The organism is Pseudooceanicola marinus (genome assembly GCF_020177265.1).
In the GTDB taxonomy this organism is placed as follows: Bacteria; Pseudomonadota; Alphaproteobacteria; order Rhodobacterales; family Rhodobacteraceae; genus Pseudooceanicola; species Pseudooceanicola marinus_A.
Map to the genome: position 1 here is coordinate 1 of NZ_JAIVMC010000013.1, position 55,098 is coordinate 55,098.

Annotated in this window: 64 protein-coding genes (1 of these 64 only partly in view); 25 read left to right on the plus strand and 39 right to left on the minus strand. The window is 61.8% G+C overall.

The genetic code is table 11. The features are described from left to right. Positions 1 to 294 precede the first annotated feature (294 nt). From LC066_RS19110 to LC066_RS19140, 7 genes are all read left to right on the plus strand, one after another. Complete coding sequence (locus LC066_RS19110; RefSeq protein ID WP_100161063.1) at positions 295 to 681, plus strand: DUF302 domain-containing protein; 387 nt, start codon at positions 295 to 297, stop codon at positions 679 to 681. A 137-nt stretch (positions 682 to 818) separates the two neighbouring features. After that, a complete protein-coding gene (locus LC066_RS19115; protein ID WP_224902469.1) occupies positions 819 to 2,147 on the plus strand; it encodes an APC family permease in 1,329 nt (442 codons plus the stop codon). 558 nt (positions 2,148 to 2,705) lie between these two features. Next, the gene (locus LC066_RS19120; RefSeq protein WP_100161098.1) at positions 2,706 to 3,146 is read left to right on the plus strand and encodes a c-type cytochrome; all 441 of its coding nucleotides are present in this window, start codon (positions 2,706 to 2,708) and stop codon (positions 3,144 to 3,146) included. Between the two features lies 1 nt (position 3,147). Next, positions 3,148 to 4,527 (plus strand): multicopper oxidase family protein, encoded by a 1,380-nt coding sequence (locus LC066_RS19125; protein ID WP_412103260.1) that lies wholly within the window; start codon positions 3,148 to 3,150, stop codon positions 4,525 to 4,527. Further along, entirely contained in the window at positions 4,524 to 4,928 is a 405-nt protein-coding gene (locus LC066_RS19130) for a c-type cytochrome (protein WP_224902475.1), read from the plus strand. Before LC066_RS19125 ends, LC066_RS19130 begins: the two co-directional genes overlap by 4 nt. Positions 4,929 to 5,005: 77 nt before the next feature. Continuing rightward, positions 5,006 to 5,830, plus strand: coding sequence for a DUF6692 family protein (locus LC066_RS19135; protein ID WP_224902478.1), 825 nt, complete (start codon positions 5,006 to 5,008; stop codon positions 5,828 to 5,830). Positions 5,831 to 5,841: 11 nt separating this feature from the next. Next, positions 5,842 to 6,603 (plus strand): glutaredoxin family protein, encoded by a 762-nt coding sequence (locus tag LC066_RS19140; protein ID WP_224902481.1) that lies wholly within the window; start codon positions 5,842 to 5,844, stop codon positions 6,601 to 6,603. 47 nt (positions 6,604 to 6,650) lie between these two features. Here LC066_RS19140 and LC066_RS19145 read toward each other — a convergent pair whose 3' ends face one another. The 20 genes from LC066_RS19145 to LC066_RS19240 form a co-directional block, all read right to left on the minus strand. Then, entirely contained in the window at positions 6,651 to 7,529 is an 879-nt protein-coding gene (locus tag LC066_RS19145) for a CopD family protein (RefSeq protein ID WP_224902483.1), read from the minus strand. A 2-nt stretch (positions 7,530 to 7,531) separates the two neighbouring features. Continuing rightward, entirely contained in the window at positions 7,532 to 7,894 is a 363-nt protein-coding gene (locus tag LC066_RS19150; RefSeq protein WP_224902487.1) for a copper resistance protein CopC, read from the minus strand. Positions 7,895 to 7,977: 83 nt separating this feature from the next. Next, positions 7,978 to 8,694, minus strand: a complete 717-nt coding sequence (locus LC066_RS19155; RefSeq protein WP_224902490.1) for a copper resistance protein B — start codon at positions 8,692 to 8,694, stop codon at positions 7,978 to 7,980. A 29-nt stretch (positions 8,695 to 8,723) separates the two neighbouring features. Then, positions 8,724 to 10,433: a copper resistance system multicopper oxidase gene (locus tag LC066_RS19160; RefSeq protein ID WP_224902493.1), complete on the minus strand. Its 1,710-nt coding sequence runs from the start codon at positions 10,431 to 10,433 to the stop codon at positions 8,724 to 8,726. 180 nt (positions 10,434 to 10,613) lie between these two features. After that, positions 10,614 to 10,967 (minus strand): hypothetical protein, encoded by a 354-nt coding sequence (locus tag LC066_RS19165; RefSeq protein WP_224902496.1) that lies wholly within the window; start codon positions 10,965 to 10,967, stop codon positions 10,614 to 10,616. 112 nt (positions 10,968 to 11,079) lie between these two features. Next, a complete protein-coding gene (locus LC066_RS19170) occupies positions 11,080 to 12,627 on the minus strand; it encodes an LPD7 domain-containing protein (RefSeq protein WP_224902498.1) in 1,548 nt (515 codons plus the stop codon). After that, complete coding sequence (locus LC066_RS19175) at positions 12,620 to 14,746, minus strand: type IV secretory system conjugative DNA transfer family protein (RefSeq protein WP_224902501.1); 2,127 nt, start codon at positions 14,744 to 14,746, stop codon at positions 12,620 to 12,622. The genes LC066_RS19170 and LC066_RS19175 overlap by 8 nt, the downstream gene beginning before the upstream one ends. After that, the gene (gene virB11 / locus LC066_RS19180) at positions 14,743 to 15,720 is read right to left on the minus strand and encodes a P-type DNA transfer ATPase VirB11 (RefSeq protein ID WP_224902504.1); all 978 of its coding nucleotides are present in this window, start codon (positions 15,718 to 15,720) and stop codon (positions 14,743 to 14,745) included. Before virB11 ends, LC066_RS19175 begins: the two co-directional genes overlap by 4 nt. A 56-nt stretch (positions 15,721 to 15,776) precedes the next feature. Then, positions 15,777 to 16,943 (minus strand): type IV secretion system protein VirB10, encoded by a 1,167-nt coding sequence (gene virB10 / locus LC066_RS19185; RefSeq protein ID WP_224902507.1) that lies wholly within the window; start codon positions 16,941 to 16,943, stop codon positions 15,777 to 15,779. A 2-nt stretch (positions 16,944 to 16,945) separates the two neighbouring features. Then, entirely contained in the window at positions 16,946 to 17,797 is an 852-nt protein-coding gene (gene virB9, locus LC066_RS19190) for a P-type conjugative transfer protein VirB9 (protein ID WP_224902510.1), read from the minus strand. After that, complete coding sequence (locus tag LC066_RS19195; RefSeq protein ID WP_224902512.1) at positions 17,794 to 18,480, minus strand: virB8 family protein; 687 nt, start codon at positions 18,478 to 18,480, stop codon at positions 17,794 to 17,796. The genes virB9 and LC066_RS19195 overlap by 4 nt, the downstream gene beginning before the upstream one ends. After that, on the minus strand, positions 18,477 to 18,677 hold the full coding sequence (locus LC066_RS19200; RefSeq protein ID WP_074838741.1) for a hypothetical protein: 201 nt from the start codon (positions 18,675 to 18,677) through the stop codon (positions 18,477 to 18,479). Before LC066_RS19200 ends, LC066_RS19195 begins: the two co-directional genes overlap by 4 nt. A 46-nt stretch (positions 18,678 to 18,723) precedes the next feature. After that, entirely contained in the window at positions 18,724 to 19,617 is an 894-nt protein-coding gene (locus tag LC066_RS19205; protein WP_224902514.1) for a type IV secretion system protein, read from the minus strand. A 30-nt stretch (positions 19,618 to 19,647) separates the two neighbouring features. Continuing rightward, positions 19,648 to 19,911: an EexN family lipoprotein gene (locus tag LC066_RS19210; protein WP_211785606.1), complete on the minus strand. Its 264-nt coding sequence runs from the start codon at positions 19,909 to 19,911 to the stop codon at positions 19,648 to 19,650. Between the two features lie 9 nt (positions 19,912 to 19,920). After that, complete coding sequence (locus LC066_RS19215; protein ID WP_224902515.1) at positions 19,921 to 20,637, minus strand: type IV secretion system protein; 717 nt, start codon at positions 20,635 to 20,637, stop codon at positions 19,921 to 19,923. Beyond that, the gene (locus LC066_RS19220) at positions 20,634 to 22,988 is read right to left on the minus strand and encodes a VirB4 family type IV secretion/conjugal transfer ATPase (protein WP_224902517.1); all 2,355 of its coding nucleotides are present in this window, start codon (positions 22,986 to 22,988) and stop codon (positions 20,634 to 20,636) included. The genes LC066_RS19215 and LC066_RS19220 overlap by 4 nt, the downstream gene beginning before the upstream one ends. Continuing rightward, on the minus strand, positions 22,988 to 23,317 hold the full coding sequence (locus LC066_RS19225; protein ID WP_224902519.1) for a type IV secretion system protein VirB3: 330 nt from the start codon (positions 23,315 to 23,317) through the stop codon (positions 22,988 to 22,990). Before LC066_RS19225 ends, LC066_RS19220 begins: the two co-directional genes overlap by 1 nt. 31 nt (positions 23,318 to 23,348) lie before the next feature. After that, the gene (locus tag LC066_RS19230) at positions 23,349 to 23,636 is read right to left on the minus strand and encodes a TrbC/VirB2 family protein (RefSeq protein WP_066013901.1); all 288 of its coding nucleotides are present in this window, start codon (positions 23,634 to 23,636) and stop codon (positions 23,349 to 23,351) included. Positions 23,637 to 23,648: 12 nt separating this feature from the next. Beyond that, positions 23,649 to 24,221, minus strand: a complete 573-nt coding sequence (locus LC066_RS19235; protein WP_224902521.1) for a lytic transglycosylase domain-containing protein — start codon at positions 24,219 to 24,221, stop codon at positions 23,649 to 23,651. A gap of 115 nt (positions 24,222 to 24,336) precedes the next feature. Next, on the minus strand, positions 24,337 to 24,720 hold the full coding sequence (locus LC066_RS19240) for a hypothetical protein (protein ID WP_224902523.1): 384 nt from the start codon (positions 24,718 to 24,720) through the stop codon (positions 24,337 to 24,339). A gap of 543 nt (positions 24,721 to 25,263) precedes the next feature. On the opposite strand from LC066_RS19240, the gene LC066_RS19245 reads away from it, so the two are divergent. From LC066_RS19245 to LC066_RS19255, 3 genes are all read left to right on the plus strand, one after another. Beyond that, positions 25,264 to 25,641, plus strand: coding sequence for a hypothetical protein (locus LC066_RS19245; protein ID WP_224902526.1), 378 nt, complete (start codon positions 25,264 to 25,266; stop codon positions 25,639 to 25,641). Between the two features lie 355 nt (positions 25,642 to 25,996). Then, a complete protein-coding gene (gene repC, locus LC066_RS19250; protein WP_224902529.1) occupies positions 25,997 to 27,160 on the plus strand; it encodes a replication initiation protein RepC in 1,164 nt (387 codons plus the stop codon). Continuing rightward, positions 27,157 to 27,546 (plus strand): hypothetical protein, encoded by a 390-nt coding sequence (locus LC066_RS19255; protein ID WP_224902532.1) that lies wholly within the window; start codon positions 27,157 to 27,159, stop codon positions 27,544 to 27,546. Before repC (LC066_RS19250) ends, LC066_RS19255 begins: the two co-directional genes overlap by 4 nt. Before the next feature lie 143 nt (positions 27,547 to 27,689). Here the strand turns inward: LC066_RS19255 and LC066_RS19260 are convergent, their stop codons facing one another. Continuing rightward, on the minus strand, positions 27,690 to 28,292 hold the full coding sequence (locus tag LC066_RS19260; protein WP_224902541.1) for a cation transporter: 603 nt from the start codon (positions 28,290 to 28,292) through the stop codon (positions 27,690 to 27,692). An 84-nt stretch (positions 28,293 to 28,376) separates the two neighbouring features. Then, positions 28,377 to 28,805 carry a MerR family transcriptional regulator gene (locus LC066_RS19265; RefSeq protein ID WP_224902544.1) on the minus strand — a complete coding sequence of 143 codons (429 nt, stop codon included), beginning with the start codon at positions 28,803 to 28,805 and terminating at the stop codon, positions 28,377 to 28,379. Positions 28,806 to 29,014: 209 nt separating this feature from the next. On the opposite strand from LC066_RS19265, the gene LC066_RS19270 reads away from it, so the two are divergent. From LC066_RS19270 to phnE, 11 genes are all read left to right on the plus strand, one after another. Beyond that, positions 29,015 to 29,581, plus strand: a complete 567-nt coding sequence (locus tag LC066_RS19270) for an SCO family protein (protein WP_224902547.1) — start codon at positions 29,015 to 29,017, stop codon at positions 29,579 to 29,581. Between the two features lie 5 nt (positions 29,582 to 29,586). Beyond that, positions 29,587 to 30,009, plus strand: a complete 423-nt coding sequence (locus tag LC066_RS19275) for a disulfide bond formation protein B (protein WP_224902550.1) — start codon at positions 29,587 to 29,589, stop codon at positions 30,007 to 30,009. Beyond that, entirely contained in the window at positions 30,006 to 30,665 is a 660-nt protein-coding gene (locus LC066_RS19280; RefSeq protein ID WP_224902554.1) for a DsbA family protein, read from the plus strand. The genes LC066_RS19275 and LC066_RS19280 overlap by 4 nt, the downstream gene beginning before the upstream one ends. A gap of 22 nt (positions 30,666 to 30,687) precedes the next feature. After that, entirely contained in the window at positions 30,688 to 31,155 is a 468-nt protein-coding gene (locus tag LC066_RS19285) for a copper chaperone PCu(A)C (protein WP_224902557.1), read from the plus strand. Continuing rightward, the gene (locus LC066_RS19290; protein WP_224902560.1) at positions 31,155 to 31,781 is read left to right on the plus strand and encodes an SCO family protein; all 627 of its coding nucleotides are present in this window, start codon (positions 31,155 to 31,157) and stop codon (positions 31,779 to 31,781) included. The genes LC066_RS19285 and LC066_RS19290 overlap by 1 nt, the downstream gene beginning before the upstream one ends. A 215-nt stretch (positions 31,782 to 31,996) precedes the next feature. After that, positions 31,997 to 33,151 (plus strand): M23 family metallopeptidase, encoded by a 1,155-nt coding sequence (locus tag LC066_RS19295; protein ID WP_412103261.1) that lies wholly within the window; start codon positions 31,997 to 31,999, stop codon positions 33,149 to 33,151. 3 nt (positions 33,152 to 33,154) lie between these two features. After that, positions 33,155 to 33,610: a DUF411 domain-containing protein gene (locus LC066_RS19300; protein ID WP_224902567.1), complete on the plus strand. Its 456-nt coding sequence runs from the start codon at positions 33,155 to 33,157 to the stop codon at positions 33,608 to 33,610. 12 nt (positions 33,611 to 33,622) lie between these two features. After that, positions 33,623 to 34,405 carry a ZIP family metal transporter gene (locus LC066_RS19305; RefSeq protein WP_224902569.1) on the plus strand — a complete coding sequence of 261 codons (783 nt, stop codon included), beginning with the start codon at positions 33,623 to 33,625 and terminating at the stop codon, positions 34,403 to 34,405. Further along, entirely contained in the window at positions 34,389 to 34,892 is a 504-nt protein-coding gene (lspA, locus tag LC066_RS19310; protein WP_224902573.1) for a signal peptidase II, read from the plus strand. Before LC066_RS19305 ends, lspA begins: the two co-directional genes overlap by 17 nt. Continuing rightward, positions 34,889 to 35,614, plus strand: coding sequence for a hypothetical protein (locus LC066_RS19315; protein WP_224902576.1), 726 nt, complete (start codon positions 34,889 to 34,891; stop codon positions 35,612 to 35,614). Before lspA ends, LC066_RS19315 begins: the two co-directional genes overlap by 4 nt. After that, entirely contained in the window at positions 35,533 to 36,210 is a 678-nt protein-coding gene (gene phnE, locus LC066_RS19320) for a phosphonate ABC transporter, permease protein PhnE (protein WP_224902579.1), read from the plus strand. The genes LC066_RS19315 and phnE overlap by 82 nt, the downstream gene beginning before the upstream one ends. Before the next feature lie 34 nt (positions 36,211 to 36,244). Here the strand turns inward: phnE and LC066_RS19325 are convergent, their stop codons facing one another. The 17 genes from LC066_RS19325 to LC066_RS19405 form a co-directional block, all read right to left on the minus strand. Further along, positions 36,245 to 36,748 carry a L,D-transpeptidase family protein gene (locus tag LC066_RS19325; protein ID WP_224902711.1) on the minus strand — a complete coding sequence of 168 codons (504 nt, stop codon included), beginning with the start codon at positions 36,746 to 36,748 and terminating at the stop codon, positions 36,245 to 36,247. A 72-nt stretch (positions 36,749 to 36,820) separates the two neighbouring features. Continuing rightward, entirely contained in the window at positions 36,821 to 39,007 is a 2,187-nt protein-coding gene (locus LC066_RS19330; protein WP_412103263.1) for a heavy metal translocating P-type ATPase, read from the minus strand. Between the two features lie 658 nt (positions 39,008 to 39,665). Continuing rightward, positions 39,666 to 40,331: a L,D-transpeptidase gene (locus LC066_RS19340; protein WP_224902588.1), complete on the minus strand. Its 666-nt coding sequence runs from the start codon at positions 40,329 to 40,331 to the stop codon at positions 39,666 to 39,668. A gap of 190 nt (positions 40,332 to 40,521) precedes the next feature. After that, the gene (locus LC066_RS19345) at positions 40,522 to 41,256 is read right to left on the minus strand and encodes a cytochrome c biogenesis CcdA family protein (RefSeq protein ID WP_224902591.1); all 735 of its coding nucleotides are present in this window, start codon (positions 41,254 to 41,256) and stop codon (positions 40,522 to 40,524) included. 211 nt (positions 41,257 to 41,467) lie between these two features. Further along, a complete protein-coding gene (locus LC066_RS19350; RefSeq protein WP_224902593.1) occupies positions 41,468 to 41,728 on the minus strand; it encodes a hypothetical protein in 261 nt (86 codons plus the stop codon). Between the two features lie 35 nt (positions 41,729 to 41,763). Then, positions 41,764 to 42,036: a hypothetical protein gene (locus tag LC066_RS19355; protein ID WP_224902596.1), complete on the minus strand. Its 273-nt coding sequence runs from the start codon at positions 42,034 to 42,036 to the stop codon at positions 41,764 to 41,766. Positions 42,037 to 42,042: 6 nt separating this feature from the next. Next, on the minus strand, positions 42,043 to 42,564 hold the full coding sequence (locus LC066_RS19360; protein ID WP_224902599.1) for a TlpA family protein disulfide reductase: 522 nt from the start codon (positions 42,562 to 42,564) through the stop codon (positions 42,043 to 42,045). Beyond that, positions 42,561 to 43,133, minus strand: coding sequence for a DsbE family thiol:disulfide interchange protein (locus LC066_RS19365; RefSeq protein ID WP_224902602.1), 573 nt, complete (start codon positions 43,131 to 43,133; stop codon positions 42,561 to 42,563). The genes LC066_RS19360 and LC066_RS19365 overlap by 4 nt, the downstream gene beginning before the upstream one ends. After that, entirely contained in the window at positions 43,130 to 43,615 is a 486-nt protein-coding gene (locus LC066_RS19370) for a c-type cytochrome (protein ID WP_224902606.1), read from the minus strand. Before LC066_RS19370 ends, LC066_RS19365 begins: the two co-directional genes overlap by 4 nt. After that, the gene (locus LC066_RS21490; RefSeq protein WP_263625186.1) at positions 43,612 to 43,740 is read right to left on the minus strand and encodes a hypothetical protein; all 129 of its coding nucleotides are present in this window, start codon (positions 43,738 to 43,740) and stop codon (positions 43,612 to 43,614) included. Before LC066_RS21490 ends, LC066_RS19370 begins: the two co-directional genes overlap by 4 nt. Positions 43,741 to 43,744: 4 nt before the next feature. Further along, on the minus strand, positions 43,745 to 44,227 hold the full coding sequence (locus LC066_RS19375; protein WP_224902610.1) for a DUF411 domain-containing protein: 483 nt from the start codon (positions 44,225 to 44,227) through the stop codon (positions 43,745 to 43,747). A gap of 11 nt (positions 44,228 to 44,238) precedes the next feature. After that, a complete protein-coding gene (locus LC066_RS19380) occupies positions 44,239 to 45,183 on the minus strand; it encodes a WD40/YVTN/BNR-like repeat-containing protein (RefSeq protein WP_224902613.1) in 945 nt (314 codons plus the stop codon). 2 nt (positions 45,184 to 45,185) lie between these two features. Beyond that, positions 45,186 to 46,637, minus strand: coding sequence for a multicopper oxidase family protein (locus tag LC066_RS19385; protein ID WP_224902623.1), 1,452 nt, complete (start codon positions 46,635 to 46,637; stop codon positions 45,186 to 45,188). 138 nt (positions 46,638 to 46,775) lie between these two features. Continuing rightward, positions 46,776 to 47,120: a hypothetical protein gene (locus tag LC066_RS19390; protein ID WP_224902625.1), complete on the minus strand. Its 345-nt coding sequence runs from the start codon at positions 47,118 to 47,120 to the stop codon at positions 46,776 to 46,778. Between the two features lie 13 nt (positions 47,121 to 47,133). Beyond that, positions 47,134 to 47,604, minus strand: coding sequence for a Cu(I)-responsive transcriptional regulator (cueR, locus tag LC066_RS19395; RefSeq protein ID WP_224902728.1), 471 nt, complete (start codon positions 47,602 to 47,604; stop codon positions 47,134 to 47,136). Positions 47,605 to 47,768: 164 nt separating this feature from the next. Beyond that, a complete protein-coding gene (locus tag LC066_RS19400; RefSeq protein ID WP_224902627.1) occupies positions 47,769 to 50,081 on the minus strand; it encodes a heavy metal translocating P-type ATPase in 2,313 nt (770 codons plus the stop codon). A 201-nt stretch (positions 50,082 to 50,282) separates the two neighbouring features. Beyond that, positions 50,283 to 50,657, minus strand: coding sequence for a hypothetical protein (locus LC066_RS19405; RefSeq protein ID WP_224902629.1), 375 nt, complete (start codon positions 50,655 to 50,657; stop codon positions 50,283 to 50,285). Positions 50,658 to 50,696: 39 nt separating this feature from the next. Between LC066_RS19405 and LC066_RS19410 the strand changes: the two genes are divergently transcribed. The 4 genes from LC066_RS19410 to repC (LC066_RS19425) all read left to right on the plus strand — a co-directional run. Further along, positions 50,697 to 51,467, plus strand: coding sequence for a DUF2493 domain-containing protein (locus LC066_RS19410; protein ID WP_224902630.1), 771 nt, complete (start codon positions 50,697 to 50,699; stop codon positions 51,465 to 51,467). Positions 51,468 to 52,196: 729 nt separating this feature from the next. Further along, positions 52,197 to 53,408: a plasmid partitioning protein RepA gene (gene repA / locus LC066_RS19415; protein ID WP_224902632.1), complete on the plus strand. Its 1,212-nt coding sequence runs from the start codon at positions 52,197 to 52,199 to the stop codon at positions 53,406 to 53,408. A 103-nt stretch (positions 53,409 to 53,511) separates the two neighbouring features. Continuing rightward, positions 53,512 to 54,507, plus strand: coding sequence for a plasmid partitioning protein RepB (gene repB, locus LC066_RS19420; RefSeq protein WP_224902634.1), 996 nt, complete (start codon positions 53,512 to 53,514; stop codon positions 54,505 to 54,507). Between the two features lie 160 nt (positions 54,508 to 54,667). Next, positions 54,668 to 55,098, plus strand: the beginning of a protein-coding gene (gene repC / locus LC066_RS19425; protein WP_224902636.1) for a plasmid replication protein RepC. Its footprint extends 850 nt past the window's final position; the window shows 431 of its 1,281 coding nt (coding positions 1-431); the start codon lies at positions 54,668 to 54,670; the stop codon falls past the right edge of the window.

Sequence of the window (55,098 nt, forward strand, 5' to 3'; positions counted from 1 at the left end):
CGGTTTTGGTGTGGATGTATGTGCGCCTGGCGAGGAGCGAGGAAGCCGACAGTCGCGCCAGTTTCGGCGAAGCTTGGGAGCGCTATGCTGCAAGCGTCCCTGCATTCATTCCCCAAAAAATTGCTCCCCCCAGTAGATCAAGCTCGCGAGTTCGGGGCTCAAAGGAAGGTGAAACATGATGGGCGGATTCGGAATGGGAATTGGCGGGATCTGGATGATCCTGATCTTGATCCTGGTTGTGCTCGCAATCGCGGCACTTGTGAAGTACCTGCGCAAATAGCCGAATGAAGTCAGATGAGTTATTCAATCGACCGTTTCTTCGAGGGCGCCAACCTAGACGAGGTTGAAGCTCGCACACGGCAGGCGCTGGCCAACGCGGGCTTTGGCGTCCTGACAGAGATAGACGTGAAGGCGGCAATGAAGAAGAAGCTCGACAAGGACATGGATGGCTACCTGATCCTTGGTGCCTGCAACCCCGGGATGGCTCGGCAGGCAATCGGGCTGGAACCCAAGGTGGGTGCGATGCTGCCCTGCAATGTGATCCTGCGCAAAATACCCGGCGGCGTCGAAGTCTCGGCCGTCGATCCGCAGGCATCGATGCAGGCCATCGAAAACACCGAACTCTCCGCCGTAGCGGGCAAGGTTCGTGACAGGCTGGCTGGCGTGGTTGCTGCTATCTGACGATTTCAATAGCCAGAAATGGGCGAAAACATGAACGATTTCTTCACTAACGCCGCGATTTCCCTCGCCGCGTTGATTGCAACATCCCACCTCGGCGACAAGGCGCTGAAGCGCTCCCCGATAACGGAGGTGTCATCATGAAACACAACCATGGGGGCGGCGACTACAAGGCTGGCTCGATCACACTCGGCGGCGCGGTTGCGATGGGTACTGGGGTTATGATCGGTGCTGGCATCTTTGCCCTGACTGGCCAGATTGCCGAGTTGGCAGGGACCCTGTTCCCAATCGCCTTCATCGTCGGCGCAATTGTTACCGGTTTCAGTGCCTACAGCTATGTAAAGATGTCGAATGCCTGGCCCTCGGCAGGGGGCATCGCGATGATCCTGCAGAAGTGCTACGGCCCCGGAGCAGTGGCCGCTGGTGCTGCTCTGTTGATGGCATTGAGCATGGTCATCGCCGAAAGCCTAGTCGCCCGGACCTTCGCTGCCTACCTTCTGCGTCCTTTCAACATTGACGGTGGACCACTGGTGCCGATCTTGTCGGTAGGCGTGATCCTATTCGCATTCCTGGTGAATATCGCGGGAAACCGTTCGATTGGTCTTTTTTCTCTGGTGATGGCTGCGATCAAGATCGGCGGTATTGCCATTTTCGGGTTTGCAGCTCTTTGGTCAAGCGGGTTTGACTTCGCTGCGGGCACGGAAGACATCAGTGCCCATGGCGCCACTGGGTTCATGGCCTCCGTCGCACTCGCCATCTTGGCCTTCAAAGGCTTCACGACAATCACCAATAGCGGCGCTGAGATCACCGACCCCCATCGTAACGTCGGCCGGGCAATCGCCATCTCGATCGCGCTGTGTGTCGTGGTGTACCTCCTAGTGGCCTTCGGCGTCGGTTCGAGCCTGACCATCGACCAAATCGTTGACGCTCGGGATTATTCTCTGGCCGAGGCCGCTAAGCCCGCCCTTGGCGAGGCGGGGTTCCTCCTGACCGTCTTGCTCGCGGTCGTGGCCACTGCTTCGGCCGTCCTAGCCAGTGTTTTCGCGGTGTCGCGAATGCTGGCCATGCTGACTGACATGAAGATGATCCCGCACAGCCATTTCGGCATGACGGGCCCGATCCAGCGCCACACCCTTGTCTATACGGTGGTGGTTGCCTCAGGGCTGGCAGTGTTCTTTGACCTAGGCCGGATCGCATCACTCGGTGCGTTCTTCTATCTGGTCATGGACATGGTGGTCCATTGGGGCGTATGGCGTTTCCGCCGGGAAGACATCGGAGCCCGGAGTCCGATTTTGATAGCGGCATTGTGCTTCGACGCCATCGTGCTAACTGCATTTACGGCAATGAAGTTGCAGAGCGATCCCATGATCGTCATCCTCGCCGGCGCGGGGATCTTCACTGTCTTCTTCTTCGAGAGGAGCTATCTATCGAATTGGCTCGCTCCGCAGTATGGCAACCGCGATGAATGATGAATAACGTAGTCCTGAAACAAGGTTATAGTCGGCAGACCGCAGTCTGCGGGATAGGTGTACACGCCTGGAAAACGCAGTGTACGGGGGACAGTAGTGACCATTGTGTCGCGAGATCCCATCTTGCTGGCTGACGACGAAAGGTCCCCATGCGCCTGCTCGCCATCATCGTCCTGACCAGCCTCGTGATGCTGGCTGCCTTCCCGCAAATGTCTGCGGCTGGGCCCGCGATGCATGAATGCGCGGCCTGCCCAGAGGCGATCATCGATGCAAATCAGCAGGCCCCGGCGCACCGGCACCAGGTCGACGCGCCTTGTTCTGACATGGCGACCTGCGCAGGCTGGGCCCTTGTCGATACCAGTCAGCCTCTCCATAGCGCCAACCCGCCACGCCTCCGTCATGCGTGGCCGGAGCCACGAAGTGGCACGACGATCAGTCTGTCCCTTGACCTCCCGCCTCCTCGCGCCTGAGCCAGCTCCAGTTGAACCTGGGTCGTTTCCGATCGACCCATCATCAGAGCGCGCGGCCCGCAAAGCCGTGCAGGGTCAGGATACTATCATGAACAAATTCACCCTCGCCGGGGCCGCGATTCTTGTCGTGGCGCTTGGTGCTTATGCAGTCACTCGCTCCTCCGAGCAAACCGCCCCCGTGCAGGAAACCATGGCGCCAGCGGAGGGCGCGCCCATGGTTGCCGTCACTCTTCCCGATACGCTGTCGCCCGAGGGGACGATGGGGAAGCGGGCTTTCGATGCGGTCTGCGCTGATTGCCATGGTGACAATGCCGCCGGGAAAATGGGGTTCGCTCCGCCATTGATTCACAAGATCTACGAACCGTCGCATCATGGCGACATGGCCTTCCAGATGGCGGCTGCGAATGGCGTACGCGCGCACCATTGGAAATTCGGAGACATGCCGCCGCAGCCCGGGGTGACCCGTGCGGATGTGACGTCGATCATCGCCTACATCCGCGAAGTACAGCGCGCAAACGGGATCAACTGAAATGAAAATGACGCGACGTGCGTTCTGCGCAGGTCTGACCTTGGCGCCGCTGGCACGCCCTGTACAGGCTCAGGACATGCCCCTCTTGACCGCCAGGGCAGCTACTGTGCAGCTTGCCCCGGATGGCTATCCGGCGACGCCGGTCTGGAGCTACGACGGGACGATCCCTGGCCCGGTCATCCGCGCTGCTCAGGGCAGCCGGTTGCAGCGGCGACTTGTGAACACGCTGGAGGTTCCGACCTCGGTTCATTGGCATGGCATCCGTATCGACAACGCCATGGATGGTGTCGCGGGTTTGACCCAGAACGCGGTGCCGCCCGGCGAGAGTTTCCACTATGCCTTCGATCTGCCCGATGCGGGAACCTACTGGTATCACGCCCATACCAATTCGATGGAACAGGTCGCGCGGGGGCTTTCCGGAGCCCTGATCATCGAAGAGGCGACGCCGCCTGATGTGGATCGGGACGAAGTCCTGATGATCGACGATTGGTTGCTGGACCCCGACACGGGCCTGTTTGTCGATGATTTCGCAGCGCCGATGACGCGCAGCCACGGAGGCCAGATCGGCAACCTCGTGGGCGTGAACGGGCGCTATGATTACAGGCTTCCAGCCCGGCAGAACGAGCGGCTGAGGCTGCGGCTGATCAACTCGGCCAATGCCCAGATCTTCGGTCTGAAACTGGAAGGGCTGACCGGCTGGACGGTGGCTCTAGACGGTATGCCTCTCGATACGCCAGAACCGGTGACGGATACGCTTGTGCTTGCGCCGGCACAGCGCATGGATCTGATTGTCGATGTCACCGCCGAGGAAGGGGAAACCGCAGGACTTCTCTTTGCCTCAGCGGATGATACTTGGCGCGTACTGGCTGAAGTTTCTGTCGAAGGACGTGCCGCGTCAGTGCCGCGCGGTGCGCCTCAGCCCTTGCCGCGCAATCCGGGGATGGAGGTCACAGGCATCGACTCCGCGTCTGTCCTTGAGATGCCGCTACAGGGCGGTGCGATGCGCGGCGTGGAGAGCGTAACCTTTAACGGGCAAAGGCTGGGCTGGCAGGAGCTGGTTCAGAAAGGACAGTTCTGGGCCCTTGCTGGACAGGCTGGGCTGGGGGAGACACCTTTTACCACCCTGTCGCGCGGAGAAACGGCCCGCATCCGCATGACCAATGACACGATCTTCCCGCACGCGATGCACATGCACGGGATGCATTTCCGGGTGCGCAAGGCGGACGGCAGCCTTGGCCCTCTACGGGACACGGTTCTCGTCATGCCCAACGAGACGACTGAGACCGCCTTCGTTGCGGACAACCCGGGAAAGTGGCTGCTGCATTGCCACATGCTGGGGCACGCAGCTTCGGGAATGACGAATTGGATCATGGTTACATGAAGGGCCTGATCGCACTTGCAGCAACTCTTGCAAGCTGGGCGCAGGCCGTTGCGGCAGAGGAAGGTATGGATGGCGCAGCTCTGTATCAGCGGAACTGTGCATCCTGCCATGGGACGGAGCTTCAGGGGCAGCCGGACTGGCGCAGCCCCGGTCCCGACGGCCGCCTTCCCGCGCCACCCCATGATGCCACGGGCCACACTTGGCATCATGGCGACGACATCCTGTTCCGCATCATGCGGGACGGGACTGCCGCGGTGGTCGGCGGGGGATATGAAAGTGACATGCCCGGCTTTGGCGACGCGCTGACCGATGCGGAGATCCGAGCGATCCTCGACTACATCAAATCCACCTGGCCCGAGCGCGAACGCGCCTATCAACGTGAAAGAACTCAGCAGGAATAGGCCGAAAAAAGTCAACTTTTAGGGAACATCCACCCACTGGAAGGTTGTTACTCCCTTAAACGCACTTGGAGGTGACGATGGCCTATTCCCGCTTTTTCCTGATGATTGCCGTGTCTACGGTCCTGATGTTCGGGTTGATGTACCTGAACACGTATCTGGTCAGCCATATCTTCTGGTCAGAAACACGCGCCTATATGGCCATCGTCATGGGGGCGGTCATGGCCTTCGTCATGCTGGCCTTCATGCTCAGCATGTACAAGAACCGCACGCTCAATATCGCGATATTCGCGGGCTCCATCATCGTTTTCGCAGGGGCGCTCTGGCTGGTGCGCAGTCAGGTGACGGTGCAGGACCGGGCTTACATGCGGGCGATGATCCCGCACCATTCAATTGCCATCATGACGTCGTCCCGTGCAGAAATCACCGATCCCAGGGTGCGCACTTTGGCCGATGACATCATCTACGCCCAGGATAAGGAAATCGCGGAGATGCGCTATCTGATCGCGGACATTTCGGCGAATGGAGAGGCGACCCCCGCCGGGGAGGAACCGGCTGCCGAGTTGAAATCCGCTCAGGACGCCCTGTCCAGCGAGGTCGTTTCCAAGGTCGATCCGGAGTTCCTGACGCAGGCAGATATCGCCCAGGTCTTCCCGGATGGGGCCGCGTGCAGCTTCACCTACACTGAAACGAGCCCGCCCGTGTTCGTGTCTGGAAACGGCACTGCCCTAGTCAAGATCAGCGGGGATCTTGTCCGCCTCGATGGCGCGGGAGGAAGCTTCAAGGCTGACCCGATCACGATCGAGGTGCGCGACACGGAAGATGATGGCCTTCAGGAATTCGTCATCAGCGCGAGCCCTGACTACGAGGCCGGTTTCCGCGGTCAGCACGCCTGCACGAATTGAGGAAGATGATCATGCCAAAAGATACCACGAAAACCGCCGTTCTCTACCGCATGGTCATGCCTGAGCACACATGCCCCTTCGGTCTGAAATCCAAGGACTTGCTTGAGCGCAAAGGCTACGCCGTCGAAGATCATCACCTGAAGACCAAGGACGAGACTGAGGCCTTCAAGCGCGAGCATGACGTCAAGACGACGCCGCAGACCTTCATTGACGGGAAACGGATCGGGGGTCATGACGATCTGCGCATTTTCCTCGGGATCGACCCACCCAAGGAAGAACAGAGCGACACGACATATCGACCTGTCATCGCGATCTTTTCGGTCTGTGCCCTGCTGGCGCTTGGGCTGGCGTGGCACCAATACGGGACGATCCTGACTTGGCAGGGCTTCCAGTGGTTCATCTCGCTGTCCATGACCGTGCTTGCGATCCAGAAGCTTCAGGACGTCGAGCAGTTCTCGACCATGTTCCTGAATTACGACCTGCTGGCGAAACGTTGGGTGCCCTACGGCAAGGTCTATCCCTACGGCGAGGCACTGGCTGGCATCCTGATGACTGCAGGCGTCCTGACATGGATTTCCGCGCCCGTTGCACTGGTCATCGGGACCATCGGAGCAGTCAGCGTGTTCAAGGCCGTCTACATCGACAAGCGTGAATTGAAATGTGCCTGCGTCGGCGGGAACTCCAACGTGCCGCTTGGCTTCATTTCCCTGACCGAGAACCTGATGATGATCGCAATGGGGCTCTGGATGGGCCTGCGCGCGCTCGGGGGCTGAGATGGGAAACGGGGTCGTCGTCGCAGCGCCCCCGGTGTCTTTCTGGCTTAGCCAACGTGCTCCGGCGCGACCGTGGATGTGAAGGTGGCGGTGACCAGCAGGATCACGAGGAAGGCCGCGACCTCCCATCGGATCGACGCCCTCAGCGGGCCGGCGTTTCCGGTCTCAGCCAGGGCCGGGGTCAGCCGAAGCTTGTTCAGCCCTGCGAGGCCGAGAAGCAGGGCCACGACAGCCAGTTTCAGCGTCAGGAACTGCCCCCAGGGTTGGGTCAGGACCGCGATAGGATCGCCCGCCAGAATCACCAGGATCACGACGCCCGCTGCGACAAGCAGCCCGACCGTGACCAGCGCCGCCTGACCGAACCGTTCGACAGTGCGCACGGCTGCATCGTTGCCGCGCTCTGCCATATCATAGAGCGGATAGAAGCCCCCGATCCAGAAGCTCGCGGCAAGGATGTGGATGACGAAAAGCGTTGCAAGCGCCAGCCTTGGATCTTCGGTCGCGTGACCGCGCAGCGCGAAGCTGATGGCGACAAGAACAACACCAAGGAACGCCACAGGCCGTGTCCAACTGCGATTGAGCACGATGGTCGCGATGCCGAGAAGGCCAAGAATGTCGGCCTCAACCGACAGCCCAAGTGGGCTGAACAGCGCGATCTGAAGCATCATCGGATCAAGCGCGCCGCCGAAGCCCCCGTAGAAGAAAGCCGCCCGCAGCGGAATGTTCAGCGCGCTGAACACAATCCCAACGACGGCTGACCATGCTGCAAGCCGCCTGAGGCGACGGCTTGCAGCGGCATCCAACTCCGTCAGGAGCCAGAGGTTGATGACGGAGCCCGCCGCAAGCAGGACACTGACATACATCCCCGCCTTGACGAGGATCGAGGCGATCTGCACCGGTTCCAGTGCGGCAAGAACTCCGCCCATGATCAGTTCGCGACCTTGAACGCGAAGCTGCCATTCATCGGGTGGCCGTCCGGCGACATGCCGCGCCAGTCGACCTTATAATTGCCCGGTGCGAGCTTGGGCAGCTTGCCTTCCCAGGTTTTCACGGACTCATTCGCAGCAGGACCGTTGATCTTGTAGGTCTTACCGTCCGGCGCTTTCATCGTGACGGTGGTGATCTGCATGGGGTCTTTGAACATCAGGTGCATGACCTTGGTGTCCGCGCCTACCGTCTGGCCGTTGCCCGGCATGGTCATCATGCCCTTGCCGTGGGCCAATGCAGCGCCTGCGCTCAGGGCCAGACCGACCGACAGTGCGGCGGACGTCAGGATAGTACGAAGTTTCATTGGGGTGCTCCCTTGGTTGGTTCAGGTTGAAAATGGCTGCGCCCTCTCTGCGGCTTCGGAGGAGCCGAGAGGGCGCAGAAAAATCAGAACATGAAGTTGATGCCGACGACGCCGGTCAGCTCGTCGACTTCATGGCCATGATCGCGCAGGATGTCGGCTGTGCCGCCGAAGGCGCGTTCGTAGTTCACGCCGACATAGGGGGACACGCTGCGGCCGATCAGGTCGTAGCTCAGTCGCAGTCCCAGCTCGACAGAGCCGCCGCCCGCCGCGATTTCGCGCGCGGGATCATCCGCCAGCGGCAGGCTGACTTCGAGAGACGGCGTCAGGATCAGCCGGTTGGTCAGCAGAGCTTCATACTCCACCTCCGCCCCGAGGTAGGGGTATTCGGAAACGTAGAGCGCCGCTTCGACTTCGAACCATTGCGGCGCGAGGCCGGTGACGCCGAAAGCGCCGTAGTAGCGCTCGGGCGCGCCGTCCGGCGTGGAGGCGGCGACCCCGATGAAGCCATCGAAGAAATCGGTGATCGGCTTCTGGAGGCGGATCTGGTTATCCATCTCTTCGAAATCGCCACCTTCGATCTTCGCGCCTTCGCTCTTCCAGACGAGCCGCAGCTCGTCATTGCCCGTCCAGGCCTCGAACCCCCAGGCAAAGGAGTTCTCTTCATCGCCCATCCGGTATTCGAGCTTGTCGGTCCGCACGCCCCAGACTGTCGGGGAAACGCCCACCTCGGCCATCGCGACTGAGGTAAAAGTCAGCGCAAGCGGAAGCCCGAGGGCCGTTCCAAGCAGCAGTTTTTTCATGTGATTGGTTTCCTTGGAATACGCACCCATCAGGACGGGCCGCCTTCGACGATGACCTTGCGGAACATGCCGCCGGCCATGTGGTAGGAGAGGTGGCAATGGAAGGCCCACTGGCCGGGAGCGTCGACTTCGGTCTCGGTGTAGAGCGTCGTTCCGGGGGCGACGCTGACCGTGTGCTTCACCGGGTCGTATGCCCCTTTGCCAGTGTCGATGATCGTCCACATCCCGTGCAGGTGCATCGGATGCGCCATCATGGTTTCGTTGACGAACTTGAAGCGGACACGCTCGCCATACTTCAGGCGGATCGGATCGGCGTCCTCGTATTTCACGCCGTCGATCGACCAGATGTAGCGTTCCATGTTGCCAGTGAGGCGGATCTCGATCTCGCGGGTGGCGGGGCGATCACGGTAGAGCGGTTTGCGCGCCGTGAGGTCTTCGTAGCCAAGGAACTTGCCGCCATTGGCCGCCGTCGGGATCAGCCCGCTGCCCGGTGCATAGAAGGCAGCGCCCGGTGCGCCTTCAGAAGGAACGACGGGCATGCCAGCGGACATGTCCATGCCGCCCATATCCATCCCGGAATGGTCCATGCCCGACATGTCGAACCCGCTCATGTCCATGCCTGAGTGGTCCATCCCAGACATGTCCATGCCGCCCATGTCCATTCCCGAATGATCCATTCCAGACATCATGCCCCCCATGTCTGCCATCGTAAGCAGAGGCTGTGGCCGCATTTTGTAGTAGGGACCGACCATGCCTGCGGACGGTGCCAGCGTGCCCCGCACCATCGCGGTGCGGCCCGCACTTTCGCCGATGATCGAATAGGCCTTGGCCTCGCGCGGCTGGACGATCACGTCATAGGTTTCAGCCACGGCGATGCGCAGCTCGTCCACCACGACCGGCTTCACGTCATTGCCGTCGGCCTGCACCACCGTCATTTTCAGACCGGGCACGCGCACGTCGAAATAGGTCGTCGCCGAGGAGTTAATCAGGCGCAGGCGCACCTTTTCGCCGGGCTTGAAGATGCCGGTCCAGTTCTGCTGGGTGCTGGCTCCGTTGATCAGCGGTGTGAAGCCCTGAACATCCTCGATGTCCGTGGGCATCATACGCATGGCACCCCACATCTTCCGATCTTGAAGGGCGGCTTTCAAACCTTCGGCACCTGCGTCCTCGATCAGGTCCTGCGCCGTGCGTTGCGCGCGGTTGTAGTAGTCTGCCGAAGCTTTCAGGTTGCGGAAGATCCGCGATCCGCTGTGCGGATGCTTGTCCGTGAACTGCACCACGTAGTCGCGGTTCGTCGGCACGGACTCCCCGCCTTTTGGGGCGATCACGATGGCGCCATAGGCGCCGTCGGGCTCCTGGAAACCCGAATGGCTGTGGAACCAGTAGGTGCCTGCCTGTTCGATCGGAAAGCGGTAGGTGAAGGTTTCGCCCGGCTTGATGCCGTTAAAGCTGATGCCCGGCACGCCGTCCTGCTGGAACGGCAGGATCAGGCCATGCCAGTGGATCGACGTGCTTTCGCGCAGATTGTTCTTCACGCGGATGACGACGTCTTCGCCTTCCTGGAAGTGCAGGATGGTCGGGGTCTGGCTGCCATTGTAGCCGATCCCGTTCTTCTTGAAGGTTCCGGTGTCGATCCGGACCTTGTCGACGGTAATGTCATAAGTGCCAGCCTGCGCGGGCAGGCCGAGGGCAAGCCCCAGCACTACGGCGAGAGGCCGCAGGAAGTTCGTGTGTTTCATGTGTTTTCCGTGAGCGCGGACCAAAAAGATGGCCTCGCAAAGAGGAGATCACTGCCGAGCAGCGAAGGGAGGGAGAAGGATCAGGTGGGCCAGAGGTTAGAACCTGAAGAAGGCCGCAAATGATCGGATTGCCGGACGTAGCCGCTCGGGCACGCCGCAATCAACGCCGGACAGGCGCGCTCAGGCCAGAGGAGGCCGAAGGAAGGAAAGAAGAACGGACTGCAGAGCCATGCTCGGTTCGGCTGGATTCAGGTCCGCGATCCGGAAATCTTTGTGCAGGTCGACAGCAGACGTATTTCCAGACTGATCTGTGCAAGCAACGCTGGCACAATGAAGCAGTCCCATTGGCTTGGGCTGCTGCTCAGTCTCGAAGGCAGTGTCGACCACCTGATCCTGAAGAACGGATATTTCGTCACTATGCACATGCTGAGCCGCAGGATCTGCACAATGTTCGGCCATCGGCATCACATGCGCAAATGCACTCGTCACAACGAGCTGCAATGCAACAAGAATGATGAAGACCCGACCGAGCACACAGTTTCCTTTCGTCCATCGACGATAAACACTTCCCGGTGGCCAGTCGTCAAGTCGGAAGAGGCCCTCCCGTTGCTGGAGGCTAACGACAATGTGAGGTTAACATGACGCTCTATCTAGAGCGGCTGCCCTTGGTCTGGTCGGGCATCTGGCGTTCAGGAACAGGTCTCGTTTCCTTGGCGGTCGCTCCACGCACTTGAGCCTCTTGCTCTTTGGTCACGTTGGCGAGGCGTTGGACAGGGATCTGTCTTCCGGCTTTCATCCCCTGAGATAGAAGCTTGGCGGCATGTTCTCGGGCGGTTTCGCGGTCCTTTTCCGAAACCCCTTCAGCTCGGAGCCGCGCGTCCATGTGGGCCAGAACGCTGGCTGGACCTTTGGCGGCATGGTCGCCGGGTTCGTATCGCTTGATGCGGTCTTCGAGCCTGTCCGATTTGGTGTCTTGCTCGCGCTGCTTGCCGGCCATTGGCATCTCCTCGGTGGTTGCCCTCGCCGCAGATTTCCCCTGTGCCGCGCGTTGCGGCTGTGCTTCGCGCTCGATGTCCTTGGCGTCCCAGAGGCGGCGGTGTCCCTGGCGTTCGACTTCCTCTCCCGTCTTCTGATCCCTGGTCTTGTAGGTCACGGGCTCGACGCCGGGAGAGAAGAAGGTCGCGCGGTCGCCGACTTTCAGGTCATGTTTTTCGAGCGCAGCAGGAAGGGTGACGCTCCAGATATGCTCTTCCTTGCCTGCCGTGTTGGTCAGGGCGACGAAGGGCACGGGGTCCGCCCCTTCGCGGTTGCGATAGGGAGTGGTGCCGATGTCGGTGATCTTGCCGGAGATGCCGTCAGAGTAGCTTTGGCGTGGCGCGGCATGCTGGTCTTCGCGGTCGGGCGTTTTGCCATTGGCGGAAATGGGCGCGCGGTCTGTCCGCTCGATGGCGCGTTCTCCGATCATCTGGGACCGGCGGTTGGCTTCTTCCTGGTCCTTTTCGGTGGGACGATAGCCCTGAACCTTCAGGCCCTGGGCAGTGCCTTCAACCCACATCTCGCGCCGAAACTCCTCCGGCCCTTTCGCCTTCAGGCCTTGCCAGCCGCGATGCGAGGCAAGCTCGATCATGTCCATTGCTGTCCCGCGATCCGCATTGCGGGTGCTGAGCTGGTCGCCCTTGTCGATGATCGCAGGCCGGGCGTCATCATAGGAACGGTAGAGGTCCTGCTGCCCCTTCGCCTTCGTGACGAGAAACCTGTCGTGGTAGCTGACGGGCAGATCAAAGCGATCCTGATCCGGCTTGCTCTTCGGCCTTTCGCTTGGCGAGATCGAGCCTTGGTCTTTGGGCTGCTTTTCCGGGCTGGCCTTCTCCGCGACCCGTTCATGATAGCCGGTCCAGAAGTCCATGTTGGTCTGCGTCATGCGGGAAGGGGCCGCGCCATCGCGGTTGAGGCCCGTGAGATCCTTGGGGACGCTGTCGAGCGTGGGCACGGACTTTTGGATGTCCCTCCCGATGGTGACCGTGTGGGCGACGGTGCGCGCGCCTTTATCCGTGGCCTCGATCACGCGCGGACGCTGGCTGGCCTCGGCATCCGCAAAGGCACGCCCTGCGGCGGCAGCCGAGGTGAAGCGCTCTTCCTTATCGTTATGCGCGTAGGAGAGCGTGAAGCTCGTGCTCTTGTCCGTCTCAGGCATTCCGTTTCCTTTCGGCTTTGGCGGGGGCGACGTCACAGCCGAGGGCGGCGAGGATGTCCGCCGCGCCCTTGCGTGTTCCGACCTGTCCGGCCTTGTTCAGCTCCTTGATTTTCGCCTGTGCCTTCTGCCCGCTCAGTGCCAGCCGGTCGAAGGAGATGCCGTCGGGGTTGGCGATCTCTTCGTCGGTCATCGGCACTTCGGCAGGTTCGCCATTGGCGACGTTCGCGGCCTGGAAGGCTTTCAGACCGGCCAGCTTGTCGAAGTTGGTTTGAAGGGTGGAGACGCTTTCGCGCAGCATCGCGTTCTCGTCTCTCAGGGAAGCCACAGCTTCAGCCAAGGCGTTGCGGTCGATCTTGGGAACCACGGGCGGCGGCACCTTGGAGCGTTCGAGCAGCGCCGCTTCGGCATAGAACCTGATCTTCTTCGCCCGGATCGGTGGGTGTCCGGCGACGAAAACCAGCGCCTCGCTCTGGTCCATTTGCAGCAGTTCCTGCGGCAGCATGAGGGAGCGCTTCTGTTCGCTGTGGCTGACGGTCGTGCCCTTGCGGTTGGCAAGGTATTTGGACTTGGACTCGCTGCGGGCTTCTACGCCATGCGTGCCGAGCCGTTCTGACAGGTTGCGCGCCTCTTTCACCCCCTTCGGGGTGAAGACGATGCTGACGCCGGAGTTGTCCATGTAGGCATCGGCGCCGTCCTGGCCGTAGATGTCGGCCAGCTGCGCCGGGGTCTGGACGATGGTCAGCACCTTCATACCGTAGCCCGCGAAATAGCCGATGCCGCGCTTGAAGGCCGGAAGCTCCCCGACCGAGGCGAACTCGTCCATGCAGAGCAGGATCTTGTGTTTCAGGGCTGGATTATGCTCGGGCAGCTCCTGCATGTTCGCGTCGACGCAGGACTGGAAGAAGAGGTTCATCAGCGGCCCGAGGCGACCGAGGTTATTGGGCGTGATGCCGACATAGATCGTCATCCGTTTGCGGCGCAGATCGGCAAAGGCAAAATCCGACGCGGCAGTTGCCCGATCGAGCATCGGGTTGGCGAAGAGGCCGAGGTTGGCGGTGATCGTGGATTTCACGCTCTCGAAGGTATTCTCGCTCTTCGAGAGGAAGTCGTTGAGGGTTGAGACGGTCTGAAGCGACAGCGGACGCCCAGTGGCCTTCCTGACTTCGATCCGCTTTCGGAAGGTTTGAACGAAGTCCGGGGTCAGGGTGAGCTGGCGGTAGATTTCCCCCAGGGTGAAGGGCCGTTCCGGCGTCTCGGCCAAATAGCCGCCGACGCCGACAAAGGCCGTCTGTGCCGCCCGGTCGAAGAACGGGTCTTTCGAGGCCACCGGAATGAACAGGTCGGCCAGTCGCTGAAGATCCTCGATCTGGTAATCGGTGCCGCGCCGGACCGTCGAGAGCGGGTTCCAACGATGCGTGCGACCGTCCGGATCGAGGGGATCGAACAGGAACACCTCCTGACCGCCGGCCTTGCGGAAGCCTGCGGTCAGGGTCCAGTTTTCCTTCTTGATGTCCAGGACCACGGCAGAGTCCGGCCAGTTGAGGAGGTTCGGGATCACCACGCCGACGCCCTTGCCGGAGCGGGTCGGGGCATAGAGCAGGACGTGTTCGTCGCCGCCATACACCAGCAGGTTCTTGTGCGTCAGATGCCCTGCCTTCTGGATCTTGACCGCGCCGCCTTGCTCGACTGCGCGGCCCCATTTGTCGATCCGCTTGCCATAGTGACGGGAGGGCAGAGAGCCGGTGAAGCCCGCGATGAGGCCTGCCTTCGATCTCATGCCCGCCTGCCGGATGTCGCGGGCGCGTGCGAACTCGGCGCGGCCATGCACGTCCGGCTTCGGCTGCGCCTTAAGGATGGCGGCAGCGATGACGATGGTCGGCAGCAGCCCGGCATAGCCGGAGAGCTTGATCCATTTGACCGTCTCGGGATCGGTGTATCCGGCCAGCGCAGCCTGCGGCCAGAGCAACAGGTCGCGGGGCAGGTGGAGCGGAACCTTCAGCCCCCACTGCATGACATAGGCGGCGGTGATGAGCCCCCCGGCCACGGGGAACACGACCGCGGCCGAGATGGCGGCAGCCCGCGCGGGTGTGCCAAGGCGATGCCAGTTCTGGACGATCATGTGGCACCCCCCAGCTTTCTGTGGGGATCGAAATAGACCTCGGTGACCCTGCGCCCGGCGGCGGTCTTCTTTATCTGCACGACCACGTCGACCATCTGGTAAAGCATGTCCTTGATCTCGTCGCGCTTGAGGTCGCGCCCGGCCTCGCTCTCCTTCACCAGAAGGGCCAGTTGCTCGAAGGCGAGCGCGGCGGAGTCGGCGTGGATGGTGGTGATTGACCCACCATGTCCGGTGTTGACGTTGCGCAGGTAGTAGAAGGCCGAGGCGTCGCGAAGCTCCTGCAGGAAGATGCGGTCGGGCCGCATCCGGAGCGCGCTTTCCAGCAGGTCGCGCGCCGTGACCTTGGCCTCGCCCTGGCCGCCCTTGGAATAGATCGTCCGCACCACGTTGGGCTGGGGAAGTTCCAGCTCGACGGTGTCCTCGATGGTGATCAGCCGCTCATCGGGCGGGATCAGCGGGATCAGCGCCTTCGAGAAGGTCGTCTTGCCCGAGCCGGTGGAGCCCGAGACCAGGATATTCTTCTTCGCCAGCACGGCGGATTTCAGGAAGGTTTTCCAGTCGCCGCTGCGGTGATGGTCAAGCAGGGCTTCATCTGCGCCTGACAAGGCGGAGGGGGCGTTGGTGACGCCCTCGAACATGCCCTGACCCAGAAGCTCGTCGAGCGTGAAGGTCCGCTGCGCCGGTTTGCGGATGGTGATGCTGACCGTGCCCGCCGGGACGGCGGGCGGAAGCACGATCTGGATGCGCTCGCCCTGTGGCAGGGAGCCGGAGAGGAGCGGCATTGTCTCGTTAACCTTCTGTCGGGAGAAGGTGCCCACGGTCGTGACGAGGCCGGTCAGGAAGGCATAGGTCAGGCCGGGCAGTTCGACCCTTTCCCAGGTCCCGTTGGCATATTCGACGAAGACCTCGCCGGGGCGGTTGATGCAGATCTCCAGAACGTCGTGGCGTTCGAGGAAGGGCGATAGCGGGGCCATGTGAGAGGCCAGCGCCGGGGGCACGGGCCTGTCTTGCGGCAGGATGGGCATATGCATCATTTCAGCCGGTAAACGCCGGAGAAATCGAGATCGCGTGCCACCATGACCGAGACCTCTTCGCCCTGGTTCTTCCGCAGGATCACGGGCACGTCGATGGTATTTTCCAGTTCCGTCTGGGCGAGGCTGCGCGCCGCCGCGCGGGAGTTTTCATAGGAGTCATCATCGCCGTCGCCGGAGGTGGTGGCGACGATCAGGGCATCGTCGATGATCGACAGCATCATCGTGCCGCCGAAGCGGGTCCAGAACTGGGTATCGATGTCGCCATCGAAACCGGTACGACCAAGGGCATCGGCACCCGGCGAGCCCAGGTTCACGATCACGCCGTTCGGTGTTTCGGCACGGGTCCAGATCACGAAGAGGCGCTTGCGGCCTCGCTGCATCCCGCCCTTGTACTCGCCGACGATACGGGTGCCGCGATCCAGCAGGATCACCGCGCCCGTGGTCGAATAGACATCGTCGGTCACGGTGCAGCGGACCATGCCGGGGGCCGTGGAATCCATCGCCGTGTCGAGCGAACAGGGGATCGTCGTGCCCTGCGTCACGGTCAGGTTCGGATGGGCGAGAACGGTGGCCTTTTCCGATTGCCGGTCGCTGGTGACGAGCTCGGCCGCCAGTCCCGTCAGCTTGCCGCCCGCGCCCTCGGCCGAGCCGCCAAAGAGATTGGCCCCGGCATCGGTGCCTGCCTGAGCCGCCGATCCGGCAAGGCCCGTCAGGTTGCCCTGATAGGCCATGACGGGCGCGCGCTTCGAGGACTCGTAAAGCTGTTCGGCCTCGCTCGGTTCCGCCGGAGCCAGTTGTTCTTCCCGGCGCACGCGCTCTATCGGGCCGACCGGGGTTTCGGGGTCGGGGTCTGCCACCTCTGGCTGGGCCTGCTGCTCCTGTTCTTGGGGGAGTTCCGCAGGTTCGAAGTTCTGCCCTGGCCGGATCGTGGTCTGCTGGCGCTCGGTTTCTTCGGGCGGTGCAGGCTCTTCGTCGGAAGGCCATTGGAGGAAGGCCATCGTGCCGAGAAAGACGAGGCCAGCGGCCACGAGGAATTTCTTGTTCTTCTCGTTCAGCCCGGCGGATTTCGCGCTGGTGATCGAGGAGATGCCGCGCTCGCCCTCGATGCCGTTGTCCATGGGTTCGGGTGCGCCGTCCTGCGGTGCTTGCTCTTCAGTCGTCATGATCACTGTCCGATGATTTCGCGCTGCACGGTGCGGCTGGTGGTGCCGGTGCCGGTGTAGCCACCAGAGGAAGATCCCAGCCCCATGTTGTAGATTGCGGTGACCTGGTTCCCGAGGCGCAGGCGCATCTCGGGGGCCACGTCATGCACGATGATCTGGTTCTTGCGGACGGTGGTGTTCGCCATGCGCTCGGTGCCGGTGCTGTCCACCACAAAGACTGAGGGCATCCGGTTCATCCGCGAGAAGGACAGAACCGTCATTTCCCCGTTGTCGTAGGCCTGCGAGGGCTGGAGGTCATGCGATCCGGCGACCAGATAGCGCCAGTTCTTCGAGCCAGAAGTTGCCACGGATTCGGCCAGCCGTGCCTTGGCGGCCTCTTCCTGCGCCCGTGCTTTCTGGTCTGCGGCCTCAGTTCGGCGGCGGTTGGCCTCGTCGGTTGGGTAGGCGAACCTGATCTGGAAGTAGACGTCCTTGGAGTTGTTGGTGATCGCGCCGTCCCGGACGATCAGCTCGAAGGAATAGGTCCGGGTGGTGCCGTCCTCGCGCATGGTCGCGATCTGGAGGTTGGTCGGTGGGTTGGTCTCGCGTGGCTTGAGATAGAGGATGTTGCCGCGTGGTACGATCTCCCAGGCGACGGTGTCACCGCTGCCCACGTCGATGATTTCCTCGGTCTGGGCAAAGACAACCTGCACGGAGGTCCGCAGGGTGCCGACGACACGGACCACGTCCCATTCGTTGTAGCTGACGGACCGAACGCGGCTGTCGGAGCGCGAAGGGTTCGGGATGTCGAGCGCCAAGGCAGGCGCAGCGGCGCTGAGCGCCAGACAGGTTATGAGGGCTGCACGCAGGATCATTCCGTCACCTCCGGGTCGGCCCGATAGGTGCTGACGATGAAGCCAAGAGGATTGATCGTGCGATCCTCGGTGCTGATCTCCGCATCGGCGTCGAAGTCAAAGCCGATGGTCGAGACCCAGAGGCTTTGCGTCGTCAGGTTTTCGCGTTCGTTGATCTCGGTCTTGTAGAACCGGACCTGTGCCAGCCCGTCGTTCAGGAAGGAGATCGAGCGGATCTTGATCTCGGCCTTGGTGTCGGTGCCATAGGCGTATTGCGGGCTCTTGGGGTTGGAGCCGTTGTAATAGGTCGAGAAGCGCGCCTGTTCCTCTGGCGAGGACATAAGCGTCACCTCGTGGAAGATCGCTTCCCGCTCGGCATAGGTGTAGCCTTCGCGTTCACGGACATAGCGGGCCAGGAAATAACGGGTGACGGCCTCGTCATAGGTCGTTTCGCCGTCGCTCAGCCGGGTCATGACTTCGGGCACACCGCTGGCCTGATCGACGCGAATGACGAAGGGCACCACTTCCTTGAGCGGGGCCATGAAGCCGACAGCGGCCACGCTGGTCAGCGCCATGACGCTGGCGGCCCCGGCGATGATCCAGGCCGTCCGCTTGGAGCGTTCGGCGGCGAGGCGGCTGTCATAATCGAAGCTGCGGGCCTCCTTCAGATAGGCGGCAAGGTCCTTGTCCTGCGATGCCGTCATGCGTCGTCCCCCTCACGCGTGTCCGCGATCTGGGGCGTGACGCCGATCTCCTTCTGCTTTTCGAGGACAGCGGCCTGATAGTCCCATTTGGTCGGGTTCAGGGGCCGGACGACCGAGCCTTTCACATCGGGCAGGGGCGTCGTCGTGGCGCAGGCCGAAATGCTGAGGACGGCCATCAGGAGGACAAGTTTCTTCATCGCGTAACCTTGGAGTCTAATCGTGGACGAGGTGGATTTGTCCGCCTCAGCTCTGTCGTGTCGCGGAGCCGCCGGACTGGGGCGTGCTGCCTCCCTGTCGGGGTGCCGCATTTCCCAGAAGCTTCCGCTCCACGAAGCGCTGTACGGCGCCGGTCGAAGTACCGGCGCCGGCGCTCAACGCCGCCGCGATGGAGGGAAGCAGGAAGAAGAAGATCGTGCCGCAGGCCATTGCGACTAGGAATGCAGAGACTGCCGCCGCGCCGTCCTCGATGCTGAAGCTCGAATAGACGTCGCCGATGAAGGAGGTGACCACCAGCATGAGGACGATGACCAGAAGCTTCAGCAGGGCAAAATTCAGGGCCTGACCCAGCCAGGCAAAGAACCAGCCGCGCGTGACATCAAAGAGGGCGAAGGCGACGAAGAGCGGGCCGATTGCCGCCATGAGCGCTAGCCCGAAATGGACCAGAAGGCTGATCACGAAGGCAATCGCGGCAAAGGGCACGGCGGCGATGATCACGACGATCGACAGGACATAGCCATAAATCGAGCCCGCGATGCCCGAGCCGTACTGGTCCTGCACCTCGGCGCTGATCCGGCCCGCCATCGCCATGACGGGATCGGAGGGCAGGTCGGTCGACCCGCCGGTCAGCGTTTCCACGAAATCAGGGATGCCGTTGAGGATCGTGTCCCCGACCCAGGACGAGTAATCGCCGGCGCTGGACACGAGGGTCCAGATGATCGCCAGCTTCACGCCGCGGAGGGTGAAGTCCATCAGCGGCTCGTGGATGGAGCCACGAATGATCGCCCAGCCATAGAGAAACAGGTAGATCGTCAAGGCCGCCGTCAGCGGTGCAGTCAGCTCGGAAGAGATGGTGCTGCTGATGTCGTTCATCTTGTCGGTGAGACTGTCAGCAAAATTGTCGTAGAGCGCTTGCAGCATGGGACGGCCCTTTCCGGGTGGCGGCGATGGTCAGTTGAAGGACGGGTCTCCGAAGAGACGGTCCGAACCTTCACGGTCCTTCTGCGTCTGGGTCTTCTGGGCGGCCTTGCGGGCGTTCACGCAGTTGGCGTCATCCATCGCGCGGTCGGACAGCTCGCAGGTTTCCAGCATTGCGGCCCGCTCGGCGGGATTGGCCGTGAAGTAGTCGACCGTGTGGTTCTCGGCCTCTTCCTTGCAGCCCGCGAGAAACGCAGAAGCCGCAAGGCTGATGATCAGGGGAAGGGGCAGGTGCATGGTGTCTCCTCAGAAGCTGTCGTCGCCGTAGATGCTGGTGAAGGCCGCGCTTTCCTTGGCGCGGCGCTGTGCGGCGACTTCGGTCTGGCGCTGCTCTTCGACCTTGGCCTGGGCCTGCTGGAGCATGGCGAGGCCCTGAATGCGGTTGGTGTCGTTCTGGAGCATGGCCTGTTCCACCGCGATCCGGGCGTTCAGGGCGTCCACCTCCTTCTGGGTGGAGACGGAGCCGATCTTGCTGCGCAACTGCTCAAGCCCCGCCAGCCGGTCATCGGAGAGCGACACGATCCGATCCCCGACAGCGGTGTCGCGGGCCGACTGGTTGCGGATGCGGTCCAGTTCGCTCTGGTAGAAATCGTCGGCGTCGATATTGGCCCCATCCAGCGCGGAGAAGTCGGCCGCGTCCTGCGCCTTGCCCGCCAGATCGCCCAAGTCATCGAGATCAATGTCGAAGTCGCTGGCGATCTGCATGGCATCCGCCCCGAGAAGTTCGCGAACATCGGGCGAGTTCAGGGCGCTGACGATGGAATCCATGTCCGTCAGACCGTTGATCGAGGCATAGAGCGCCTTGGCCTGTTCCAGCTCTTCAACCATCTGGGCGATTTCCTTGACGAACTCGGCTTTGGCGTTGGCGATGGCCGCCGTATCGACCACGGGCACGCCTTGGGCATGAGCCGTGGTGGAAAGGGACAGCGCCAGCGCAGCGGCGGGCATGAGAAGCCTTGTCATCGGAGGTCCTTCCTTTTCTGGAACAGGCGGGGGAGCCAGTCTTTCGGGGCCGGGTGGTCTTGCATCAGCGTGTGCATGATTGCGTTGGTGGAAGTGCGGCCCGAAAGGACTGTCAGCACGTCGTCGAGGCCGGACAGATCGAGGTCACAGACCACCGAGTTCTGCGCCTGCTTGATCAGGAAATGGCCGAGGGGCAGCTCGTCGCGCACGATCTGGAATTCGCGTTCGGACAGACCGAACTCGTCCACCAGGTCCTTGCGGCTGGCGCGGTCGGAGCCGAAGAAGATCTGGCTGGCGCATTGCTCGATGATGGTGCGGGCAATGGGGCTGTTCACCACGTCGGAGGCCGACTGCGTCCCGGCGACGATGATGCCGTTCTGCTTGCGGATGACCTTGAGCTTGTTCTTCACGAAGTCCGAGAAGTAGGGGTCCGACAGGGCCTTCCAGAACTCGTCGATGAAGATCGCGATGCGCTGGCCGGTGATCAGGGTTTCGACCCGGCGCATGAGATACATCATGATCGGGTCGCGGATTTCCGGATCGTCGAGGAAGGCCGTGATGTCGAAGCCCACCAGGTCGGCATCGAAGGCGATAGTGTCTTCGGAATTGTCGAAGACCCAGCCGAGCCGTTCGTTGCTGAGCCAGCGATCCAGCCGGTTTCCGATGTCCTCCGCGCCACCGCCGAAGCCCAGCAACTCGCGCAGGGCAGAGACGGTGCGGCCATTGCGCGGCAGGTTGGACAGGCCCGTGACGGCCATCTCGATCCGCCGGATGTCCTCGGCCGAGAAGGTGGCGCGCTCGCCACCCAGCATGGATTTGACCAGCTCGACCATGAAGGCTTGGCCGTCCGCATCGAGATCGATTGCCATGAACGGCGCGCAGCCGGTCGGACGACCAGACTGGAAATCGAGATAGGAGCCGCCTGAGGCGCGGACGAAGATTTCAGCCCCGTAATCCTTGTCGAAGAGGACGCGCTTGGTCCCGAACTTTTCCAGCTGCGACAGCAGGAAGGTCTGCACCACAGTCTTGCCGGAGCCGGAGGGGCCGCAGATGAAGGTGTGGCCGAGATCGCCGACATGGAAATTGAAGTAGAAGGGGCTCCCCGCGCTGGTCTGGAGCTTGCTGACGGCATCGCCCCATTCGTTGCCGTGCCGGTGGCCGGTCGGGTAATTGTGCAGCGGCGACATGGCCGTGTAGTTACGGCTGGTCACCATCGCGACCCGCGCCCGGTGCGCGTGGTTGCCGGGAATCTGCGCCCAGAATTGCGGCTCAAGTCCCATGTCCTCGCGGGCGACGACAGCCCCGGATTCCGACAAGAGGTTATGCGCATCGGCGGCGCGGGCTTTCAGCTCCTTGGCGTCATCGGTCAGGACAGTCAGCGACAGGTTATGCTCGCCCATCACGAACTCGCCCGACATCAGATCGTCGCGGGCGTCTCGCAGCCCGTCCGCCTGGGACACGGCGGGGTCATTGGCGTTACGCAGCCGCCCTTCCTTGAGGGTCATCTGGCGCATGGCCTCGTTCTTGGCCGTGCAGCGGAAGGATTGCGTCAGGACGAAACGGAAGGGGGCCGTCAGCAGGTTGTCGAACATGTTCGGGCGCGTGCGAGCGTGGTATTCCTTGATGCCGAACATCGCGCCATAGGTGCTGGCGGCGGCATGGCGGATTTCCAGCGCTTCGCGCCCGAAGATCACCCGGTCGGTGTAGATCGCGTTGCCGATGGTCCCGTGAACCAGAGGGACCGGCTCATACCGGCCAGAGATCAATTGCTTCAGGACACTGGCGGGCTCGGAGATCAGCAGGTCGCGGTGGTCCCTGATGATCGAGAGCTTTCGGGGCCGGAAGCGGCTGAGGCTGCGGGTCAGCTGCGTGGTTTTGTCGTCGAGATCGTCCAGAAGATCCTGGTCCACCTCGATCTGGCTGGCGCGGGCACGACGGACGCCTTTCGCCAACCGACCGCCGGGCAGGCTGCGGGGCTGCATGTAGACGGTCAGATACAGATCGTTCCGGAACAGGCGTTTTGCCTCGATGCGACTGCGATAGCTTTCGTCGATCCAGCGGGCCAGGTCGGTGACAAAGGTACCTGACGGATAGTCGTCATCGGTGGTCCGGACCACATGGACATAGGCCATGACGGTGTCGTCGGCGATGTTGCGCAGGGCATGGCTGAGCTGGTTGTGCAGCGTGTTGATGAGCTGGGTATCCGCCGTGCGGAAAGAGACGCCTTCAAGCTTCAGCATCTGGAAGGCACCCCGGTTGCGCGTGATGATCGTGTGCGCGTCCGAATGGCGGATGAAGGGAAGGTAGCGGTCTGCCGTGTTCTCCGTTTTGATCTTGTCCAGCAGACCCATCAGTCGATCTCCTCAATCTTGTAGAGGCGGCGGAGACGCAGGGGGGATGTCGATGATCCCCCCCAAAGGCTCCGGTTCCGGCACCGGGCATTTGTGTCCAGCCAGCGAAACAGGATTTGGAAAGCGTTCTGATCGCGCTCGACGATCAGGCGAGAGATGCCGAGAAGGGGGATCGCAATGGGCAGGTAGAAGATCGAGTCCGCGGCGATCATCGCCAGACCGCCGATGCCGCAGCACATGGCGAAGGCTTCGACGGGGATGCCGAAGATCATCGCCGGGCGCGTAAGGGCGAGGAACAGCACGTCCTCGTTCATCTTCACCTTTTCCATTGCATTGTTCATTCTGGGCCCTCCCTGCCGGTCAGCCGGTGATCATGCTCAGCACCTCGGAGGAGGCGTAGATCAGGACGACGCCGCCAACAGCCCAGGCGGCGCGGCGCAGGTCGACGAAGTTGAAGAGCCAGCCCGCGCCGATGAACATGAGCGCGATCAGGGCAATGGGCTGCTTGGCGCTTTCGAACTCGTCGAGGATGTTGTTCAGAAAGTCGGTGAAGCCTGCGGCAGCGGCGGGCTGCGCCGCTGCGGTCAGGACCGCAGCCAGGAACATCGGGGCGCCGATGCTCCGGTAGCGGGTCAGAAAGGTCTTCATGGTTGCGTCCTTCTATTGGAAAACCAAGGCGTTCGATCCGGTGGCCGCGCCGAACACGTCCCATCGTTTCGCGCTGTCCTTGTCGTCACTCAGGGAGGGTGACCGCTTTTCTATTGAGGGGGCGGTCACGGACCCCTCTCCCAGCACGCGGGCCACATAGCCGTTGTGGAAACCACGCGTGAAAGAGCCGGTGTTGTAGGAGGAAAGTGCCTGGTGCAGGGCCTGTGTCTGGTCGGCTCCGGCATCGCGCGCCCGGTCATAGCCGTCGCGCAGCACGGTTTCCGCAGCCGTCAGATTGCGGCAGGCATCGAACACCGTGGCAGGCGTCAGCCCGAGCCAGGACAGGTTGGCGCTGTTGATCTGCCCAAGGCCCATGTCGATGGACTTGCCCTCGGCGATCAAGCGGCTGGCGATCCGCGCGGCTTCCTCGGCGGAGCGCGGCGCATAGGATGCACGATCCGGACCGTTCACGCCGATGGCGAACGGGTTGAAGCCACTCTCGGCGGCGACGAGTTTTTCCATGATGGGGGGGGCGACACCGGGCGCGCAGTTTTCAGCGACGGCCCGGAACGCGGTGGCATTCATGGGCTCAGCCTGCGCGAGGCGCGGTGAGCCGACGGTGAATGCTGAAAGGATCGAGAGGGAGAGGAGGGAACTGCAGAGCGCTCGGAGGATCAGCCAGCGCGCAGCGCCGAGGCGATCACTCGGTGTCTTCGTCTTGTCCAGATTTCGGGGCAGGAACCCAGACGCCTTCGGCGTCAGGGAAGATGCGCATGTGGAAGCTGACCAGCGCGTCGGAAGACTTGAATACGCGGGCTTCGCCAGTCTTCGAGGATATGACCGGGCTGGCCGCGCCGTTCGTCTGAACAGCCCAGAGCTCCCAGTTCCATCCTTTTGGTGTGTGAATTGGGCGGTAGTCGAGCTTGCCACCCTTCTCAAGGAAGTTTTGCACTGCATCAGTCGTAATCACGCGTGGGTTCCACATTGGCTGACACCTGTCGTTGGGAATTTCTGGACAGGTGCTGCGTATCCTTGAATCACGACTTTTTTCAACGTTAAAGCCTAAATTTGGAAAAAGCGCCAAACTACGTAAATTTGCCCATTATGCAGATTCGCGCCTTTAGAGCGTCAGGCGCATTTGACAAATAGCGCTCCCTCTGGAAGTTTGGCGCTATCCTTGCCTCCTTCGGCTATAGGATGATCACCCAGCTGTGACCATCCCGAGAGCGGAGCGCAGGCGGGGACATGCCGAGTTAAGTTCTGAGGGGGGCCAGAAGCTTTGTTATATTTTGGACACGCGATGAAGCGTGGTGCCGCGACCGCCCTGACCTGTACGGGCCTAATCCTGGCGGCACCTCCCGCTGCGCAAGCTTACCAAGTAGACTGCGCGATCCTGATCTGTCTGGCGGGAGGCTGGCCCGGAAGCACCGAGTGCAACGAGGCGCGATCTGTCTTCATCAGCAGGATCACGCCCTGGCCGGTGGAGCCGCCACTGCAGATCTGGAATTGCCCCTTGGGCGTGGGCTACCGCCTACCTAAAGATGAGAGGGCTTTGCCGCTCCTCAATGAGGCGGTCGGCAGGCCTAGACCTTCGGCTTCGCCGCCATTCTCGGCAGTTTTTAAGGGGATGCTTCTCCCGAGGTCGGAGCGGGACGAGATGCTGTCCCCGATCGCGGATTATACCGATGACAACGGCGTGGCCGATGTCGACATCAGCGGGGCCGAGTATGACTTTGTCCGCTCCATCCGCGTCTACAACGTCGAGTATGCCCGGCAGCGAGAGAGCGGCGATGGCGACTGCCGTCGAAGCGAAAAGGTCCGCGTGGGCACCTATGGGGTGCAGGGCGACTTCAGCTGGTCCAGCGGTTCGGTGGCGTCACTACCGGACGCATTCGAAGGTCTCGCCGGTTGGGGCGAGAGCTGTCCGAGCCTCTACCGGAGGGCCGTCTTCATCGATTGGACCGACTACCTGGGAAACTATGGCTACGAGCAGGTGAATTACTGATCACCGCAGGTGCTGGCATCGCCGATGCCGGGTACGCCAAGGGCGCAAGAATGAGGCAACGAAGGCCATGACGGAGAGGAACACCAAGGGCTTAAGAAATTAAAACCCCCGCGAAGGCGGCAACCTTCCACGGGGGCTGAGGGACTCAGGGCCGGCAAGCCCGTAATCATCCGTAATCATGATTTAGCCTATCAGCTTCCCCACCTTGCAGACAAGTCGAAACGCATTTGTGCGACCTGTCGACGTTTGCCTGCTGCCGCCTCGCTTCAGACGAACGAGGAACGAATAGATGCATGTACCCCAAGCTTTGCCTGTCCGACGGTGCGAGGCCGTCAAACCAACGCTTCCACGCGGCATGGAGCGCGACGGCTTCGTCGCGCTTGTCGATGCGGTTGCGCCCAGCCTTGGCATCGGTGCCGCTGCGATGATGACTTTTCGCACCATGATCGCGTCGACCAGGCCGAGCGCGTTCAAGTGCGGCGTAGATGAACCCTGCTGTTACCTCAGCCAGAGCGAGATTGCGCACAAGCGTGGCGTCACGGCTTGCCGCATCCGGCAACACGAGGCGGCGCTTGTCCGCGCGGGGCTCATCGAGAAGCAGACGATGGCGAATGGCGCGCGGTCCGGCTTCTCCGGTTGCGGCGTCTTCTTCGGCGTGGCGATCGCACGCGTCGACGAGTTTCTGTCCCTGCGGGACGTGATCGAGGCCGATCGCAGGACCCACGCCCGTCTACGCGGGCAACGCAGCTCGCACAAGCGGCACCTAAAAGGCATCCTGTGCGAGTTGATCGAGCGTCAGGGCCTGACTGCCGAGGTCAAGCGCATCCAGCAGGCGTTCGCAGGGTGGCCGTCAGGCCAGGCGCTTCATCGGATGTCGCTCGAAGAGCTTCAGAACCATGAGGCTGAAGCCGAGGCGCTGACGATATCGGCGTCTCAGTTGCTGCATGAAATGCATGATCGACCGCTCGAAAACGAGCGGTCCCATATACAAGATACAACTCAAGATTCTAACCAAGTAATCTGTAACGACCCGGTCAATACGCGGAGCGTGGTCAAGCCCACGCACTCGATTATTGATCGGCCGCAGCCTGACGGCCGCGTCCATTGCGTAGAAAAGCAAGGTGGGGCGGCCGGCGAGGCGCACAAGTCCACATTCATTCAGAACCTGGGCTGTGATCGTCTGTATGGCCTTTGTTCCGAAGAGATGAAGATGTGGCTCGATATCGAGCGACAAAAGCGCGGCAGGCTGGATTTCCATTCCTTCGTGATCGCCGCGCAGAAGCGCCTGCCTGAGTTGGGCATCCACCCATCTGCCTGGGGGGAAGCCATGGACGTTCTGGAGGAGGATGCAGCGATGCTTTGTGTTCTAATCACCGATGCCAAGGTTGCCGATCCGGGGATCACCATCCTTTCGGCAGGGGCGTATCTGCGCGGTATGGTGCGGGCGCAGCGGACTGGTGCTTTGAACATCATGGGAAGCCTGATCGGGCTGAATGAACGGAGCAGGAGGCGCCGATGAAACCGCTCATCTTATCGGCGGCCATCGTGGCGGCCCTCACGGTTTCTGGGACGGCCCAAGAACTGTGTATCGAGCCCATCAGGCCAGAGGCTGCACACCTTCTCGATGCCGGACTTTCCGGTGCTGAGGTCCGGGCGGAATTTCGGCGCTATTTTAGCGAGGTCGAGGATTACCTGAATTGCCTGAACGAAACCTCAGCTCGAATAAGGGACGATGCGCAAGCCGCAGCCTACGATTATCAACATGTACTGGACATGACAGATCCGGGCAAAAATGGTTGGGGAGCCGGAGAGTTTCAGCCGCCAACTGTCGAAATGAAGGACACAGGGGAACTCTTCTTCGATCAACAACCAAGCGTTGATCGCACCGGCCAAGATCAGCAATAGGGCCGGCTTCGAAATCCAGCAGCCGCGTGGCTGTCAGCAAGGGGTCAACGGCGGGCAAGATGGATCTCCTCGAATCTGGCGAGGGTCTAAATAGAGGCTACAGCAACTGTAGCTTCAAGCCTCTTTCAGAAGGCGATCAATCGCTACTGGTCGTCGGCATGAACGGCTTTGTGGTGTTCGCCGTGTGCATCGCGCAAAATGTCGACACCGCCCCATGCCGCGATCCCGGCCACGACCACACCCACGACTAGGTCCGGCCAGTTCGTTCCCAGCCAGGCAACGAGACCGCCAGCCACGACGATCCCGAGGTTCGCGGCGAAGTCGTTCCAGCTGAAAGTGTTCGCGGCGCGGATGTTGACGTCCGGTTCGCGGAGTCGGGCGAGTAACCAGACGCAGATCGCGTTGATCGCCGCGGCGATCAGGGCCATGGCGATCATGATTGTCCCGAGCGGATCCGACCCGCCGACATAGCGCCGCCACGCATCATAGAGGATGCCCAATGCGAACAGGATCAGCAACCCACCCGAGACATTGGCGGCGCCGCGTTTCCACCTGCCGGACCGGGACAGCGCAAACAGGCTTATGGCGTAGACGAAGCTGTCGGAAAGGTTGTCGAGGCCGTTTGCGATCAGGGCGCTCGAATCGCCGAACGCGCCGGTCGCGAAGAACGCCAAAGCCAGACCGATGTTGAGCGCCAGAACGATCCAGAGCGTGCGTCTCTCCCTCGCCTTCTTTGCCGTGGCCATGCTTGATCTGTTCCTCTGGCGTTCATGAGGTGAACCGCCACCGCGCTGCAGGGTTCCAAACGCAAGGGCCAGTGCCAGCCGAGCTTATGCCCCGATGTCGTCGTGCTCGGTCAGGCACTCCGAATGGTCCCGCAGGACCTCGAGCACCCGGCAATCCGCCGTTCGCCCGCCGCTGCACTCGTGGATCATGCGCTTCAGCTCGGTGCGAAGTGCCTTCAGGCGCGCCATGCGTTGCTCGACCTGGCGGAGTTGCCGGCGGGCGATCGCATCTGCCTCGTCGCAGGACTTTTCCGGATGGTCGCTGAGATCGAGGAGCTCCCGGATCGCATCGAGCGAGAAACCGAGTTGCCGTGAATGACGGATGAACGATAGCCGATCGAGTTCGGCATCCCCGTAGCGGCGTTGCCCGCCCTCCGTCCGGCCCGGTTCAGGCATGAGCCCGATCTGTTCGTAGTACCGGATGGTCTGCACCTTGGTGCCGGTCTTCTTCGCCAGATTGCCGATTGTCAGCATATGTTTCCCTTAAGAGAACCTACAGACCTTGTAGGTTTGGTGGGTTGATAGCGCAAGTCCAAGACTCACAGACGCGTGACCTCCCGCCGCAGCCGGACAATCAGGCTTGAATCTACAGTAGCTAGAGGATGTAAACGCCGAAACAATCAAGAATCAATGACAGGCAGTCCGGATTGTCCCTCGCATCGGTAAGAAAACTTCTCTGGGCATTGGTGGGCATTGCAGTCCTCGCGCTCGGGTGGCTTCTGCTCGGGTCCGACGATCGCGCCGACAGCTCTCGATCAGAGGCAGAGCCGGCTTTCGTCGCGGAGTTCGAACTGACCGATCATCAGGGCATGGTACGCACCGAAGACGATTTCGCGGGGCGCTGGATGCTGATCTTCTTCGGCTTCACCAACTGTCCCGACGTCTGCCCCACCACCCTGTCGGAGGTCGCGGCCGTCATGGCGGGACTGGGCCCTGACGCTGCCAAGGTGCAACCGATTTTTATCACGATCGACCCCGATCGAGATAAACCGATGGAACTTGCCGACTATGTCACATTGTTCGATGCCGGCATCATCGGACTGACCGGCACACCGGAGCAGATTGCGCAGACTTCGGAAACTTTCCCGATCTTCTTTGAACGCATCGAAGAAGCCTCTGCCCCCGACGGCTACACGATGGGGCATACGTCGCATCTGTTCCTCTTCGATCCAGACGCAGGCTTTGCCGAGTCCTGGCCCTACGGCACGTCCGCCGAAGAGATCCTCGATAATCTGAGAGAGAGGATCTGACCGACATGACCCGAATATCCGGAGAAACGGCACTGGGACTGGCATGGGTGATTGCTCTCACGGCATCGCTAGCCGTGCTTTTCATCGGCGAGGTGCTGGGGCAGACGCCCTGCCTGCTCTGCTGGTTCCAGCGGGCCTTCATGTTCCCGCTGGCCATCATTCTCGGGCTCGGCCTTTGGTGTCGCGACCATCGCGCCGGCCGCTACGGGATCGCGCTTGCGCTCGGTGGCGGCGCTGTCGCGCTCTGGCATATGGGTCTTTACGCTGGCCTGGTCCCCGAGCGCATTCAGCCCTGCACGGCCGCTGGTCCCTCCTGCACCGACGACAACCAGTTGGTCTTCGGCATCCCTATCCCGCTGATGGCGCTCGCTGCCTTCGCGCTGATCGGGGCGCTGTCGGCCCTTTCACTTAAGGACACACGAACATGAACCGACGCGGCCTGATCCTGTCCGTTCTCGCCCTCGGCGTCGCCGGTTTTGGCGGAGCCACTTGGTTTGCAAACCGCCCCGGTCCCGTGGCCGAAGTGGAGCCCGTTGCTCCGGAACTCGCGGACGCGATGATCCGCCCCTACTCACCCATCCTCGGGCCTGCGGAGGCGCCCGTTACGATCGTCGAATTCTTCGATCCGGCCTGCGAGGCCTGTCGCGCCTTTCATCCCATCGTGAAGGACATCATGGCCGAGCGTGGGGATGCTGTCCGCGTCGTGATCCGCTACACACCTTTCCACGGCGCGGCGTCCGAGGAAGCGATCCGCGTGCTCGAGGCCGCGCGCATGCAGGGCGTCTTTGAGCCGGTTCTCGAAGCGGTACTGCGGGAACAGCCGAGATGGGCGTCGCATGGAGCGCCTGAGCCGGGACTCATCCTGGAGATCGCCGCAACGGCGGGCCTCGATGCCGAGGCCGCGCGCACGCGGATGCTTGCACCGGACGTAGTGGCGATCCTGAACCAGGACCGCGCCGACGTCGAGACTGTGGGCGTCCGCCAGACGCCCACGTTCTTCGTGAACGGCAAGCCACTCGACCCGTTCGGGGAGGCCGAACTACGAAGCCTGGTGGCGGCTGAAGTCGCAGCGGCGCGAAGCTGAACCAAGAAATGGGAAGAGCAGGATGAGGACCTTCATTACTAGCGGTGCGCTGACAGCGCTTTTGTCGTGGGCGGGGGCTTTGACGCCGGCGCTTGCAGGATCCGAGGACGTGGTCGTCGAAGGCGCTTGGTCCCGCGCGTCAATCGGCATGAACCGCCCAGGCGCCGCCTACATGACGATCCGAAATACCGGCGATACACCGGTGATACTGATCGGTCTCGTGACGCCGCTCGCCATGATGCCCGAAATCCACGAGTCGAAGACCGATGCCGATGGCGTGAGTTCCATGGCTCCGGCCGACGAGATCACCATCGCGCCAGGCGAAAGCATGTCGCTCGAGCCGGGCGGTCTGCACGCGATGCTGATGCTGTTGCAGACGACGATGACGGAAGGAGAATCCTATCCGTTGACGCTGCTCTTTGACGACGGAGGCGAAGTGACGGTCGAGGTGCCGATCCTTGGCATCGCTGCGCGAGGTCCGAACGACTGATGCGGCGACGGACGATCCTTGGATACGGCGCAGCGGGTGCCGGGGCGCTAGTCTTCGCGCTCTTTGTCGGCTGGTGGCAAGTCGACGGGCCTGGGGCGCCCGAACCGATGGGCCAGCGGCCGCTGGCTCTGTCCGCCATGGACTTCAGCCTGACGGATCACGAGGGAAACGAGGTCGGGCCGGAAACGCTGATCGGGCGCCCTACGATGGTGTTCTTCGGCTTTACCTACTGTCCGGACGTCTGCCCGACCACGCTCTCGGACATTTCGGGATGGCTCGACGATTTGGGGGACGAGGCAAACGAGATGTCCGTGGTTTTCATCACTGTCGATCCCGAGCGCGACACCGTCGATGCGATGTCGGAGTATGCCGGCTATTTCCATCCGGCGATCCGCGGCTGGACCGGCAAAGATGAGGAAATCGCGAAAGCCGTGCGCGGTTTCCGCGGGAGCTTCGAGCGGGTGCCGACCGAGGGTGGCGGTTATACGATGAACCACACCGCCAGCGTTTTCCTTTTCGACGCTGCGGGGCGGTTCGTCACCATGATCGACTATCACGAGCCAAGGGAATTCGCGGTGCCGAAGATTCGCCGCGCACTCGAAGAAGAAACCGAGGGGGCAACATGAGGATCAGAACCATCGCGGCGGGTATCGGAGTTGTCGTCGCGCTATCGGGGGGTGTCGTTTTACTTTCGGGGATCTGGTCGAAGGACCCCGTCCCTCCGGGTCTCGCGGTAGCAAGCATATGGATGCCGGACGGTCTCCAGTCTCCCCCGTTTGTGGTGTCGGAACCGCCGCGAATTGCGCAGGCAGGAGCCGAGCCCACGACGTTGCCTAGCCCCATGCCTCTTTTGCAGATTTCGGTCGCCGACACTTCCTTGCCGACGATCGACCCTCCCCTTTTCACCTGGTCGCGCAACATAGAAAGCGGTGAGACGCTCGATACAGTTCTTGCGGAGGCCGGTCTCTCGGCGACCGACCGTGCGGAAGTCGCCCTCGCCCTTGGCGCGGAGTATGATTTGAGGCGGCTGCGGCCAGGACATTCCGTCACCGTCGTCTCGACGACGGACGGAAGCCCGCGCGGTGTCGCGCTCGCCGTCGAGGACGGCGTACGCATCGAGGTGATCTTCGGCGATGAGCTTGCCACGCAGGTCGTCACGCCGGAGTCCGAGATGGTGACGCTTGCCGGGGAAGCAGTGATCGACAGCTCGCTTTTTTCTGCGCTCGACGAGGCCGATATCCCGGCCCGGTTCGCGGTGGACCTGGCGCAGATGCTCGGCGGAACGGTGGATTTCCGCCGTGAGATGGCCGGCGGCGAAACGCTCCGGGTTCTGTGGCGAGAGGCGCGCGTGGGCCAGGACAGGATCGGACAACCGGAACTGGCCTTTGCCGCGCTCGAGGTCGGCGGCGCGCTCTATGAGGTCGTTTGGCCGGACAATGGCAGCGGTCAGGCCACGGTTTATGTCGACGGCGCGGTTCTCCGCGTCTTCGCGCAGCCCGTGGAAGGCGCGCGACTGAGCTCCGTTTTCGGCCGCCGCACGCATCCGGTCTACGGGAACGTGCGAATGCACACCGGCGTCGATTTCGCTGCGGCGCGTGGGACGCCGGTTCAGGCCACGGCACCCGGGCGCGTCAGCTTCATCGGCTGGCGGAACGGGTACGGCCGCGTGGTTGAAATCTCGCATGGCTCGGACACCACGACGCGCTATGCGCATCTCAGCGCGGTCCCGGAAGGCCTCGTGCAAGGCCAGCGCGTGGCCGCCGGAGACCTGATCGGCCGTGTGGGCGCCACCGGCACCGCGACCGGTCCGAACCTGCACTACGAGGTTCTGGTGGACGGTCGGCCGACCGATCCTCTCTCAGACGAGCGGCTCGCCGAAGCTGCCGAGCGCGAAGCGGATGACACTGGCGCGCTGTCGCGATTGGCCGAAGCCCGCGCCCTTCTCGCTGAAAGTCTCGACCGCGAGATCGCCCTGACAGCAACCGAAAGGCTCTGACCCATGAAACGTCTGACACAAGCCCTGACCTTCGCCATCGCACTGTTTCCGGCGGCGCAGGCCCTCGCGGAGGCAACTGCCATCGATGTCCGAAAGACCAATGGATGCGGCTGCTGCCTGTCCTGGATGAACCATCTCCAGGACAACGGCTTCACACCGACCGGCCAGGACATGTTCGGCGGCCTTCTCGTGCGCTTCAAGCTCGACAACGGGGTGCCGCAGCGTATGGTCTCCTGCCACACGGCGCTCGTCGACGGTTACGTGATCGAGGGCCACGTGCCGGCCGCCGACATCCGCCGCCTTCTGGACGAACGGTCCGACGCGATCGGTCTCGCGGTTCCGGGCATGCCCTACGGTTCGCCCGGCATGGGGCCCGAGGAGGACCGCGAAGCCTACGACGTCTTTCTGATTCTCAAGGACGGCTCGACCGAAGTCTACTCGAGCTACCCGGAAGGGTAAGCCACCTGACGAATGGATCCATTGTCCCCGATCATGCTCGGCTTTCTCGGAAGCCTGGCCGCCGGCACATTGACAGCCGTCGGAGCAGTCCCCGTGCTGTTCGGGCGGATCCCCTCACGCGGCACACGCGACCTGTCGCTCGGCTTTGCGGCTGGCGTGATGCTCGCAGCTTCGTTCTTCTCCCTGATCATCCCCGCGCTGGACGCGGCCGAACCGCGGTTCGACAACGGGGCCGCGCCCGCGGCCATTGTCTGCATCGCAATCCTTCTTGGCATGGCTGCCGTTGCCCTGATGAACGAGAAGCTGCCGCACGAACACTTCAAAACAGGCCGCGAAGGTCCGGACGCCGCGTCGCTCCGGCGGGTCTGGCTCTTCATCATCGCAATCACGATCCACAACTTTCCTGAGGGTCTCGCGGTCGGGGTCGGGTTCGGTTCCGGTGGCATGGAAGGTGGCGTCCCACTCGCCATCGGTATCGGCTTGCAGAACGCGCCCGAGGGTCTGGCGGTGGCGGTGTCGCTCATGGGTGAAGGATACGCGAAGCTGCGCGCCTGGGGCATCGCGGCCCTCACCGGCATGGTCGAACCGATCGGCGGGTTGCTCGGGGCGGGTATCATCACGCTGTCGGAGCCGCTGCTGCCCTGGGGGCTGGCGTTCGCCGCCGGCGCGATGCTCTATGTGATCAGCCACGAAATCATCCCCGAGACCCATCGCAGCGGACATCAGAACAAGGCGACGCTCGGACTGTCGGTTGGCCTTGTCCTGATGCTGTTTCTCGATGTCTGGCTGGGGTGAGAAAATGTTGTCAGCCGAAAGACCGCCGGTGATCGGCATGTTGGCTGCCGTCGCGGCTTTCGCGATCGATCAGGTCACAAAGGCCATCGTCATCACGAATGCGAGCGTCCTGAGCGCTGGTGTTCCCGTGTTCACCGGATTCAATCTCACGTTCTATCGGAACGATGGCGTGACCTTCGGGCTTTTGGGCGGCGCGCCGTGGTGGAGCCTCGTGGTGCTCGCTCTTGCCGTGTGCGCTTGGCTCGTGACCATGATGCTGCGCACCCGGGACGGCATCGAGGCGGTTGCCTACGGGGCGATCATCGGCGGCGCCTTAGGCAACGTCCTGGACCGCCTCAGGTTCCGGGCCGTGACCGATTTCCTCGATTTCTACGCCGGCTCCGCGCACTGGCCAGCTTTCAACATGGCTGACGTCTTCGTGGTCGGCGGCGTCGGATTGCTTCTTGTCGCGCCGATGATCACGCGACGGCCCAGGTGCGGTCCATGACGCTGTTTTGGACGCTGTCCGGGGAGCGGGTGATTTCCCTGCCGACGCGCATGATCGTGGCCATTGTAGCCGGCGGACTGACGGTCCTGACCCTCCCTCCGTTCTCGATCCTCCTGCTCGTCCCCGTTGCCTACGCTGCCCTTCTTGTCCTCCTCCGGCATCTTTCCCCGGCCAAGGCCGCACTCGTCGGCTGGGCGTTCGGTCTCGGGCAGTTCGGCTTCGGTCTCTCGTGGATCGCGGAGAGTTTCTACGTGGATGCCGAGAGGTTCGGTGCTTTGGCGATCCCCGCCGTCGCAGGATTGTCTGCGGGTCTGGCCATCTTTCCGGCCATGGCGGCGACACTCTTCACGGCCATCGCACGCCGTCGCGCGATCGAGGGCGTTATGGGCTGTCTTCTATTTGCGACCTGCTGGACGGCCGCAGAGTGGCTGCGCGGCCACATCCTCACGGGATTCCCATGGAACCTCGCGGGCTACGCGCTTGTCGAATACGCAGCCTTGCGGCAACCGGCTGCATGGGTCGGAAGCTATGGGTTGAGCTTTCTCGTAATTCTCGTCGGCACTCTTCCGGCGCCGGCCCTCTTGACGGAGGTGCGCCCCCGCTGGAGCATCCCACTGCTCGGCGTTGGGACCGTTGTCGCGTGGACCTGTCGCGTTTTTGTTCCGCCGGACCCCGGATCGCGGATTTCCTCGGCCGGATGGTCCCGCCCGATCCGACCGTGATGAACGAGATCGTGAAGGGTAGCGCGGAAACGCTACGCATCGCGATCCTGGGATCTCTGGGCGCGGTCTTCCTATCGGTCCCCCTCGGGATATTTGCGTCCGAGACGATGGTTTCTTCGGCGGTCTACCGACCCGTCCGGACGCTCCTCGCTTTCATCCGTGCCATCCCGCTGATCCTGGTGGCGATGCTCATGGTGGGTGCGGTGGGCCTGGGTCCCCTCCCCGGCATCATCGCGGTCGCCTTCCATGCCACCGGCATGCTCGCGAAGTTCTACGCCGAAGCGATCGACGGCGTCTCCCGCGCGCCGATTGCCGCGCTGGAAAGCGCCGGTGCCGGGCCGCTGGCGCGGCTCCGCTACGCGATCTGGCCGCAGATGGCGCCGGTCGTCGCCCGCGACACCATCTTCCGGTTCGAACTGAACCTGCGCGAGTCGCTGATCCTGGGCATTGTCGGTGCGGGCGGTATAGGGTTCTACATCCAGACCTATGTGCGCTCATTCCAGTACGACAAGGCAGCAAGCGTCACACTGGCCGTGATCGCGATGGTGATCGCGATCGAGGCCATCAACGTGGCTCTTCGCCGCCGGTTTGCCTGAAACAATCGGCGGACGCGACACGCCTCCTGGTCCTTCAGGCGTAGATGTCTATCGGTGTCCCGTCCCTAACCATGGCGTAGATTTCCTCGATCTCGGGATCCGAGACCGAGATGCAGCCTGCCGTCCAGTCGCGGACATTCGTGGGGTCGATCCCCCGCCGAGGTCCGCCGTGAATGAAGATGTCCTTGCCGGGGGAACGCCCCTGGGACTCAGCGAAAGCGATGTCGGCCTCGTTCGGGTAGGAGATGCCGACGGACAGATGGAAGAGGCTGTCGGGGTTCCGCCGGTCGATCACGTAGGAGCCTTCCGGTGTGCGGCCGTCGCCCTCGAACTGCTTATGACCGACAGGCGCAAAGCCCAGCCCGATCGGATAGGTCCGCAACACACGATCGGCGCCGTCAAGAACCAGCAAGCGCTGCGCCTTGTAGAGGCGCAGCCGGGTGACCTCGGGTCCGCTGTAGGTTCGGAACTTGCTGGCGCAACCGGACAGAATGGCAACAAGCCCACCGAACAAGACGCCCCGGCGCGGAATATGGATTTTCGTCACTGCTCTATGCCTCGTGAGCGAGGTCTCATATGGGCCGAACGCTACCCTGCGGGTGGTGGCGGTTCAATGCCCGTGTGCGAGCGCGCCTCTTGCCATCTGCTCACCAATCGGCTCGCCGCCGGATGGCGATACATTGGACTTGTGACCATTTAGAAGTCTCAACGCGTTCGCAACCACCAGCAGCGAGACGCCGACATCCGCGGCGATCGCGCCCCACATCGACGCCATCCCGAATGCCGTTGCGACGACGAAGACGGCTTTCGTCGCCAGTGAAACGCCGATGTTCTGGCGGATGATCGACATGGCGCGGCGTGAATGGCCGATGAGCCACGGTACCTTGCCGATGTCGTCCGTCATGAGGGCGATGTCGGCGGTCTCGATGGCCGCGTCGGACCCGACGGCGCCCATGGCGATGGCGTAATGCGCCCGCGCCATGGCCGGGGCGTCATTCACTCCGTCGCCAATCATCGCGACCATGTCGTGGCTTTCGACCAGTTCCTCGATGGCCGTCACTTTGTCCTCGGGCAAGAGTTCGGCACGCACCTCGTCGATGCCGACCTCTGCCGCAACGGCGCGCGCCGTGCGTTCATTGTCGCCCGTCAGCATAACGATGGTTTTCACGCCCTGCGCATGAAGGCGCGTGACAATACCTTTGGCGTCCGGGCGGATTCGGTCGCGCAGTTCGAGGATGCCGGTCACGCCGGTCTCGTCCCCGACGGCCACAAGCGTACTGCCGGCCCCTTCGATCCGGTCACGGAGGTCCGCCGGAATGGCGCTGCCGAACCCTTTCTCCTCGGCGAACCGGTCGGAGCCGAGCCAGACTTTCCGGCCTCCTGCCCGTCCTTCCAGCCCTCGTCCCGGCACGGTGCGCGTATCCTCCGCCGCTGGAACCGCGATGCCGTCTGCCTCGGCCCGCGCAAGAATGGCACGTGCCAGCGGATGCGATGACCGCGCTTCGAGTGCGCCCGCCAGCGTCATCAGATCTCGCGCCGAGGCCCCCCCAAGTGGATGGACGGCGGCCACCTCCGGTTCACCCATCGTGATGGTTCCAGTCTTGTCCATCGCCAGAGCCGTCGTCCGGCCTGGAGCCTCGACATACGCGCCGCCTTTTATGAGAACCCCCGCCCGCGCCGAGGCCGTCAGTGCGGCCACGATGGAAACCGGCGTCGAGATGACCAGCGCACAGGGACAGGCGATCACGAGAAGAACGAGCGCGTTATAGAACCAGTAGTCCCAGGCGCCACCGAAGACGAGCGGCGGCACTAGCGCAATGGCGACGGCCAGCGCCATGACGATGGGCGTGTAGATGCGCGCGAACTTCGCGACCCACTGCTCCACGGGCGCGCGGCGGGCGTGAGCGTCCCCCACCATGCGGATGATCTTGGCGAGCACCGTGTCGGATGCCGCTTTGGTCGCGCGCACGGTCAAAGTCCCTTCGCCGTTGATCGTGCCCGCGTAGACTTCGTCGCCTGGCTCCTTCGGCACCAGCGCACTTTCGCCGGTGATCGGCGCCTGATCGACGGCCCCTGCCCCATCAACAACTTCACCATCCAGCGGGATGCGGTCGCCGCCGCGCACCACGAACCGTGCATTGATGGCAACAGCAGAAGCCGGCACGTCTGCTTCAGAACCATCATCATAGAGAACTCTTGCCGTCGGCGGTGCGAGGTCGAGCAACGCCGACACGGCGTTCCGCGCGCGCCCGACGCTCCAGCTCTCGAGGTAGAGCGACAGCGAGAAGAAGAAGGCCACCGTCGCCGCCTCGAAGAACTCGCCGAGGCCAATGGCTCCCGCCACCGCGACCACCATGAGAAGGTTCATATCGGGCGACAGACGCCGCGCGGAGGACCAAGCCTTCGGGGCCACGAGCCAGACACCGAACAGGATCGCGACGGCGAAGAGCACCGCCTCGGCCAGCGGCATGGGGGACTCGCCGTGACCCGCGAACAGGCCGAGGGCCCCGCCCATGCCGGTCTCGAAGATGTGCCAGAGAAAGCCGGCCGCCCAGAAGCCGCCGCTCAGCGCCGTGAACAGCCGCTGCCGGGCGAGATGGGCCGCCTGATCTTCCGATGCGGTTCCCGCATCCCAGGGCTTCGCACTCATGCCGGTGGTCGCAACCAGTTGCGCCACCTCGTCGTCAGTTACACGGTCCGCGCTGTCCAGAATGGTCATCCGCCCGTTGATGACGTCGAAGGCCAAATGCTCTGCTCCGCCGACCTTCGGACCGACGACCTTGTTCAGGATCGCCACTTCTTCGGCGCAGTCGAGCCCGGAGACCTGGAAGCTCCGCCCGACAGACGGCGCAGGCGTCGCCGGAGCGACGTTGCCGCATGGTCGATCGCTTCCGCAGCAACTGTTGCCGCTCTCTTGCGAGGCGTGAGAATGATCTCGTCGGTTGGTTTCAGCAGACATGAACGGACCTCAAAAGTCGGGTTGTTCAGAACAACATAGTTCCTACAGTACCTAGAGGTTCAAGAACATTAATTGATGGTTCTCCGGATCGCTTTTTTTGCTATGTGTCGTCGGAAAGAGGCTGGCCAACTGTTGCGGCCAGACCGACAAAACAGGAAGGAAATTCAATGCGGCCGGTACTATCAAAGCAAAACGTGACGATCGGAACCACACTGTTGTTCACCGCAGGGTGTGCCATCCCTCCAAGCAGCGGGAGCGACGCGGCGAACGCTATCGGGAATATTCCCGATAGCGTCGTGGCAATGGCGGCGCCCGACCAGGATATTTCTACCGCGCGCCTTGTGCCGGACGACAGCTGTTACTGGTACCAGCATAGCGGGCCGGTCGAAACGACCTTGGTTCCGCTCCGCACGCCAAATGGCAGTCGCATCTGCGCCGCACGGGAAAGCTGAGCCGCTCGGCAGACCGTCGAACCGCCCGCCAAGCCCGCGCGCGTCTAGCTGCGGGCGGTGACGCTGTCCTCGGCCGAATAGAGGTAGGCCGTCGATCCGAGCTCGACGTTTGGGTAGAGGTCGTTGATGTGCGCCATAACCATGCGCACGCAGCCGGAACTTGCACGACCACCAATGCTGCTCGGATGCGGAGAGCCGTGTATCCGCAAATAGGTGTCGCGATCACCGACGTACAGGTAAAGCGCTCGAGACCCGAGCGCATTCTCCGGTCCAGGCTCCATGCCGTCGGCGATGTCCGCGTAGAGTTCGGGATCGCGGTCGATCATGTTCTGCGTCGGTTGCCAGTGCGGCCACTTGACCTTGCGCTTGATCGTATATGTGCCCGGCTCGTATAGATTGCCACGCGCGATCGCCACACCATAGCGCATTGCCGTACCACCTTCCTCGATGTGATAGAGATAGCGCGCCACCGCATCCACATGGATGTCTCCAGGGACGAGGCCCGCATTGGCGGCGACACGTTGCGGAAGAAAGCGCGGATGCAGACCCCAGGGATTGGACGTGGCAGGATCGTAGCCAGGCGGCGTGACTTGCGCGTCCCATTCGGCCTTTTGCGCTTCCGTGGGCCAAGAGTCGGCGAATGCCGGGCTGGCCAGCGATGCCGAGAACAGCGCGGTGGTCGATTGAATGAAATGCCTTCTCGTCAACATGTTAGACGTCTCCTTCGTAATTGTATGGCGGGTCGCGCAATTTCCCGGATACATTGTTGCCAGCCCGAGAGGGTTTGAGGTGGCGGTGGCAGTTTGCCCGCGGCACTGGCGCTTTGTAGAGGGCTAACGCCTAAAGCTACTAGAGGTTCAAGGAAAACTTTCGTGACCCGACAAAACAGCTTCTCGCCGCTCAGCCGATACGTCCGAGAATCGGAAACGCATCGAGCATCCAGTATGACAGCGCGCTCAACTGTCCTGTCATCATCGCAATTCCCATCAGGATCATCACCACACCGGCCGCTTGGTGAAGTCGTCGACCGACGCGACCTATGGCCCGCAGTCGCCCGGCGATACGGTCAGTGAAAGCAGCAACAATGAGAAAAGGAACACCGAGACCGGTTGAGTAGACAGCGAGCAAGACCATGCCTTCACCGATCGTCGCGCTGGCTGCGCTGGCTGTGAGGATCGCGCCGAGAATAGGCCCGATGCACGGCGTCCAGCCAAAGCCGAACGCCAGACCGAGCACGTAGGAAGCAGCCGGCTGACCGCCAGGGATGTCGAGATTGAAACGGAAGTCGCGTTCCATGACCGATATTCGCGCAGCACCGATCATGAACATCCCGAACAGAATGATGATCACCCCACCGATGAGATTTAACTCATAACGCCAACGCAACAGTGCCTGTCCGAGCGCCGTCGCCGACGCGCCGAGCGCGATGAATATGGTCGAGAAGCCAAGCACGAAGCACATGCTCAGCCACACTGCGCGCGAGGAGGAAGCGGATGCGACACCGCCTTGGGCCGCCGTGCGTCCCGCAACGTAGGAGACATACCCAGGGACCAGCGGGAGAACGCAGGGCGACAGGAACGAAATAGCTCCGGCCAGAAGCGCCGCGGTCAGGCCAAAAAGGGAGACGTCCACCATCTACTTCCGCCCCCCGGAGAAGAGCTGGCTCAACGGCAGCCTGATGGCCTCTTGCTCCGTTTGATCGAGCGGGGTGGATTGCTGAGCTGCGGCACCCAAAGGCGCGATTAGCATCCAAAGAAGGACCAACAGAAATCGAGCGGCCGGTGTTCGTGACATACGCATCCTCCGTGTGGTGTCGCCGGGGGCTCGTGCCCCCGGCGAAGACCAATCAGCCTTTGTCTATCGAAGGCTGGGTTTTCTCCATGGATACGTTCATCGCCTCCATCATCTCCGTGCAGGCCTGCATCATCTTCATCATCGGCATCATGCCGTCCATGCCGGACATATCGCCCTGCATTATGTTGCCTGACATGCCGTTCTCGCCGTCCATCATCTGGCCGGACGCCCCGCTGTTTTCCTGGGCAACCACAGCGGTTGCCAGGAGGGTAGCCACGGCTGCGGCGATGCTCAGATTCTTGATAGGTTTCATCTGTTTCTCCTTCAGGCTTCCTTTGGTTTTCGGGTTCAATCCCTCGTAGTGCTCGCCTCTGTGGGTGAGTTCGTCTTGTCGCAGGAGTCGGATTTGCACATCGCGCAATAGCCCAGTCCGCACATGACAGCGCACGGCGCTACAGCCAGGATGAGCGGGGCCGCCCCGATGGCGGTCAGCCAGCCCCAGTTGAGGGCCATTCCGGCGGCGATAATCGCCATCGCCGCCAGAATCAGTCCGCGGCGCCCCAGTTTGGGACGCAACTGGCCGGCCCCGCCAACATGGGTTTCAGGTGATATGTCCGACATTGCTCTTCATTCCTTTTCGTTGATGATGGTCTGCATTTGAGAGATGATTTCCGGGCTGTCCCATTCGGCCGGTCCAACCAGGCGGCCGAGTTCCTCCCCGCCGCGCCCGATCAGGATCGTCGTCGGCAAGCCGAGCGCTCCGAAAGCCCACATCGCGCGGGTACTGTCCGCCAGGTAGATGTCGAGGTGCTGGATGCCGATCTCCTCGTAGAAGCGCCGGACGACCTTGAGGCCTGCCCGGTCGATGGAGAGCGGCAGGACGTGAAAATCGTCTCCTCCGAGACGGGCCTGAAGCGCATCGAGCGTCGGCATTTCCTCGCGACACGGCACGCACCAGGTTGCCCAGATATTGAGAAGCACGACCTTGCCCCGGAAATCCTCCAGGGTCAGGTCTCGCCCCGCTCCGTTGACGAAAGGCGGCGACAGCATTTCGCGTGGCGCATCGTGAAGCGGCATCAGCGGCTTTGCCTCGGCACGTCCCGCGAGCCCCAGAGCCGCTATTCCCGCCAAAAGTTCGCGTCGATTCATGATCCGGCTCCTTCCTGAAGGCGTCGCACCACGGGGAGGATGTCTTCCTCCAAGGAGCGGCGGTTGAAGGGACCGATATGCTTGTAGGCGATCCGACCCTCCGCATCGATCACGAAGGTCTCCGGCAAACCGTACACGCCCCAGTTGATCGCGACCCGGCCAGTACTGTCAGCCCCGATCCTGTCGTAAGGATCGCCGAGCTCCCCGAGAAAGTCCAAGGCCTCTGCAGGTCGATCCTTGTAATTGATGCCGAAAATCGCGACTTCATCTCGAGCGGCCAGTTCGTTGAGCAGGGGCATTTCGACCCGGCACGGCACGCACCACGACGCCCAGACGTTGACGATGGACACCTGCCCTTTCAGATCGGCGGTCGAGAGGCCGTCGGAACGTCCCTCGATCGGCGGCAGATCGAATTTGGGTACCGGCTTGCCGATTAGCGCCGAAGGCAGACCGTCATCGTTGTTGAAAAGCCCCCAATAGAATGCGCCGCCGATCACCGCGAAAACGGCCACTGGCAGCAGGGCCAGCCGCGATGTTCGCTTTGGCGGATGCTCGGTGTGCTCAGTCATAGCCCACCCCTGTCGTTTGCCGAGACCTCGGCCTGGAACTCGCGTTGCCGTTCGGGCCAGGTGCTCTTGATGTAGGCGAGGACTTCGGCGATCTCGTCGTCTGTCAGGATGCCCTCGAAGGCCGGCATGTCGCTCTCATATCCTGGCACCACCGCTTGAACGCCGCCCTTCGTCACGATGAAAAGATTGCGGTCGGAATGGTGCCAGGTGTGGCCCGTTTCATCGTGCGGCGGGGCAGGCATACGGCCGTTGTCGAGACGTCGCCGCCAGTCAGGCTGGCCTTCGAGATTCTCACCATGGCAGGACGCGCAGCTTTCGGCGTAGATTTGTTTGCCTGCGATGAGGTCGTCCTCAGAGACTGGCTCTCCAAGAAAGGTCAGACCTTCGATCGCCGTCTCGTCGGGAGATGCCTGCGCCAGAACGAAACTGCCGATGACGGCAGTCGCGATCCCTGCCAGAAACATGCCAGCAATCGGTCTCATGTAGCGCCCCGGATGTACTTGGCCAGGGCGATCACGCTCAACACAAGGACGGCGACGAGCAGCAGCAGAACCACCCCGCCAACAAGCATCATCGCGCCCATCATGGGCCCGTTCATCATGCCCATGCACTCACTCATCGGAATAGACGGTGATGCCGCCCTCGCCGAAGGCGTAGGTCTTGAGGGTGCCGGTCTTGACGCGGGCCATCCCCGGGGCATTGGCCGGCATTCCCGGCAAGGTGATGCCAGCGATGTCCGGTCGCTCGCTCAGGAGCCGGTCGATGATCTCGGCCGGAACCAGACCGCTGACATAATAGCCGTCGATCTCGGCGAGATGGCAGCCAATGCCGCGCTCCGGAACACCGACGTCGACCGACCGCTTGTCGAAATCCCGGTCATCCACGCGGGTGACGGTGAAGCCGTTTTCTTCGAGATAATCGGCGTAAGTATCGCAGCAACCGCAGCCCGGATCGCGCCAGATCGTGATCTGCTTCGTGCCATCGGTCGTTTCCGGCTTTGCCGTTGGCTCACTTTGTGCCCAGGTCAGCGTCGTCAGCGCCCCCGCACTGACAATACCGCCGCCGATCAGGCCGAATACCGTTCTTCTCTGCATCTCTCTCTCCTTCATCCGGCCGCTGTCGCGGTCCAGCTTTTGCCGCCGTCGCGGCTGAGTTTCAGGGTGCCGCCGATGACAGCGGCGATGTACGTCTCGTCACGAGGATGAACCGCGATCGCAGTCGCGGCGCTAAGAGCCACCTGGGTCCAGACCACCCCGCCATCCGCCGAGGTCCAGATCCCCGAGGGCAGAGCGGCATAGAGCCGCTCCGGTGCCGAAGGGCTGCTCGCCAGCGACTGTACCGGCTCGCCGTCGGGCAAGGGGTTTTCGGGAGGTGGCGCATCGCCAGAGACCAGCGCATCCATTGCGTTGCCCGGTTGGACGTCCTGCCACCGGCAGAAACAGTCAGGCACCCGGGTCAGACCCATCTCGGTGCCGGCATAAATCCATATGCCGCCCATGCCGGTCTCTAGATCGACGGACGCCAAAGTGAGCGGATCGCGCTCGGCCTCTTTGAGCCAGGGGCGGTCCATCGCCAGGGTCCAGGTTTCGCCAGCGTCCTCGCTCTTATAGAGACCGTCGCCGCGGACTGCCGCATAGATTAGGTCGGGGTTCCGCGATGCGATTGCGAGGGCATTCACTTCTCCGTCCGGAAGCCCGGCATTGCCGATGCGCCACGTTGCCGAACCATCGGCCGACAGTGCGACACCGCCCTTTTCCAGGCCGGCGGCGACAAGGCCGGGCCGGTCAGGATTGGTGGCCATTGCCAGCACTTTGCCGGGCGTCGTCCGCTCGGCCCAGGTGCCGCCGTTATCCTCGCTGACGTTCAACGTTGCTTCCGCCGCCAACAGCACGTCACCGTCGAAAGCCAACGCGCGGATTCCGCCGCCGCTGCCGGCCCGCGCAAGGTCCGGCAGAAGTACATAGGCGCTTACGCCGAGAGCCGACGAAAGAAAGGCGCGTCGCGTGGGAAGCAGCGTTGGGTATACGGATCTCAATTTGCTTTCTCCCATGTTCAGGCCACCCGGATCACGCCCATCATCCCCGCCGCCTGGTGCTCGAGAATGTGGCAATGAAACATCCAGTCCCCCGGATTGTCGGCGACAAAGGCGATCTCGACGCGTTCGCGCGGTGCCATCAGAACCGTGTCCTGCCACTCGCGATGCTCGGTCGGTGCCCCATCGCGGGTGATGACCCGGAAGGAATGGCCGTGCAGGTGGATCGGGTGATGGAAAGCCGTTGCGTTGGTCATCTGGATGACGTGACTTGCATCGCGTTCGAGGGTGAGGAAGGGATCGAGCATATGCCCCTCGGCCGCCTTGCCGGTGACGAACCATATGCCGCGCCCGTCGTGGCGCATGCCCATCATGCCGCCCCCCATCATGCCGCCGGATGGACTGAGACCCATGTCGCGTTCGACCATCGCGCCCATCATGCCGCCGGTGAACAGCACCTCGTGGCGGCGCGCAGACGCCATGTCCGGTTCCGGAAGCGAATTGTCAGGCAAGGCAATATCCCAATCGGGCGGCGCGTCGCGCAGTGGCGCGCCCTCGTAGACGATATCGAGCAGCCGATACTCGTTATCGCGATAGGCCCGATCGACCAGCTGAACCCTTGAGCCCGAGGCGCCAGTACAATCCAGGATGACATCGGCCCGCATGGCGGGGCCGAGCAAAACCCGCCCGCCGGGCGCTGCATGGGGGGCGACAGGCTGGCCATCCAGCGCGATGACGCGCGGTTCGTGGTCGCCGAAATCGAGCGCGAAGATGCGTGCATTGGCGGCGTTGATAAGCCGCAGCCGGATGCGCTCGCCTCGCCGCACAGCGAAGGTCTCGGGAATCTGCCCGTTGATCGTGACCGTGTTTCCCAACCGTCCGGCGTGGCTCATGTCCATGGTCGCGCCGAAATCGTCCGAGATAGTAGCATCCCGCGTCAGGCGCCAGTCGTCGAGGATCCAGGTGATGTCGCGGTCGACCTGCGGCGCGTTCGGTTCCTCAATGATGAGTGGTCCGTAGAGACCGCGCCCGACCTGCTCGAAGCTGCGCTGGTGGGGGTGATACCAGAAGGTTCCCGCATCGACTGCCTCGAACTCGTAGGTAAAGGTCTCGCCCGGTGCAATTGGCGTCTGGGTCAGGTGCGGCACCCCGTCCATGGCGTTCGGCACGCGCAGCCCGTGCCAGTGGACCGTGCTGTCCTCGGCCAAGCCGTTCATGACGTCGATGCGCAAGCGTTCGCCCTGACGCACGCGCAATTCGGGGCCGGGAACCTGTCCGTTGTAGCACCACGCGGGTGTCTCGGGGTGCGGGTTGGGCACTAGCCGCGCAGCGCCCGGCGCGGCACGCAACGAGAAACTACGGCTCTGCGACTCGGCGAACGTGGTCTTGCCGAAGGCCGTTGCAGCAACCCCCGCTACCGAAGCAGCGAGAAAGGAACGGCGCGATAGAGTCGGATTGGATCGGTTGAACATGAACTTGTACTCTCTGATCTGACGGCGCTGCACCGCGGCAAAGCTGCGGTGGCGGTGCGATTGTCTCGCGCGACCGCACGGAAGCGCGCAGTCGGTACGAGTCGACACATCCAGCGCGATCAGGCGCCGAGTGTCGGATCAGAGGTAGAATCGAGGTGGTTCTTTAGCCGGAGGACCGGTGATGCCACGCGCAACCCGCTCCGGCATCCGGTCATGCGCGATGGACGTGGCGACATGGCCCGTGTCCGCCGAAGCAACCGGAACAGCGGCCATCCCTGTGACGTTGCACACGAAATTGCAAACCCCGCCCTTGAGTCCGGCCTCCTGATCGCCGCACGCGTCGCAATCGTCCATCCCGGACATCCCGGCATCCGCGGTGATCATCGCGGAGGCCATGGCAGCCGATCCCGCCGAATGCGCAACTGCGCCCACGGCGAAAGCCATGAGCGCGAGAAAGCAGAAAAGGCGGGCGAACAAGATCATGGATAATTATCTACTATTGCGTTGCATGAATATCCAGCGACGGCTTGTCGCGTTTCCGTGAAGTGCGATTTATCGCCTGATCACCGTCTTCGCGGGAAACCTGTTGCGCCAGGTCGTCAATGATCGGGCAATCAGGCCGTTTGTCGCCCTGACACCGTGCGACAAGATCGCCGAGCGTTGCGCTCAATGCCTGTAGTTCTTCGATCTTTCGGTCGATTTGCGTCAGATGGATCTTCGCAATCGCCTTGACTTCGGAGCTCGACCGCTCGCGGTCTTCGTAAAGAGACAAGAGCGTTCGGCAATCCTCGATGCTGAACCCCAGGGAGCGGGCGCGTCCGAGGAATGCAAGCGTGTTCAATTCGCGATATCCAAACTCGCGATAACCGTTCTCACGACGCGGTGGACGAACAAGCCCGATATCCTCGTAGTATCGAATGGTTTTGGCGGGCAGTCCGCTTCGTTCGGAGACGTCACCAATGTTCATCGTTGAAACCTCGCTTGATCCATAGCCAACAGATAGGGGTTCCACTAACTGGAAGGTCAATGCCTGCATAGATTTTTTCTTTTTGATTGCCGTCTGATTCTGCTCGGATCTGTCGCCACTTAAATGAATGCGACTCCGGAAAGTGCCTGAGTGGCTCCATTTTTTCAAAGACGCACCGATCTCAGTCGCAACGCATTCCCGATGACCGAGACAGATGAAAGGCTCATCGCGGCAGCTGCGAACATCGGCGAGATCAGGAGACCAAAGAACGGGAACAGAACCCCGGCGGCCACTGGCACACCGGCAGTGTTGTAGATCATGGCGAAGAACAAATTCTGCCTGATGTTCCGCATTGTCGCCAGCGACAGGCGGCGCGCTCTGACAAGTCCGTTTAGGTCCCCTTTGACCAAGGTGAAACCTGCGCTTTCGATCGCGACATCGGCGCCGGTACCCATGGCGATACCGACATCGGCCTGCGCCAAAGCAGGTGCATCGTTCACACCGTCCCCGGCCATGGCGACCCTGCATCCCTCGGCCTGAAGCTCACGTATGATGCGGGCCTTGTCCTCGGGCAGGACATCGGCGCGTATCTCGTCGATGCCGAGCCGCCCCGCCACGGCCTTGGCCGTGCGCTCATTGTCGCCCGTGACCATTACGATCCGGAAACCTAGGTCATGCAGGGCCTTCAGGGCGGCAGGAGTTGTTTCCTTGACCGGATCTGCCACGCTCACGAGACCGGCGATCCCGCCGTCGACGACGACAAACATGACCGTTTCACCTTCGTCGCGACGGGCGTTGGCGACTTCGGTCACCTCAGGCGCATCGATACCGAGTTCGGCGAGCATCTTCGCGTTGCCCAAGGCCACCGGTTTGCCGTCCACGTTACCCTTAACACCCATGCCGGTGACGGCTTCGAACGCGTCGGCATTTGCGAGTTTCATGCCGCGTGCCTCAGCACCGCGCACAATCGCCTCAGCCAGCGGGTGCTCGGAGCCGCGTTCCAGGCTGGCAGCAAGTCGAAGAACCTCGGCTTCTTCGTGGCCGTCTTCCGGTAGCACGACAGACAGTTCCGGTTTGCCCATCGTCAGAGTGCCGGTCTTGTCAACGATCAGCGTGTCCACCTTCTCGAATGCCTCAAGCGCTTCGGCATTCTTGATCAGCACGCCCGCCTGAGCCCCGCGCCCGGTCGCGGTCATGATGGACATCGGCGTTGCGAGCCCGAGCGCGCAGGGACAGGCAATGATGAGAACGGCGATGGCGGAGACCAGGCCGTAAGCCAGCGCGGGCGACGGCCCCCAGATTGACCATGAGACGAACGAAATGACTGCAACCGCGATCACAGCTGGTACAAAATAGCCGGCCACGGCGTCTGCGAGCTTCTGGATCGGAGCGCGGGACCTCTGTGCTGCTGCCACCATTTCGACGATCTGTGCCAGCATCGTGTCCTTTCCTACGCGTCTGGCTTCGATCACGAGGCTGCCGGTGCCGTTGATTGTCGCCCCGGTGACCACGTCGCCTTCGACTTTCTCGACCGGCACAGGCTCGCCCGTGAGCATCGACTCATCAACCGACGACCGCCCTTCGACAACTTCGCCGTCCACTGGCACCTTCTCGCCTGGGCGCACTTTTATGCGGTCGCCAATCTGCACGTCCTCCAGAGGCACTTCCTCTTCCGTTCCGTCCTCACGTATCAGACGTGCGCTCTTTGCGGCCAGGTCGAGCAAGGTGCGGATGGCCGAGCCGGTCCGCTCCCGGGCACGTAGTTCCAGAATCTGTCCAAGTAGCACCAGAACCACGATCACCGCGCCCGCTTCAAAGTAGACACCGACATTGCCTTCAACGTCCCGAAAACCGCTTGGGAATAGTCCGGGCGCGATTACTGCGATCGTGCTGAACGCCCAGGCAGCGGCAACTCCCATACCGATCAGGCTGAACATGTTGAGGTTCATGGTCCTGAAGCTCTTCCAGCCGCGCACCAGAAACGGCCAACCTGACCAGAGAATGACCGGCGTAGCCAGAATTAGCTCGATCCAGTGGGCCAATCCCTCGCCAATCCAGCTGCGCACGGGGAGACCGACATAGCCTCCCATCGCTAGAACGACGACGGGAACGGTTAGGATTGTGCCGATCCAGAACCTGCGGGTGAAATCGACGAGTTCCGGATTGGGGCCTTCATCGACTGTCTGAATATCTTTTGGCTCCAGCGCCATACCACAAATCGGGCAGTCGCCGGGGCCGACCTGCTCGATCTCGGGGTGCATCGGACATGTATAAATCGTGCCTTCTGGCATTGCTTCCGGCGTGGGTCCTCCGTCTATGTAGGTTTCCGGTGCTGCATCGAACTTCTCCTTGCAGCGCGTCGAGCAGAAGAAATACGGCGCGCCTGCAACTTGGGATACATGGCGTGCGGTCGCGCGATCAACGGACATCCCGCACACCGGATCGCTCACTATCTCGCTCGTCTCGTCAGCACACATGATTGACCTCCATTTCCAATCTGTCGAAGATATGCATCTTCCAGTCACTGGAAGGTCAATGGCCTTTTTCTTGAGAACTCCAACTCTTCACAAGACACTAGGTAGAAAACCCGCCATCGGCTGTTCGCTATCCGAAACCATCAAAAAAACCTCAGCCGCACCGGTCATGTTTGAATATTCGGCCTCGCGAAATTCGGTAGCCTACCGGGAGACCGATACCGACCCGGGCAGCTCGATGCGAAAGAGAAAAGTCGCCTGAACGACGGCAAGCATGAGCGCGACTGCGAACACGATCCAAGTTCCAAATGCTGCAATGGCAAAGCCTCCCAGAAGCGGGAAGACAAACGCTGGAGCGGTCAAGGCATTGAAATAGCCGCTATACGATGGGCGACGCTCGTCTGGGGAGACTTCCATCAATAGCCCGAATACGGCAATCGTCAGGCCGTTCGTCAGCGCGCCGAGGGAAAAGAATACGGCGATGAGAATGGCCAAGCCGATCCCTGGCGGAACCGGGCTGACCAAGAGCACCAATACGACCAGCGGTGGGGCCGAGCGCGCAATAGCGATGGCGCGCATCAGGCTCAGCTTGCCCAGCCCGACGAGGTCGATCTCGCCATGGCGACGCTCTTTGACACCACCATCGGCCTCCTCACCGGCAGCCAGTTGGAAGACAATCTCGAAGAGATGCTCTGGTCCCTCACTTCGATCTTCCATCGTCGCTTCACCCACATTCAGAAGCTCCTTGACGACAATGAGTTCGAGGTCCGGGAAAGTCTGGCCATCCAGGACGGCTCAGAGGTCGCCTCGGTCGAGCTCGAGCGCCTCCAGATGATCGGGCTCAAGCTCTGGGACCATCGCGACGCCTTCGAGCAGATGCGCGATCTGGCCGTGGACCACTTCTCGGCCGCCACAGGCTCGCCCTGGCTGCCCCGCACAGGATCCAAGGTCTCGCATCGCGGCCTCACCTCCGCCGTGGTGGATAGCCGGGCCTATCTGTCGGCCAAGCGCCGCAAAGAGACCGAGGTGCACTGCCCCGAAGGTACAAGGATCGCCTTCTCGGGCGGGGACTATCACGCCTATGATCTGATCTGGTCCGTTCTCGACGCTACCCACGCCAAATACCCCGACATGGTGCTCTTGCACGGTGGCACGCCCAAGGGTGCCGAGATGATTGCGGCCCGCTGGGCAGATACCCGCGGTGTCACCCAGGTGGTCTTCAAGCCCGACTGGAAGAGCCACGGCAAAGCCGCTCCCTTCAAGCGCAACGACAAGATGCTCGAGACGATGCCCCAAAGTCTGATCGCCACCCCCGGTTCGGGCATTACCGAGAACATCGTCGACAAGGCCCGCAAGCTGGGGATCCGCATCAAGAGGATCGGGGCTTAGGCCCCGGTTCTACAATGACATCAGTCAGAGCCCCCTGTGCGGTTCGCTTTATGAGTTCGCAAAGGTGCGCAGTTCTGCGGGATTTGACCTGTCAGACTGCTGAGTGTGTCGATGAGTATTTCTAGCTGGTCACTGTCGCGGGCCTTCCTGAAGCCTCAGAACGCTAAGAAAACCGCGAACCAGGACGATCGGTCCCTGCAAGCCGTCATCCCCTGATGGCCGAGCGACGCAGCGTGACGCTAAGAATCGGCTGGGAAAACCCTGCCGATTCCCTCGGCTTCCCTTCGCACTGAAACGCATTGCTTGCCTGTTTGAGCGCATCGGCTGGTGCACTTGGTGGAACCAACCGATTACTGGTTGGGCCTATGGTGATGATGAAGCAATCTGTATCGGATGGGACGGGTTCGCGGTCTGCTTAGCGTTCTGCAGCTTCGTGCCTCTTGCGTTTTGACAGCCGTGCATTCTTGAAAAACTAAATAATATTATATGGTTGCGTCGAAGTTGATGCGGAACGCAATTCGACTTCACATGCGAGCTTGTGACGGTGTGCCTAGATATTGGGTAGCCAATTTGCGCCATCGCTACACTTTGTCGAGACATCTAGGCTCGCTGGGAGATTGTGTAAGATCGACCCGCCCGACGAAAAACGTTGTTAAGACTCGTTTTTCCGTGTAGATGACACTTTAATGAGCGAAATCGCCGAAAAAGCGATATTTAGAGGGCAGGCGGATGAGAGAACGGTCTTTTGCGGCTGATACGAAGGATCAACCCTTCGACGAGATCATCCTACAGCAAGGAGAGTTGATTTCCGACCGCCTCAATATGTTGCGGCAGGAACAGTATCCTCCGGACGCCCAAAAAGGTCTGCGTCAGTTTTCGTTGGCCGAGGTTGCCTACTATCTCGGTGTGACCCAGTCGACCATTAAGAAGCTTCATCTCGAAGGCAAAGGTCCTGAACCTGAAACATCGTCTTCTGGGAGGCGCAGCTACTCGGCCGAGCAGATGCTTGAGCTGAGAGCTTATCTCGATAAGCATGGTCGTCCCGGAAAGCGCCGTTATGTCCCCTATCGGCAGCCTGGCGAAGAACTGCACGTTGTGTCCGTCGTGAACTTCAAAGGTGGCTCCGGAAAAACCACTACCGCCGCCCACCTCGCGCAGCACTTGGCGTTGAAAGGGCATCGAGTTCTTGCGATCGACTTGGACCCCCAAGCCTCGCTCACAGCTTTGCACGGCATTCAGCCAGAACTCGACGACGTGCCTTCGCTCTACGAGACACTTCGGTATGATGACGAGCGCAAACCGATCTCGGAGGTGATCCGGCCAACAAACTTCCCCAACCTAGATATCGTTCCGGCAAGTCTTGAGCTTCAAGAGTACGAATACGATACCCCGGTCGCTTTGACGAGCAGCGATTCCCATGAGGGCCGTGCCTTCTTCACTCGTATATCGAAGGCGCTTAACGAGGTTGAAGATCGCTATGACGTGGTCGTAATCGATTGTCCTCCTCAGCTGGGCTACCTCACGCTCACTGCTCTGACGGCTTCATCTTCGGTAATTGTGACAGTCCATCCTCAGATGCTGGACGTCATGTCGATGAGCCAGTTTCTCCTGATGCTGGGCGGGATCATGAAGACGATCCGTGATGCTGGAGCGAACATGCGCCTGAAGTGGTTCCGTTACCTCGTAACGCGATTTGAACCAACGGACGGTCCCCAAAAGCAGATGGTTGGGTTCCTCCAGGCGATGTTCCCAAATCAGATGCTGTCGAATCCTATGTTGAAATCTACGGCGATCTCCGATGCTGGGATTACCAAGCAGACGCTTTACGAAGTTGAACGGTCTCAGTTCGTGCGGACAACTTACGACCGCGCCGTGACGTCTTTAAATGATGTGAACGACGAAATCGCTGAACTGATCCATAGGGCTTGGGGGCGAGAGTGACTGTGGTTTTGACAGCCGTGCAGAACGCTAGTTTTGACAGCCGTGCAACTGTCGAAATGCGGGCTGCGCGCCGGTTGGATTCTGACGAAAGGGAGATGGCTTGATGGCTCGCAAAGACCTCCTGAAGAGCGTTATGGCCGGTTCGACGGAACAGTCGAAGGATTCCGGTCGCTCTGGATACGCGATGCGCGGTGCTTCGAAATCGATGAAGGTTTCAATCGATAGCCTTGCGGAGAACTCGAAGCGTCTCCTTGAAGGCGAAACCATTGTCGAGATCGATCCGAAATTGATCGATGTGTCATTCGTTTCGGATCGGCTTAGTGATGACGATGTTGCTTTCGACGAACTGAAAGCATCGATCGCAGCGGGTCGCCAGGACACGCCAGTATTGCTTAGACCGCATCCGGAAGCGGATGGCCGCTATATGATCGTCTTTGGGCATCGCCGTGTGCGAGTTGCATCGGCGCTCGGCCGTAAGGTTCGCGCAGTTGTAAAGCCAATGGACGATGTGGCTCATGTTCTTGCTCAAGGGCAGGAAAACACTGCGCGCGCAGATCTCTCATTTATTGAGAAGGCCCTATTTGCGAGGAGCCTCTTGGATATGGGGCAAGCAAAGGATGTGATCCAGTCTGCCCTTACCATCGATGGGACGTTGCTTTCACGGATGCTGTCAGTGGCGCAGAACGTCCCTCGGCACGTCATCGAACAGATTGGGCCGGCCAAGCAGATTGGGCGTGATCGCTGGGAAGACTTCAAGAAGTTGGCTTCGGAACCATCGAATGGCAAGATCCTCAAGGGAGCTTTGGAGTTCGACGGGTTTCAAAACCTCGACAGTGATGCTCGCTTTGAGTTCCTGCACAGCAAGCTGGCAGAAGCGGGCAGGGCGCCGAAGCGCCGAAAAACGCGTGCTACGCCCAAGAAACGAACCTGGACTGCCGGCAAAGGCCGCATCAAGGGAGTCATCGGTCGTTCCGGAAAGGCATTCAGCATTTCGCTTACGGCACAAGATTCAACCGAGTTCGGGGACTTTCTCTCGGGTCGGCTTGATCAGCTGTACAGCGAATTCCTCGCTACGAAAGAGGAGCAGTCAGAACAATGATCTAGGCAAAAGAAAAGCCCCCAAGCAGCGTGGCCTGAGAGCTAATCTGAAAAGTTTGGTCGCTTAGAAGATATCTCTCCCGCGAATCACTGTCAACAAGAACGCCACTTCGGCGAACGGCTTTCTTTTGCCTCCACATAACTGGAGGTGAGAAACAGGCATGAAACATACAGGTTGGCGCAAGCCGACACCGGGTCTTGGCATTGCAGCGCAGCTTGCCCAAGCCGGTGAACGGGTGGCTGTATCCAAATCGCGGGCCCTCGTGGCGGTGAAGCGCGTGGGCGTGTACATTGGACTCAAGGCCGGAGATGTGATGCTCCTCGACACGCTCGGGGCGTTTACACAGGCCCAGGACTGGGAGGAGGGGCAGCGTCCGATCGTCTGGGCGTCAAACGCCTATCTGATGGAGCAGACCGGGTTCTCGCTCTCCGCGCTCAAGCGCCATGCTCGGCGTCTGGCCGAGATCGGCGTGATTTCCTTCCAGGACAGCCCCAACGGCAAGCGTTGGGGCCGCAGAGACGCTGAGGGGCGCATCGTCGAGGCCTACGGCTTCGATCTCTCGCCGCTGTCGGCGCGTGTTGAGGAATTCGA

Bases quoted from the DNA above. Each gene is read 5' to 3' on its own strand.
- LC066_RS19245 (WP_224902526.1), top strand. From the start codon at position 25,264: ATGCTTCTCCCGAGGTCGGAGCGGGACGAGATGCTGTCCCCGATCGCG.
- LC066_RS19225 (WP_224902519.1), bottom strand. From the start codon at position 23,317: ATGGAAAAGGTGAAGATGAACGAGGACGTGCTGTTCCTCGCCCTTACG.
- repB (WP_224902634.1), top strand. From the start codon at position 53,512: ATGGCTCGCAAAGACCTCCTGAAGAGCGTTATGGCCGGTTCGACGGAA.
- LC066_RS19410 (WP_224902630.1), top strand. From the start codon at position 50,697: ATGGCGACGCTCTTTGACACCACCATCGGCCTCCTCACCGGCAGCCAG.
- virB11 (WP_224902504.1), bottom strand. From the start codon at position 15,720: ATGGCCCCGCTATCGCCCTTCCTCGAACGCCACGACGTTCTGGAGATC.
- LC066_RS19215 (WP_224902515.1), bottom strand. From the start codon at position 20,637: ATGACAAGGCTTCTCATGCCCGCCGCTGCGCTGGCGCTGTCCCTTTCC.
- LC066_RS19355 (WP_224902596.1), bottom strand. From the start codon at position 42,036: ATGTCGGACATATCACCTGAAACCCATGTTGGCGGGGCCGGCCAGTTG.
- lspA (WP_224902573.1), top strand. From the start codon at position 34,389: ATGTCTGGCTGGGGTGAGAAAATGTTGTCAGCCGAAAGACCGCCGGTG.
- LC066_RS19210 (WP_211785606.1), bottom strand. From the start codon at position 19,911: ATGCACCTGCCCCTTCCCCTGATCATCAGCCTTGCGGCTTCTGCGTTT.
- LC066_RS19195 (WP_224902512.1), bottom strand. From the start codon at position 18,480: ATGACGGCATCGCAGGACAAGGACCTTGCCGCCTATCTGAAGGAGGCC.
- repA (WP_224902632.1), top strand. From the start codon at position 52,197: ATGAGAGAACGGTCTTTTGCGGCTGATACGAAGGATCAACCCTTCGAC.
- LC066_RS19140 (WP_224902481.1), top strand. From the start codon at position 5,842: ATGCCAAAAGATACCACGAAAACCGCCGTTCTCTACCGCATGGTCATG.
- LC066_RS19125 (WP_412103260.1), top strand. From the start codon at position 3,148: ATGAAAATGACGCGACGTGCGTTCTGCGCAGGTCTGACCTTGGCGCCG.
- LC066_RS19300 (WP_224902567.1), top strand. From the start codon at position 33,155: ATGAAACGTCTGACACAAGCCCTGACCTTCGCCATCGCACTGTTTCCG.
- LC066_RS19110 (WP_100161063.1), top strand. From the start codon at position 295: ATGAGTTATTCAATCGACCGTTTCTTCGAGGGCGCCAACCTAGACGAG.
- virB9 (WP_224902510.1), bottom strand. From the start codon at position 17,797: ATGATCCTGCGTGCAGCCCTCATAACCTGTCTGGCGCTCAGCGCCGCT.
- LC066_RS21490 (WP_263625186.1), bottom strand. From the start codon at position 43,740: ATGGGCATGATGAACGGGCCCATGATGGGCGCGATGATGCTTGTTGGC.
- LC066_RS19295 (WP_412103261.1), top strand. From the start codon at position 31,997: ATGCCTCTTTTGCAGATTTCGGTCGCCGACACTTCCTTGCCGACGATC.
- LC066_RS19205 (WP_224902514.1), bottom strand. From the start codon at position 19,617: ATGCTGCAAGCGCTCTACGACAATTTTGCTGACAGTCTCACCGACAAG.
- LC066_RS19350 (WP_224902593.1), bottom strand. From the start codon at position 41,728: ATGAAACCTATCAAGAATCTGAGCATCGCCGCAGCCGTGGCTACCCTC.
- LC066_RS19230 (WP_066013901.1), bottom strand. From the start codon at position 23,636: ATGAAGACCTTTCTGACCCGCTACCGGAGCATCGGCGCCCCGATGTTC.
- LC066_RS19220 (WP_224902517.1), bottom strand. From the start codon at position 22,988: ATGGGTCTGCTGGACAAGATCAAAACGGAGAACACGGCAGACCGCTAC.
- virB10 (WP_224902507.1), bottom strand. From the start codon at position 16,943: ATGACGACTGAAGAGCAAGCACCGCAGGACGGCGCACCCGAACCCATG.
- LC066_RS19130 (WP_224902475.1), top strand. From the start codon at position 4,524: ATGAAGGGCCTGATCGCACTTGCAGCAACTCTTGCAAGCTGGGCGCAG.
- LC066_RS19175 (WP_224902501.1), bottom strand. From the start codon at position 14,746: ATGATCGTCCAGAACTGGCATCGCCTTGGCACACCCGCGCGGGCTGCC.
- LC066_RS19380 (WP_224902613.1), bottom strand. From the start codon at position 45,183: ATGGGAGAAAGCAAATTGAGATCCGTATACCCAACGCTGCTTCCCACG.
- LC066_RS19115 (WP_224902469.1), top strand. From the start codon at position 819: ATGAAACACAACCATGGGGGCGGCGACTACAAGGCTGGCTCGATCACA.
- LC066_RS19120 (WP_100161098.1), top strand. From the start codon at position 2,706: ATGAACAAATTCACCCTCGCCGGGGCCGCGATTCTTGTCGTGGCGCTT.
- cueR (WP_224902728.1), bottom strand. From the start codon at position 47,604: ATGAACATTGGTGACGTCTCCGAACGAAGCGGACTGCCCGCCAAAACC.
- LC066_RS19290 (WP_224902560.1), top strand. From the start codon at position 31,155: ATGCGGCGACGGACGATCCTTGGATACGGCGCAGCGGGTGCCGGGGCG.
- LC066_RS19160 (WP_224902493.1), bottom strand. From the start codon at position 10,433: ATGAAACACACGAACTTCCTGCGGCCTCTCGCCGTAGTGCTGGGGCTT.
- LC066_RS19155 (WP_224902490.1), bottom strand. From the start codon at position 8,694: ATGAAAAAACTGCTGCTTGGAACGGCCCTCGGGCTTCCGCTTGCGCTG.
- LC066_RS19360 (WP_224902599.1), bottom strand. From the start codon at position 42,564: ATGAATCGACGCGAACTTTTGGCGGGAATAGCGGCTCTGGGGCTCGCG.
- LC066_RS19370 (WP_224902606.1), bottom strand. From the start codon at position 43,615: ATGAGACCGATTGCTGGCATGTTTCTGGCAGGGATCGCGACTGCCGTC.
- LC066_RS19315 (WP_224902576.1), top strand. From the start codon at position 34,889: ATGACGCTGTTTTGGACGCTGTCCGGGGAGCGGGTGATTTCCCTGCCG.
- LC066_RS19285 (WP_224902557.1), top strand. From the start codon at position 30,688: ATGAGGACCTTCATTACTAGCGGTGCGCTGACAGCGCTTTTGTCGTGG.
- LC066_RS19345 (WP_224902591.1), bottom strand. From the start codon at position 41,256: ATGGTGGACGTCTCCCTTTTTGGCCTGACCGCGGCGCTTCTGGCCGGA.
- LC066_RS19170 (WP_224902498.1), bottom strand. From the start codon at position 12,627: ATGCCTGAGACGGACAAGAGCACGAGCTTCACGCTCTCCTACGCGCAT.
- LC066_RS19375 (WP_224902610.1), bottom strand. From the start codon at position 44,227: ATGCAGAGAAGAACGGTATTCGGCCTGATCGGCGGCGGTATTGTCAGT.
- LC066_RS19135 (WP_224902478.1), top strand. From the start codon at position 5,006: ATGGCCTATTCCCGCTTTTTCCTGATGATTGCCGTGTCTACGGTCCTG.
- LC066_RS19405 (WP_224902629.1), bottom strand. From the start codon at position 50,657: ATGCGCGCCATCGCTATTGCGCGCTCGGCCCCACCGCTGGTCGTATTG.
- LC066_RS19145 (WP_224902483.1), bottom strand. From the start codon at position 7,529: ATGGGCGGAGTTCTTGCCGCACTGGAACCGGTGCAGATCGCCTCGATC.
- LC066_RS19365 (WP_224902602.1), bottom strand. From the start codon at position 43,133: ATGACTGAGCACACCGAGCATCCGCCAAAGCGAACATCGCGGCTGGCC.
- LC066_RS19150 (WP_224902487.1), bottom strand. From the start codon at position 7,894: ATGAAACTTCGTACTATCCTGACGTCCGCCGCACTGTCGGTCGGTCTG.
- LC066_RS19340 (WP_224902588.1), bottom strand. From the start codon at position 40,331: ATGTTGACGAGAAGGCATTTCATTCAATCGACCACCGCGCTGTTCTCG.
- LC066_RS19390 (WP_224902625.1), bottom strand. From the start codon at position 47,120: ATGATCTTGTTCGCCCGCCTTTTCTGCTTTCTCGCGCTCATGGCTTTC.
- LC066_RS19275 (WP_224902550.1), top strand. From the start codon at position 29,587: ATGACCCGAATATCCGGAGAAACGGCACTGGGACTGGCATGGGTGATT.
- LC066_RS19305 (WP_224902569.1), top strand. From the start codon at position 33,623: ATGGATCCATTGTCCCCGATCATGCTCGGCTTTCTCGGAAGCCTGGCC.
- LC066_RS19265 (WP_224902544.1), bottom strand. From the start codon at position 28,805: ATGCTGACAATCGGCAATCTGGCGAAGAAGACCGGCACCAAGGTGCAG.
- LC066_RS19280 (WP_224902554.1), top strand. From the start codon at position 30,006: ATGAACCGACGCGGCCTGATCCTGTCCGTTCTCGCCCTCGGCGTCGCC.
- LC066_RS19255 (WP_224902532.1), top strand. From the start codon at position 27,157: ATGAAACCGCTCATCTTATCGGCGGCCATCGTGGCGGCCCTCACGGTT.
- LC066_RS19385 (WP_224902623.1), bottom strand. From the start codon at position 46,637: ATGTTCAACCGATCCAATCCGACTCTATCGCGCCGTTCCTTTCTCGCT.
- LC066_RS19200 (WP_074838741.1), bottom strand. From the start codon at position 18,677: ATGAAGAAACTTGTCCTCCTGATGGCCGTCCTCAGCATTTCGGCCTGC.
- LC066_RS19235 (WP_224902521.1), bottom strand. From the start codon at position 24,221: ATGAATGCCACCGCGTTCCGGGCCGTCGCTGAAAACTGCGCGCCCGGT.
- LC066_RS19400 (WP_224902627.1), bottom strand. From the start codon at position 50,081: ATGTGTGCTGACGAGACGAGCGAGATAGTGAGCGATCCGGTGTGCGGG.
- repC (WP_224902529.1), top strand. From the start codon at position 25,997: ATGGAGCGCGACGGCTTCGTCGCGCTTGTCGATGCGGTTGCGCCCAGC.
- LC066_RS19260 (WP_224902541.1), bottom strand. From the start codon at position 28,292: ATGGCCACGGCAAAGAAGGCGAGGGAGAGACGCACGCTCTGGATCGTT.